This is a genomic window from Pseudovibrio sp. WM33, from assembly GCF_001623165.1.
GTDB lineage: Bacteria > Pseudomonadota > Alphaproteobacteria > Rhizobiales > Stappiaceae > Pseudovibrio.
In genome coordinates this window covers 62,464-108,382 of sequence record NZ_LMCK01000018.1, presented here as the reverse complement: position 1 = coordinate 108,382, position 45,919 = coordinate 62,464, and the positions used below count along the sequence as shown (strand labels likewise).

43 protein-coding genes and 1 pseudogene are annotated in these 45,919 nt (G+C 51.0%); 24 read left to right on the top strand and 20 right to left on the bottom strand.

Annotated elements, in window-relative coordinates:
• A pseudogene (locus PsWM33_RS04880) lies at window positions 1-524 on the top strand (transposase); the annotation flags it as partial.
• A 441-nt stretch (window positions 525-965) separates the two neighbouring features.
• A complete protein-coding gene (locus tag PsWM33_RS04875; protein ID WP_063299418.1) occupies window positions 966-2,258 on the top strand; it encodes an RsmB/NOP family class I SAM-dependent RNA methyltransferase in 1,293 nt (430 codons plus the stop codon).
• Window positions 2,259-2,337: 79 nt separating this feature from the next.
• On the opposite strand, the gene PsWM33_RS04870 is transcribed toward PsWM33_RS04875, so the two are convergent.
• The gene (locus PsWM33_RS04870) at window positions 2,338-3,561 is read right to left on the bottom strand and encodes a tetratricopeptide repeat protein (protein WP_063299417.1); all 1,224 of its coding nucleotides are present in this window, start codon (window positions 3,559-3,561) and stop codon (window positions 2,338-2,340) included.
• A gap of 308 nt (window positions 3,562-3,869) precedes the next feature.
• Between PsWM33_RS04870 and PsWM33_RS04865 the strand changes: the two genes are divergently transcribed.
• The 4 genes from PsWM33_RS04865 (at window position 3,870) to PsWM33_RS04850 (ending at window position 7,645) form a co-directional block, all read left to right on the top strand.
• A complete protein-coding gene (locus PsWM33_RS04865; protein ID WP_057460936.1) occupies window positions 3,870-4,364 on the top strand; it encodes a MarR family winged helix-turn-helix transcriptional regulator in 495 nt (164 codons plus the stop codon).
• A gap of 115 nt (window positions 4,365-4,479) precedes the next feature.
• Window positions 4,480-6,030 carry a glutamine-hydrolyzing GMP synthase gene (guaA, locus tag PsWM33_RS04860; protein WP_057460937.1) on the top strand — a complete coding sequence of 517 codons (1,551 nt, stop codon included), beginning with the start codon at window positions 4,480-4,482 and terminating at the stop codon, window positions 6,028-6,030.
• Window positions 6,031-6,170: 140 nt separating this feature from the next.
• Window positions 6,171-6,809, top strand: a complete 639-nt coding sequence (locus PsWM33_RS04855; RefSeq protein WP_063299416.1) for a class I SAM-dependent methyltransferase — start codon at window positions 6,171-6,173, stop codon at window positions 6,807-6,809.
• A 218-nt stretch (window positions 6,810-7,027) separates the two neighbouring features.
• The gene (locus PsWM33_RS04850; protein ID WP_208994396.1) at window positions 7,028-7,645 is read left to right on the top strand and encodes a hypothetical protein; all 618 of its coding nucleotides are present in this window, start codon (window positions 7,028-7,030) and stop codon (window positions 7,643-7,645) included.
• A 16-nt stretch (window positions 7,646-7,661) separates the two neighbouring features.
• On the opposite strand, the gene PsWM33_RS04845 is transcribed toward PsWM33_RS04850, so the two are convergent.
• Together PsWM33_RS04845 and PsWM33_RS04840 are read right to left on the bottom strand one after the other, a co-directional pair.
• On the bottom strand, window positions 7,662-8,003 hold the full coding sequence (locus tag PsWM33_RS04845) for a TraR/DksA family transcriptional regulator (protein ID WP_063288870.1): 342 nt from the start codon (window positions 8,001-8,003) through the stop codon (window positions 7,662-7,664).
• Between the two features lie 106 nt (window positions 8,004-8,109).
• Window positions 8,110-8,418, bottom strand: a complete 309-nt coding sequence (locus PsWM33_RS04840; protein WP_057460940.1) for a PilZ domain-containing protein — start codon at window positions 8,416-8,418, stop codon at window positions 8,110-8,112.
• Between the two features lie 278 nt (window positions 8,419-8,696).
• Between PsWM33_RS04840 and PsWM33_RS04835 the strand changes: the two genes are divergently transcribed.
• The 6 genes from PsWM33_RS04835 (at window position 8,697) to PsWM33_RS04810 (ending at window position 14,799) form a co-directional block, all read left to right on the top strand.
• The gene (locus PsWM33_RS04835) at window positions 8,697-9,275 is read left to right on the top strand and encodes an NnrU family protein (protein WP_063299415.1); all 579 of its coding nucleotides are present in this window, start codon (window positions 8,697-8,699) and stop codon (window positions 9,273-9,275) included.
• Between the two features lie 168 nt (window positions 9,276-9,443).
• Entirely contained in the window at window positions 9,444-10,022 is a 579-nt protein-coding gene (locus tag PsWM33_RS04830) for an NnrU family protein (RefSeq protein WP_063291844.1), read from the top strand.
• A 227-nt stretch (window positions 10,023-10,249) separates the two neighbouring features.
• A complete protein-coding gene (locus PsWM33_RS04825; RefSeq protein ID WP_063291845.1) occupies window positions 10,250-10,921 on the top strand; it encodes a tetratricopeptide repeat protein in 672 nt (223 codons plus the stop codon).
• A complete protein-coding gene (locus PsWM33_RS04820; RefSeq protein WP_063299414.1) occupies window positions 10,922-12,268 on the top strand; it encodes an outer membrane protein assembly factor BamB family protein in 1,347 nt (448 codons plus the stop codon). It begins immediately after the preceding gene.
• Between the two features lie 123 nt (window positions 12,269-12,391).
• Window positions 12,392-13,798 (top strand): ribosome biogenesis GTPase Der, encoded by a 1,407-nt coding sequence (gene der, locus PsWM33_RS04815; protein WP_057460945.1) that lies wholly within the window; start codon window positions 12,392-12,394, stop codon window positions 13,796-13,798.
• Between the two features lie 218 nt (window positions 13,799-14,016).
• Entirely contained in the window at window positions 14,017-14,799 is a 783-nt protein-coding gene (locus PsWM33_RS04810) for an inositol monophosphatase family protein (RefSeq protein WP_063299413.1), read from the top strand.
• Between the two features lie 74 nt (window positions 14,800-14,873).
• Here PsWM33_RS04810 and PsWM33_RS04805 read toward each other — a convergent pair whose 3' ends face one another.
• The 9 genes from PsWM33_RS04805 to rpsF form a co-directional block, all read right to left on the bottom strand.
• On the bottom strand, window positions 14,874-15,620 hold the full coding sequence (locus tag PsWM33_RS04805) for an SDR family NAD(P)-dependent oxidoreductase (RefSeq protein ID WP_063299412.1): 747 nt from the start codon (window positions 15,618-15,620) through the stop codon (window positions 14,874-14,876).
• Between the two features lie 5 nt (window positions 15,621-15,625).
• Window positions 15,626-17,119 (bottom strand): amidophosphoribosyltransferase, encoded by a 1,494-nt coding sequence (gene purF, locus PsWM33_RS04800; RefSeq protein ID WP_063288438.1) that lies wholly within the window; start codon window positions 17,117-17,119, stop codon window positions 15,626-15,628.
• Between the two features lie 46 nt (window positions 17,120-17,165).
• Window positions 17,166-17,792 carry a CvpA family protein gene (locus PsWM33_RS04795; RefSeq protein WP_057460948.1) on the bottom strand — a complete coding sequence of 209 codons (627 nt, stop codon included), beginning with the start codon at window positions 17,790-17,792 and terminating at the stop codon, window positions 17,166-17,168.
• Between the two features lie 81 nt (window positions 17,793-17,873).
• Window positions 17,874-19,277, bottom strand: coding sequence for a DNA repair protein RadA (gene radA, locus PsWM33_RS04790; RefSeq protein WP_057460949.1), 1,404 nt, complete (start codon window positions 19,275-19,277; stop codon window positions 17,874-17,876).
• Between the two features lie 33 nt (window positions 19,278-19,310).
• A complete protein-coding gene (alr, locus tag PsWM33_RS04785; protein ID WP_063296512.1) occupies window positions 19,311-20,462 on the bottom strand; it encodes an alanine racemase in 1,152 nt (383 codons plus the stop codon).
• A gap of 135 nt (window positions 20,463-20,597) precedes the next feature.
• On the bottom strand, window positions 20,598-22,085 hold the full coding sequence (locus tag PsWM33_RS04780; RefSeq protein WP_063296513.1) for a replicative DNA helicase: 1,488 nt from the start codon (window positions 22,083-22,085) through the stop codon (window positions 20,598-20,600).
• Window positions 22,086-22,421: 336 nt separating this feature from the next.
• The gene (rplI, locus tag PsWM33_RS04775; protein ID WP_063299411.1) at window positions 22,422-23,027 is read right to left on the bottom strand and encodes a 50S ribosomal protein L9; all 606 of its coding nucleotides are present in this window, start codon (window positions 23,025-23,027) and stop codon (window positions 22,422-22,424) included.
• A 150-nt stretch (window positions 23,028-23,177) separates the two neighbouring features.
• Entirely contained in the window at window positions 23,178-23,423 is a 246-nt protein-coding gene (rpsR, locus tag PsWM33_RS04770) for a 30S ribosomal protein S18 (protein WP_008552033.1), read from the bottom strand.
• A gap of 6 nt (window positions 23,424-23,429) precedes the next feature.
• Window positions 23,430-23,870, bottom strand: coding sequence for a 30S ribosomal protein S6 (gene rpsF / locus PsWM33_RS04765; protein WP_063296515.1), 441 nt, complete (start codon window positions 23,868-23,870; stop codon window positions 23,430-23,432).
• A gap of 514 nt (window positions 23,871-24,384) precedes the next feature.
• Between rpsF and fabD the strand changes: the two genes are divergently transcribed.
• The 8 genes from fabD (at window position 24,385) to PsWM33_RS04725 (ending at window position 32,998) form a co-directional block, all read left to right on the top strand.
• A complete protein-coding gene (gene fabD, locus PsWM33_RS04760; RefSeq protein WP_063288443.1) occupies window positions 24,385-25,338 on the top strand; it encodes an ACP S-malonyltransferase in 954 nt (317 codons plus the stop codon).
• Window positions 25,339-25,453: 115 nt separating this feature from the next.
• Window positions 25,454-26,191 carry a 3-oxoacyl-[acyl-carrier-protein] reductase gene (gene fabG / locus PsWM33_RS04755; protein WP_063299410.1) on the top strand — a complete coding sequence of 246 codons (738 nt, stop codon included), beginning with the start codon at window positions 25,454-25,456 and terminating at the stop codon, window positions 26,189-26,191.
• Between the two features lie 274 nt (window positions 26,192-26,465).
• A complete protein-coding gene (locus PsWM33_RS04750; RefSeq protein WP_008551920.1) occupies window positions 26,466-26,702 on the top strand; it encodes an acyl carrier protein in 237 nt (78 codons plus the stop codon).
• Between the two features lie 153 nt (window positions 26,703-26,855).
• Window positions 26,856-28,121: a beta-ketoacyl-ACP synthase II gene (gene fabF / locus PsWM33_RS04745; RefSeq protein WP_057460955.1), complete on the top strand. Its 1,266-nt coding sequence runs from the start codon at window positions 26,856-26,858 to the stop codon at window positions 28,119-28,121.
• 191 nt (window positions 28,122-28,312) lie between these two features.
• Window positions 28,313-29,488, top strand: coding sequence for an endolytic transglycosylase MltG (gene mltG, locus PsWM33_RS04740; RefSeq protein ID WP_063299409.1), 1,176 nt, complete (start codon window positions 28,313-28,315; stop codon window positions 29,486-29,488).
• Window positions 29,489-29,732: 244 nt separating this feature from the next.
• The gene (locus tag PsWM33_RS04735; protein WP_063299408.1) at window positions 29,733-30,623 is read left to right on the top strand and encodes a YicC/YloC family endoribonuclease; all 891 of its coding nucleotides are present in this window, start codon (window positions 29,733-29,735) and stop codon (window positions 30,621-30,623) included.
• A gap of 92 nt (window positions 30,624-30,715) precedes the next feature.
• Entirely contained in the window at window positions 30,716-31,408 is a 693-nt protein-coding gene (gene gmk, locus PsWM33_RS04730; RefSeq protein ID WP_063299407.1) for a guanylate kinase, read from the top strand.
• A 210-nt stretch (window positions 31,409-31,618) separates the two neighbouring features.
• Window positions 31,619-32,998, top strand: a complete 1,380-nt coding sequence (locus tag PsWM33_RS04725) for a multicopper oxidase family protein (RefSeq protein ID WP_063299406.1) — start codon at window positions 31,619-31,621, stop codon at window positions 32,996-32,998.
• Between the two features lie 83 nt (window positions 32,999-33,081).
• On the opposite strand, the gene rsmA is transcribed toward PsWM33_RS04725, so the two are convergent.
• The 6 genes from rsmA to lptF all read right to left on the bottom strand — a co-directional run bounded on the left by rsmA (window position 33,082) and on the right by lptF (window position 40,808).
• Window positions 33,082-33,921, bottom strand: a complete 840-nt coding sequence (rsmA, locus tag PsWM33_RS04720) for a 16S rRNA (adenine(1518)-N(6)/adenine(1519)-N(6))-dimethyltransferase RsmA (RefSeq protein WP_063299405.1) — start codon at window positions 33,919-33,921, stop codon at window positions 33,082-33,084.
• Window positions 33,921-34,937 carry a 4-hydroxythreonine-4-phosphate dehydrogenase PdxA gene (pdxA, locus tag PsWM33_RS04715; RefSeq protein WP_057465379.1) on the bottom strand — a complete coding sequence of 339 codons (1,017 nt, stop codon included), beginning with the start codon at window positions 34,935-34,937 and terminating at the stop codon, window positions 33,921-33,923. Before pdxA ends, rsmA begins: the two co-directional genes overlap by 1 nt.
• A gap of 34 nt (window positions 34,938-34,971) precedes the next feature.
• Complete coding sequence (locus PsWM33_RS04710; RefSeq protein ID WP_063299404.1) at window positions 34,972-35,913, bottom strand: SurA N-terminal domain-containing protein; 942 nt, start codon at window positions 35,911-35,913, stop codon at window positions 34,972-34,974.
• Between the two features lie 208 nt (window positions 35,914-36,121).
• Window positions 36,122-38,524: an LPS-assembly protein LptD gene (locus PsWM33_RS04705; protein WP_063299403.1), complete on the bottom strand. Its 2,403-nt coding sequence runs from the start codon at window positions 38,522-38,524 to the stop codon at window positions 36,122-36,124.
• Window positions 38,524-39,615 (bottom strand): LPS export ABC transporter permease LptG, encoded by a 1,092-nt coding sequence (gene lptG / locus PsWM33_RS04700; protein WP_063299402.1) that lies wholly within the window; start codon window positions 39,613-39,615, stop codon window positions 38,524-38,526. The genes PsWM33_RS04705 and lptG overlap by 1 nt, the downstream gene beginning before the upstream one ends.
• Window positions 39,615-40,808 (bottom strand): LPS export ABC transporter permease LptF, encoded by a 1,194-nt coding sequence (gene lptF / locus PsWM33_RS04695; RefSeq protein WP_208994395.1) that lies wholly within the window; start codon window positions 40,806-40,808, stop codon window positions 39,615-39,617. Before lptF ends, lptG begins: the two co-directional genes overlap by 1 nt.
• A 284-nt stretch (window positions 40,809-41,092) precedes the next feature.
• Between lptF and PsWM33_RS04690 the strand changes: the two genes are divergently transcribed.
• The 4 genes from PsWM33_RS04690 to PsWM33_RS04675 all read left to right on the top strand — a co-directional run bounded on the left by PsWM33_RS04690 (window position 41,093) and on the right by PsWM33_RS04675 (window position 44,755).
• Window positions 41,093-42,583 (top strand): leucyl aminopeptidase, encoded by a 1,491-nt coding sequence (locus tag PsWM33_RS04690; RefSeq protein ID WP_063299400.1) that lies wholly within the window; start codon window positions 41,093-41,095, stop codon window positions 42,581-42,583.
• A gap of 721 nt (window positions 42,584-43,304) precedes the next feature.
• Window positions 43,305-43,754 carry a DNA polymerase III subunit chi gene (locus tag PsWM33_RS04685; protein WP_063288455.1) on the top strand — a complete coding sequence of 150 codons (450 nt, stop codon included), beginning with the start codon at window positions 43,305-43,307 and terminating at the stop codon, window positions 43,752-43,754.
• Window positions 43,751-44,443 (top strand): class I SAM-dependent methyltransferase, encoded by a 693-nt coding sequence (locus PsWM33_RS04680; protein WP_063299399.1) that lies wholly within the window; start codon window positions 43,751-43,753, stop codon window positions 44,441-44,443. The genes PsWM33_RS04685 and PsWM33_RS04680 overlap by 4 nt, the downstream gene beginning before the upstream one ends.
• Window positions 44,444-44,527: 84 nt before the next feature.
• A complete protein-coding gene (locus PsWM33_RS04675) occupies window positions 44,528-44,755 on the top strand; it encodes a EutP/PduV family microcompartment system protein (protein ID WP_063299398.1) in 228 nt (75 codons plus the stop codon).
• A 407-nt stretch (window positions 44,756-45,162) separates the two neighbouring features.
• Here PsWM33_RS04675 and PsWM33_RS04670 read toward each other — a convergent pair whose 3' ends face one another.
• Together PsWM33_RS04670 and PsWM33_RS04665 are read right to left on the bottom strand one after the other, a co-directional pair.
• Entirely contained in the window at window positions 45,163-45,567 is a 405-nt protein-coding gene (locus tag PsWM33_RS04670; protein ID WP_153039741.1) for a hypothetical protein, read from the bottom strand.
• A 99-nt stretch (window positions 45,568-45,666) separates the two neighbouring features.
• Window positions 45,667-45,919: Gfo/Idh/MocA family protein (locus PsWM33_RS04665; protein ID WP_446737440.1), on the bottom strand; the 253-nt coding region annotated here is incomplete at its 5' end.

The following is a 45,919-nucleotide window of genomic DNA, read 5'->3' as shown; positions in this document are numbered from 1 at the left end:
AGACTGATTTCACATACTTCAGGATTATCGGTTGGGGTTGGTATTATCTATCGACTGTACTGGACGACTATTCCCGCTACATCATCGCCTGGAAGCTGTGTACCAACATGAAAGCAAAGGATGTCACCGATACGCTCCAACTGGCGCTGGATGCCTCCGGATGCGAGCAGCCAAAGGTGCTGCATCGTCCGCGCCTACTGTCTGACAACGGCAGCTCATACGTCTAATCGGATCTGGCACAATGGCTGGAGGAAAAGGACATGGAGCATGTCAGAGGCGCTCCCTATCATCCGCAAACGCAAGGCAAAATCGAGCGTTGGCATCAGACTATGAAGAACCGCATTCTGCTGGAGAACTACTACATGTATGAGGATTTAGAACTACAGATCAGTCTGTTCGTCTATTACTATAACAATCAACGCTACCACGAAAGCCGCGGCAACGTCAAACCGGCAGATGCTTACTTTGGTCGTGCCAAGCAGATTTTGAAGAAAAGGCACCTGATTAAACGACAAACGCTTTAAAATCGTCGCTTGTGCTACCACGCACCGGCCGCTTAACATCAACACGTAAACGGCCCAAACACTTCGTTATTCAAAAGCCAAATCTGCCCAACTTCATATTGCATTGCCAAGCAGAAAGATAGAGACCTGATAAAACATGAAACGCAACACGCATTGTTTACAGTGATCTAATGAGTTGCGAGGCAGGATCTACGTTTTTATTAAAATACGCTATGTGTCATGAGGTAGCGGAAGCAGGCCGTAAATATCTGTATTTTTACTGTTATCTGCTAAATTCAACATATATGAGTTATGCAACAACCAAGAAATTGTTGAATGAGTTGATGTGAGGTTTGCCTCACACATGCTATGCACTATTGAAAAGCCTTGAGTATTGGCATACACGCTGCAAAGCCAAACAAATAAATCGTAAAATAGAATTCACGGAATTAAGGATCATTCATGCGCGACGGTGGACGAATTGCGGCTGCAATTGAAGTGCTGACAGAGATTAATGAGCGCCGCCGTCCTGTGCAGGAAGCCCTGAAGGACTGGGGCAACAAGCATAGGTTTGCAGGATCCGGTGATCGGGTTGCTATCGGCAATCTGGTTTTTGATGCGCTGCGCCACAAACTCTCCCATGCTCAGGCGATGGGATCTGACAGTGCGCGCGCGCTTGTTTTGGCAACCTACATCTGGGGCTGGGGCAATCAGGTGGAAAAGCTGGAGCAGGTGATGGAAGAAGACCGTCACGCACCAGAACCGCTTTCCGACGCTGAACGTGACGCATTGATTGAAAACAAGCAAGTCGGCGATGACGACCAGATCTCAGCAAATGTTCCAGAATGGCTCTGGCCGCACTTTCAGGATAACTTTGGTGATGAGACGCTGGCCGTTGGGCGTTCTCTTTCTGAACGTGCGCCGATTGATATGCGCGTGAACACTGTCAAAAGCTCGCAGGAAAAAGTCCTCAAGCGTTTGTCTCACCTTCATCCAGAAGTAAGTGGATTGTCTCCCGTCGGCGTTCGTCTTGAACCTGTAATTGGGCCACGCAAATCACCTCACGTTCAGGCTGAAGAAAGCTTTCGCAAAGGCTGGTTTGAATTGCAGGATGAGGCCTCTCAGATCGCGTCTATCCTGTCAGGCGCTCAACCGGGTGAACAGGTTCTGGATCTATGCGCTGGTGGGGGCGGTAAAAGCCTCGCTTTAGCTGCGCAAATGCAGAACAAAGGACAGATCTACGCTTATGATGCCCATAAGACGCGTCTAGCACCACTTTATGACCGCATGGCCCGCGCAGGGGTGCGAAATATCCAGACGATTGATCCGCAAACCGGTTCTCTTGATATCTGCGAAAGCAAGATGGATCGCGTGTTCGTGGATGCGCCTTGTTCAGGCACTGGCGTATGGCGTCGTCGGCCAGATACCAAGTGGCGTGTAACGGAAAATGCTCTAAATGGACGTGTTGAAGATCAAGCTCAGGTTCTGGAAACTGCGACACGCTTTGTGCGTTCAAGTGGCAAGCTGATTTATGCAACTTGCTCTTTGGTGCCAGCGGAAAATCAGCTGCAAGTCAAAGCGTTCCTTGAAAAACACGCTAACTTCAAGCTTGTTGATCTGGCGCCGGTTTGGGAAGAGCATTTCGGTGCAATAGCATCTCGTCGTCCACTGTTTAAGGATGGCGGTATGATCACTCTGACGCCTTATCATACCGGTACGGATGGCTTCTTCATCGCGATGATGGAACGCATCTGATATCAGCAACTTGGCTGCAATAAAAAGCATGTCGCATATGAAATGCGACATGCTTCGAAACGGCAAGTTAACGATGAGATTAACTGGAGGCTTTCTCTTCAAGCTCGTCAGGTGTCTCAGATTTACCTTCGACGACTTCTTTCGCCAGCTCTTCAGAAGCGGCCTCTTCACTTTGTGCTTCAAATACGCTTTCACCGGCCTCTTCTAAAGCTCTGGCTTCTATGCTTTTGCTTTGCTCTGAAGGCTCAGGTGCAACTTTCTCCTCGCGCACGGGCCGCTCATAACCTTGCTCAGCAAGATATTCTACCTCTTTGATCGCAGCTTCAGTCGCCTCCAAGAACTGACTGTTTCTGGATGACGAGGTCAAGACATCGCGAGCGGCATCAGTGGCTCCAGCTGCGGCAAGAGCAGCACCAAGTGCATTGCTGACTTGCTTATTGCCTGGTGCAAGCCGCCATGCGGCAGCTGCGTGATAAACACCGGCATAAACAAGACCAAGTTTGCGCTTGCCAATACTCAGGTGAACGAGCGCAGCCGCGTTCTCAGGCTCACACGCATGAGCCAACTCAAAGCTCTCAACAGCACTGGAGGTGTTTTCTTCCAGCAAGTAAGCGTGCCCCATTGCGACAAGCACTTCGACATTGCGGGGCTGCAGGTCATGGGCCTTGTCCAAATGCGCCAGTGCTTCCTCACTCTTTTTGCGAATGATGAGTAGCTTTGCGAGACCAACCAGAGCAGGAATATATTGTGTGTCAACTCTGAGTGCTGCCCGATAGTTCAGGGTCGCTGATTCTGCTTTAGTTTCCGCACTCAAAGCATCGCCAAGAAGTGAAAGAGCAGGTGCGCTGTTCGGGATTAGTTGAACAAGGCGTCGAGCATAAGGCTCTGCTTCTGCATGCCCATGCATCTTGATCAAAATAGTTGCGAGCCCATAAAGCGCATTCCGATTCTCCGGCTCAGCTTCCACCACCGCATCAAAGGCTTCTTTAGCTTGTTCCAGATATCCCAGCAAAAGCAGCGCATTACCCATGTTGGAGCGTGCAGCCAAGTGTTCTGGTTTCATGAACAATACTTTACGCAAATGGGCGACGGATTCCCTCAAATCTCCATTGCGCAACATAATCGTTGCCATCTTGAAAAGAAGCTCGACGTCATCAGGGTAGCGTCCAACAAGATCCTGATAGACTGGGATCACTTCATCAAAGCGCTCGTCCTGTTCCAAGTAGGCAATAGCATCAAGTGCAGCATTGATTTTTTCTTGCCGGGCGTTAGTGTCCGGTGTACCGCGCAGTGTCTCTGTCATCTTTTACGGACCCCCTCGTTGGGCAGTGCCGCCCGTAGATCCATTCGGATGGATCTGCTGACAGGCAATTCTGCGAATCAAATTCGTATCTATGCACGATGAAGCCTAAGCGGTTGGCAAATCAGCGTCAAAGGTGGAACGGGTTGATCCTGAAGGAAGGCGTGGATAGATGATATTGAACGCATCAAAACCACATTCAGGGGCTAGTGCCTGGGAAAAATCACCAATATTCAAGACAGCTTAACCATTTTCCGTTTTCTTATCGGTCAATGGAATGAAGCAAAGCATCCGACGCAGGGCAAAGGGTTATGGCGGAGAAATACCGTGCGAAAATAACGACACAGGCAAGTTTGTTTGAAGACGAACATAACGTCGAGTTGTTGAACTATTTGCCTCTGCGCATCATCGCGACTGGCCGCTTTATTGAGCGCCGGCTTTCCGAGCATTTACAGAAGCAATATGGTTTATCGCTTCCCTCGTGGCTCGTGCTGAGTGCGCTGGAGCGGATGGGTGCTGTGTCTGTACGGGAGTTGGGGCCAGTTATTGGATTGGATACGGTGGCTGTATCGCGTGCTGTAAAGCGCCTGTCAGAAGCAAATCTTATCAAAAAACATGAGCACCCTCGAGACCGTCGCCTTGTCCGTTTGAACCTGGCAGAAGATGGACGCGTTGTTTTGCGAGCTCTAGAGGCCCAACTCGAACAGCTGGAGAAGAATCTGCTGCCGCAGTTAGACGTGCAGGAGCGCATCAGATTGGGGCAAATGATGAGCCGTATCGAAGAACACGAGCAGTCGATATTGTAGCTGACTGGACCTTCGGACAAAGCACACAGAAAAACATCATCTGCCCTTAACGGAACCACGATTTTTCCGCGTAAAAGACCTTTCCAAATCAATGCGCACAGAGTAGAAGCTGCGCATGACAGACCGCATCCTCATTATTGATTTTGGTTCTCAGGTCACTCAGCTGATCGCGCGCCGTGTGCGCGAGTCTGGTGTGTACTCCGAGATCGTTCCGTTCCAGTCTGCAGAAGCTGCTTTTAAGGAGATGAATCCAAAGGCGGTGATCCTGTCAGGTGGTCCGGCATCCACGACTGAAATGGGGAGCCCACGAGCACCCCAGATCGTATTCGAGGCAGGCATTCCTGTTCTCGGAATCTGTTATGGTCAGATGACCCTTTGTGTCCAGAATGGCGGCAAAGCGGAAGGCTCTGATCATCGCGAGTTTGGCCGCGCCTTCCTTGAAATTAAAGGGAAAAGCCCACTATTTGATGGGGTTTGGGACGAAATTGGCTCCAAACATCAGGTTTGGATGAGCCATGGTGACCGTGTTGTCGAGCTGCCCGAGGGTTTTGAGGCAATTGCAACCTCTGAAGGTGCACCATTTGCAGCTTATGCAAATGAAGCCAAAAAGCAATATGGTGTTATGTTCCACCCAGAAGTGGTTCACACTCCCGATGGTGCAAAGCTCATCGAGAACTTTACGCATAAGATTGCAGGTTGTTCAGGCGACTGGACAATGGCTGAATACCGCCAGCAGGCGGTAGAGAGTATTCGTCAGCAAGTTGGCGACAAAAAAGTCATCTGCGGCCTGTCCGGTGGTGTTGACAGTTCTGTTGCTGCAGTGCTGATCCATGAAGCAATCGGCGACCAGCTCACTTGTATCTATGTTGATCACGGTTTGATGCGCATGGGTGAAACGGAGCAGGTCCTGTCCATGTTCCGTGATCATTACAACATCCCGTTGGTACACGTGGATGCTGCTGATCTGTTCATTGGTCAGCTGGAAGGCGAGAGCGATCCGGAAGTCAAACGCAAAACCATCGGCAGGCTCTTCATTGAAGTGTTCGAAGAAGAAGCGAAAAAGCTTGGCGGCGCGGACTTCCTCGCACAGGGCACGTTGTATCCTGATGTGATTGAGAGTGTTTCCTTCACGGGCGGTCCATCCGTGACCATCAAGTCACACCACAACGTGGGCGGCTTGCCAGAGCGTATGAACATGCAGCTGGTTGAGCCACTTCGTGAACTGTTCAAAGACGAAGTTCGTGATCTCGGTCGCGAATTGGGTTTGCCAGACAGCTTCATCGGTCGCCACCCGTTCCCAGGCCCGGGTCTTGCGATCCGCTGTCCGGGCGGCATCACTCGTGAGAAACTGGATATCCTGCGCCAGGCAGATGCCATTTATCTGGATGAAATCCGCAAAGCTGGTCTCTACGACGCCATCTGGCAGGCATTCGCCGTTCTGTTGCCAGTTCAAACTGTTGGCGTTATGGGCGATGGTCGCACCTACGAGTTCGTCTGTGCCCTGCGCGCAGTGACCTCGGTTGATGGCATGACTGCAGATTTCTATCACTATGACATGGAGTTCTTAGGTCGGGCTGCAACCCGTATCATCAACGAAGTCCGCGGTATCAACCGCGTCGTCTATGATGTGACCTCAAAGCCTCCGGGAACCATTGAGTGGGAATAAGCTAATCAGAAACCGGGGAGGGCAACTTTCCCGGTTTTTTCTTATCTAGTGATCAACTAGGCTTCCAATTTTGCGCGGATTTCCAATTTCATAAGTTCGTTCATACTATCTGATGTTTTGGTATGTGGAGGCCGTTGCTAATGGATTTACCTGATGCCGAGTTGTATCTAACTGAGCAGCATAGAGAACTCTTGCTTTGCCAGCGAACCGATTTGATTGGCAAGGATGAAGAAGCAGTCCTCCATCTATACCGAAAACACATAGCCAAAGCTGTCCGAATGTTGAAGGATCAGGTCCCGGGTCTTGCTGCGAAAGGGCGATTCCTGGATATTGGCTGCGGCCTCGGATTTGGCCTGCTTGTTTTGAAGGAGCTTTATGGGGCGGATCATTGTTTCGTCGGCTTAGACAAAGATGGCAAAGACACAGAAATCAAATACGGTTTTAAGCTTCATGCAGAAATATACAACGATCTGGCACGCACAGCCGAAAATTTACAGCTCAATGGGATTGCACCTGAAAACGTCAGTCTTATCAACTTGGATCATAATGCGTTTCCTGATGGTACTTTTGATGTCGTTGTGTCTTTTTTAGCCTACGGCTGGCATTTTCCAATTTCAACGTATTTTGAAACATTGAAGCAGGTTACCAGAAAACAGAGCATCATCTACCTCGACCTACGCCGTAAGACAGACGGCCTCTCAATGATGGCTTCAGAGTTTGATCTCGTCTGGGCAAGAGAAAATAAGAAGGGCGTCAGTACAATTTGGCGAGCGCGTTAGTATGCAAGGCGCGTGAAGGTTAAGCGATGCCCAATCCTCAGGGTATCAGCCCTTCAACAGATTTAGTCCAAAATCATGTGGTTTGAGAAGCGATATGATGAGTGGGATGATCTGGCCAACTGTTGAACTCGCCAAAGGGTGGATACTTCAATGACAATGCCAACTCTGCACCTATTTAAAAAGAAAAAAAAGCTAAGTTAGATAACCCCAAGAACGACTTGGATTTTTATCTGCACCAGTATGACTCCTATGAGACATATAAAGAAACGCAAATTTTTTATAATAAGAAAAAATTGCAAAATATCTGGGCTGATAAGACAACGCTGACGCTCGTCAAAGATATCGTATCCAAAGAAGTATCAAACAGATCTTTTTCCGGTATCTGTCATGGTTCTCGAAATGGTTTTGAGCAGAATTATTTGTCTGAAGATGACAAGTTTGATGTTTTTGGGACTGATATTTCTCCTACTGCAAAGCAATTTGAGCGCTCAATTGAGTGGGATTTTCATGATGAAAAAGAAGAGTGGAAGAATAAATTTGATTTCATTTACTCCAACTCATTGGACCAAGGTTGGAACCCCCGCAAAGCTTTGACAACATGGCTCAACCAAATCCACCAGGACGGCGTTGTGATCATTGAACACACCAATGCTCATGGACCTCAATGGGCAGGAGAAATGGACCCCTTTGGGGTGAAACCCAACGTTATGCCTTACGTTTTTGCTGATTGGTTTGGGCACCAAATTAGTACATCTTTTGAAAGTGTTCAAAAAGATAACAAAGATCTGAAAGCTTGGCTTTTCATTCTGAAAAAGAATGTATTGGTTGTGACGTGAGGTTTTTTGTTGAACGCTACCCAAACAAATTCGCGCAGCTTATGCAATAAAGAGCGGCTGGGTCAACGCGCAGCCGGGCTTCAGGAATGTCGTCTCCGCATTCAAAACAGAAGCCGTATTCCTCCTCTTTGATCCGCTGCAGGGCGCTATCGATCCGCTGAAGTTCTCTGGCGCGTTGGCGGTCGTTGGCTTGAGCCATCGCTTGCCGTTGCATAGCGTCCATGCGGGAGAGGCGGCCAACAGACTGTTGGTCAAGCGCAACCGTTGCACGGTCTCCCTCAGAGATAGCAGTGAGTTCTGTCAGTTCTGCCTTTCGTGCAAGAAGTAACGTCTCTGCATCATTGAGAGCCAGTGTCATCAGATCATCTCCCGCCCAAACCTTCAGGTAGTCAGTATGAGCGCGAATTGAGAAACTGTGCAAGCAAAACAAAACGCCCAACACAGTGGGCGTTTAAGGGAGTGGACTAGATTTTCATCAGGCTGGAAACGGTTTCTTTTTCGCCCACAAACTCTACACCCAGTGTATCCGCTGTTCTCCAGCGGACTTCGGTTTGCACGCGCTGGCGCAGATGAACCAGATAGAGTGTAAACTCATCGGGAATATCGATCGTTGTTTCCATCTTCAAGCGGGCACCGAAATCGGACAAATCACGAATAACACAGTCGAAAACCATCGACTGGCTCGCGAAAACAATGCGCCCTTCCTTAAGCGTACGCCGACGGCGAACGCGGCGACGTTCACTAGTTTCTGTTGCACTGTCACTTTCGGACATAGAACTTTCCAGGCACTGTTTCTGTTTGTGAAACCTTAGATCTTGCGCAAATATAGGAGTCAAACAGTCAAGTTATGATATATGCAGATAAACAACTCACCCTGATTTAGCGAGAAAAGCAGCATGAGCTCAAGGGTTCTGCGAAAAAGAATTGGGTAAATGTATAAAACACCTTACGCAGGGACGATCAGGCTTATTGATATTTCACTGCGTATGGTCACAGTGCACAAGCCTATCTAGGGGCTTTAACGTAAAATACAAATCTAAAGGGTCACTCGATGACGCTGTTATTAGCTGGGCTATTCATCTTTCTGGGAATTCACTTCGTCCCATCTTTTCCTGGGTTTCGTGACTCAGTCGTTCAGCGCATTGGACTGAATCCATACCGGGCGATTTACTCACTGATCGTGCTGACAGGCCTTTTCTCCATGATCTACGGCTTCGTTCTGGCGCGTGAGGAAGATCTGTTTCCGCTGTACGTAACGCCATTCTGGCTACGTCATCTGGCTATGACATTGCTCTTACCAGTCTTCATTCTGGTTTTTGCGAAATTTATTCGCGGTAATATCGCCAAGTGGACCAAAGACCCTGTTATTCTGGCGGTAAAGATCTGGGCAATCTCCCACTTACTGGTCAATGGTGAGCCATATTCCGTTGCTTTGTTCGGTGGCTTTCTTGTCTGGGCGATCTGGGCGCGGATCTCCTTGAAGAAATTCAATCGCAAAAACACTGCAGTCGAAGAGTTCCCACACGCTCTGCGCAATGACATCATCAGCGTTGTGTTGGGCATGCTCCTCTACGGTTTGTTTGTCTGGAAACTACATGCGCTGCTGATCGGTATGCCGATCCTGACTTAAGCAAACTCTCAAATCGCGAGTGTTTCAGCAAAACCGGGTGCGTGACTGATCAGTTGCGCACCCGGTTTTGCTTTAAGTTGAGGAATTTGGTTGATCCAAAGATTGTTTTGCAATTAAGCACTCTGTGAAATACCTTTGCCCTCAATTGATCTTGGGGGAGAACAATTTATGGCATTATTGATTTCAGGCCTCACCGCATTTTTTGCGGTGCATTTGATCCCGTCGTTCTCGGCGCTTCGGGACACGTTGGTTCAACGTCTGTCGTTCAACGGATATCGCGGACTGTACACGCTCATTTCATTGGGTGCTCTGGTCGCAATCGTCTATGGCTTCGGTGCCGCCTGGAATGGTGATTATGCGCCATGGTATGTCGCACCAAGCTGGGGTCGTCACGTCACCATGCTGTTGATGCTGCCTGTTTTTCCACTCTTCTTTGCCTCTCAATTGAAGGGTAATATCACACGCGTCACCAAGCACCCGTTGATCAACGCAACAAAGCTTTGGGCTGTGGCTCACTTGTTTGCAAACGGTGAACCTTACTCTGTGCTGTTGTTTGGCTCATTTTTGATCTGGGCAATTCTTGTAAGAATTACCATTGCCCGCCGCGAGCGTATCAATCCACCAAGCCGGGACTACCCAAACGCAACGCGAAATGATGTGATTTCCGTAGGCCTCGGTTTGATTTTCTACGGCCTGTTCGTGTGGAAACTACATGCAATTTTGATCGGGGTACCGATCATAGCTTGACCTTTTGCATGGGGTAAGGTTTCAAGACAGACATCAAAGTGGTCTCTCTCAGCAATTACACTTGTAAATGTTGGCAGGGAAAACTCCTTCATTGCCCTAATAAAGCCACTAATCGGTTGAAAGAGGTAGAGAAAGAGGTTTGCCTGCGGCTCTCTTAGTTTTAATGTGACGCCGCCCATTGGGATACCACGAACCTAAGAATCGTTGCTGCAGGAACATTTGAAGTTATGTCCGACATTTTTCGCGAAGTCGATGAAGAAGTAAGAAGCGACCAGTTTTCAAAGCTTTGGAAGCGCTTTGCTCCGGTTGTATACCTGACAGCAGGTCTTATCGTTGTAGGTACCGCAGGTTTTCGCGGCTATGAGTACTGGCAGAACAAACAGTCTCAGGCTGCAGGCACTGAATTTCTGGAGGCTATCAAGCTTTCAGACGCAGGCAACTACACCGAAGCGCAGGCAGCTTTCGTTTCCATGGAAGGCAGCATTGGCGGTTATCCTATGATGGCCAAGATGCGCATTGGAACCGAGTTAGCGCTGGAAGGTAAACCTGACGAAGCCATCAAGGCTTTTGAAGCGGTCGCCGCTGACAGTGCCACACCAATCATTTACAAGGGCCTCGCCAACATCCGCGCTGCTTACCTGCTGCTGGATAACGGCGACCTTGCCGCGGTAAAGAAACACACAGAAGTACTAGCTGTTGCTGGCAACACATGGCGCTTTTCTGCTTTAGAAATTCTGGGCGCAGCTGAGTACAAGGCTGGTAATTTGGATGCAGCTCGCACGCGCTTCAGCGAAATTGTGAATGATGCAGCCGCTCCGTCAGATGTTTCCGGACGCGCACAAATTTATCTTGAACTAATTACCTCTGCATTGGGCAAAGACGAAAAGGGGACTGAATAAGTGAGCGAGACCAAAAGAAAGTCTTGGAAGGCTTTGATTGGAACCGGTGCGCTTGCGCTGACGCTGGCTGGTTGTTCTTCTCTTTCCAGTCTGAATCCATTTGGCGGCGATGATGAGTTTCTTGAGGGAGATCGCCAGCCACTGTATCAAGGCGCGTTAAAGCCTTCTGCAACAGGTGGAGATGCCAAGATCGGTGCGGCAACAGGAGGGTCAACCTGGCCAACCGCTGCTGGTCCTAAGAGCAATGATCCGGGCAACGTCGCAATCAATGTGAGCGGTGGTGTTGCATGGTCTTCGAGCATCGGTCAGGTTCGTTCTCCGGGCTTCTTTGGTATCGGCTCCAGTAACCCGCGCACCGCGGCGCGTCCGGTTTCTGATGGCCAGCGCATCTACGTCTATAAGTCAGATGGCAACCTCGTTGCTCTGACAACAGGTGGCGCTAAGGTCTTCACAAAGAACCTGGGTCTGGAAGGCGAGAACGAAGTTGCCGCAGGTGGTGGTGTCGTGCTTGACGGAGGCAAGATCTTTGTCGCAACCGCATACCGCAATGTTTATGCACTTGATAAAGGTGGCAACGTCCTTTGGACCAAGCAACTGGAAACACCGGTTCGCGGTGCGCCAGCAGCGGCCAATGGCAAAGTTGTCGTTGTAACACAAGACAATGAAGTGATCGGCCTCAACCAGTCAGATGGGGAACAGGCATGGTCATTCGCTGGCATCGCAGAGCAGGCAGGCCTGCTTTCCTCTGCAAATCCGGCAATTTCAGGCAGCACTGTTGTTGTGCCGTTTTCCTCAGGTGAGGTTATGGCACTTGACATTAACAGCGGTGAGCCTAAATGGATCGATACCGTTGCACGGTCCTTCCGTACACGCGCGCTCTCTGGTCTGACAGATGTTTCTGCAAGCCCGGTCATTGAAGGCAACAAGGTTATTGCAACCTCCGTTGCTGGACGCACACTGGGCATTGCTCTGAAAGATGGCGAGCGTTTGTGGGAGGCTGATTTTGGTGCGGTACATACTCCGGTTGTTTCCGGCGGTACGGTATTCTTGATCGGCTTGGATGACAAATTGCATGCAATCTCAAGCAAGACCGGCAACCTTATCTGGAGCGCCAAGTTGCCAAATGGCGAAAGTGACGCCAAGAATGTCAACTGGGCGGGTCCAATTCTGGCCAACGGCCAGCTGATCGCCATGTCTAGCAACGGTTATCTTGCATCTGTGAATGCAAAAACCGGTCAGGCATCCGCATCGCGGAAAGTGACCAGTGGCGTATTTGTATCACCAATTGTTGCTGGTGGACGTATGGTCGTCCTTACCAGTGACGGAGCGGTTGCAGCGCTGAACTAAACGTGTCCTACGGAAAGTGGATACCGGTTTTCGAAACTGGGATACGTTAAAAAATAAAAGCTTAGAGTAGGGCGCATAAGGCGAACTACTCTAAATGCTGCATACCAGACGAGGAGTATTCGCGTGACTGCGACAGTCGCCATTATTGGCAGACCTAATGTTGGCAAGTCGACGCTCTTCAATCGCCTTGTAGGCAAGCGCTTAGCGCTTGTTGATGATACCCCAGGTGTGACCCGTGACCGTCGGTCCGGTGATGCACGCTTGGGCGATCTGCGATTCAAGATCGTTGATACTGCCGGCCTGGAAGAAGCAGAGGCAGCAAGCCTCGAAGGGCGTATGCGCGCTCAAACAGAAGAAGCAATCCGGGATGCGGATGCATGCTTATTCCTTATTGATGCACGCGCTGGCTTGATGCCGCTTGATGAGCACTTTGCGAACCTTCTTCGTCGTGCCGACACCCCTGTAATTCTTTGCGCCAACAAGGCGGAAGGCAAAGCAGGCGATGGCGGCCTCTATGATGCGTTCACGCTTGGGTTGGGCGATCCTGTTCCTCTTTCTGCAGAACACGGAGAAGGTCTGTCCGAGCTTTATGATTTTCTGCGTCCGATTGTAGATGCTGCAGACGAGATGGAAGGTTCTTCCGAATTTACTGAAGCACGTACAGATGTTGATGTAGAGGACGAAGAGATCGACGAGCCAGTTGGCACGCTCGAACGTCCTTTGCGCATGGCAATTGTTGGCCGTCCAAATGCAGGCAAGTCTACTCTCATCAACCAGATGTTGGGTGAAGAGCGCCTTCTGACTGGACCTGAAGCTGGCATCACACGTGACAGTATCTCTGTTGAGTGGGAATGGCAGGATCACCATGTGAAGGTGTTCGACACTGCAGGTATCCGCAAAAAGGCACGCGTGCAGGAAAAGCTGGAAAAGCTCTCCGTTGCGGATGCCCTTCGCGCAATCAAGTTTGCTGAAGTTGTTGTTGTAACGCTCGATGCCACCATCTCTTTCGAGAAGCAGGACCTGCAGATCATCGATCTGTGTGCCCGTGAAGGTCGCGCAATCGTTATTGCACTCAATAAGTGGGATTTGATTGAGGATCGTGAGGATGCTTGGGGTCATATCAAGGATTCACAAGCACGCTATCTGAATCAGCTACGTGGTGTTGAGATTGTCACCATGTCCGGCATTAACGGGCAGGGCCTCGATAAGCTCATGCAGGCTGTTTTCCGGTCTTACGAGATGTGGAATAAACGCGTTGGTACATCTGGCCTCAACCGCTGGCTGGAAGGTGTTTTGATCCACCATCCGCCGCCAGCAGTGTCTGGGCGTCGTGTACGCTTGCGTTTCATGACACAGCCAAAGACACGCCCACCGCATTTCGTGGTGTTCTGCTCCAAGCCAGACAATCTGCCGGAGAGTTACACCCGTTATCTTGTGAATGGTATTCGCGAGCGTTTTGACATCAAAGGAACGCCCATTCGTCTGTCCTATAGAAAGGGCGACAACCCATATCACAAGAAGAGAAGGTGATTTCGCTTTCACTTAATTTCATAAAAGGGCAGCAACCAGCTGCCCTTTTATTTTGCCAAATCCCAAAGAACCGTGAACTGTCAGGGTTCTGACCACTGCCGCGTACGTGAATTTTTCTCCAGAAGTATCAGTCAGTGCCGCTAATAAGTTGCAATTCTTCCTGAATCTGCTTTTAATCGCGCTCTCTTTCCGCATTCCCTACATTTAATAGGATTATCATGTCACAAGACCGTTTTACGTTCGCCAACGCTCTGGTTAAGCGCGCTGGTGCCTATGCGCACGAATATTTTACGCGTTTGGAGACCCTCAATATTGAGAGTAAAGGTCATCAGGACATGGTCTCTGAGGCAGATCGCGATACTGAAATCCTTGTCCGCAAAGCTATTGCAGAAGTATTTCCAGATGACAGCATCGTGGGAGAAGAGGGTGATCCTAAACCGGGCACTTCTGAGTACACCTGGATCATCGACCCGATTGACGGCACGGCAAACTTCGTCTCTGGCATTCCACAGTGGTGCGTGATCATTGCCTGTGTCAAAAACGGTGAAAAATATATTGGCGTCACTTATGATCCATGTGCAGATGAGTTGTTTGCAGCTGAAAAAGGCAAAGGGGCGACACTCAACGGTACGCCAATGAAAGTGTCCACGAGCGATTCCTTGTCCAATGGGTCAATCGGTCTGGGCTTCAGTGCACGCGGGCGTAATCAGGCTGTCAAAAGCGCAGTTGATGCACTGCTGGATGAAGGCGGGATCTTTTTCCGCAACGCGTCCGGTGGTCTTATGCTGGCATATGCTGCCTCTGGCCGTCTCATCGGCTATATCGAAGAGCACATGAACTCCTGGGATTGCATGGCAGGCTTGCTCCTTCTGGAAGAAGCTGGCGGGAAATGTCAGGAAATCGACGTCGCCAACGCAGTCATGAACGGCTGTAAAGTTGTTGCTGCTTGCCCGGGTGTATTTGATCAGGCCAAAGCGCTAACTGATAAGTGCTTCATCTAAAGCACCTCAGATTGTACAACAAAAAAGCCCCGGCTCATCACTGGGGCTTTTTCGTATTTGTAGGCTTATGCCGTTTAGCTGGTCAGCTGCACGAAGTCCCTAAGTTCTTTGCTCGGGAAATCGTAGAGGCGACCATTCTCCTGGCTTTCTGGCAAGCAGAAGCGCAGGATGTCCTCAGAGATCTCAGAAGGATGCGGCAAGGTTTCGGGGTCTTCACCCGGCATTGCTTTCGCACGCATGCCAGTCCGCATTGGGCCTGGATTGATGAGCATAGACTTAACGCTGGTCTTCTGCGTTTCGTTCACATACGTGCGTACAAGCGCCTCCAGAGCCGCTTTTGACATGGAGTACGGCCCCCAATAGGCACGACACTTGTGTGGCGCTCCTGAGGTCAGGAAGACCGTACGGCCCGCATCGGACTGACGTAGCAGTGGATCAAGCGAACGAATAAGACGCCAGTTCGCAGTCACGTTGATTTTCATCACGTCATCGAACTTCTTCGGGTCCACATGACCCAATGGAGAAGTCGGGCCAAGGATACCGGCATTACCGACAAGAATGTCGAGCTTTTTCCAGCGTTCGAAGATCGCAGCGCCCAAACGGTCAATCGCGTCGAAGTCAGTCAGGTCTACTGGTACAAGCGTAGCAGAGCTGCCAGCCTTCTGGATTTCGTCATCCAGTTCTTCCAGTCCGCCTACAGTACGTGCGATCGCAACAATATGCGCACCTTCTTCAGCAAGCTTTTTTGCAGCAAAATAGCCAATGCCACGGGAAGCCCCCGTGACAACAGCAACACGACCTTCAAGTCTTTTCGAACTCATTGAACTTAACCAGTTTCTACAAGGCGGGGAGCCTGACGTGTGTCCACATCGTCAGACAAATCTGTAAGCGGGGTCGGATAGTCCCCGGTAAAGCAGTGATCAGTGAACTGTGGGTTCTCGTTGTCACGGCCATTCTCATGACCCATGGCACGGTAGACACCGTCAATGCTCAGGAAGGCAAGGGTATCTGCACCAATGTATTTGCGCATACCTTCAAGATCATACTTGGCAGCCAGCAGCTTCTCGCGAACCGGCGTATCGATGCCGTAGTAATCGGAGAATTTGATTGGCGGAGAGGCCAGGCGGAAGTGAACTTCCTTCGCACCAGCATCTCTGATCATCTGAACGATTTTTACACTGGTTGTACCGCGTACAAGGCTGTCATCCACCAGTACAACGCGCTTGCCTTCAATTTGCGCTCTGTTGGCAGAGTGCTTCAGCTTAACACCAAGCGTACGGATCTGCTGTGTTGGCTCAATAAAGGTACGGCCAACATAGTGGTTACGGATAATGCCAAGCTCAAACGGCACACCGCTTTCGGCTGCAAAGCCAAGAGCCGCAGGAACACCAGAATCTGGTACCGGAACAATTACATCTGCTTCAACCGCGCTCTCCTGTGCCAGCACACGCCCAAAACGCTTGCGAACGTCATAAACGGAATGACCGTTCAAAACACTGTCCGGGCGGGAGAAGTAGATGTACTCAAAGATGTCTGGACGGGAAGGGCGCTTGCCGAATGGGAAGTAGCTTTCGATACCACCTGGTGTGCAAACAACAACTTCACCGTTCTCAACTTCACGAATGAACTTCGCGCCGATGATGTCCAGTGCACAAGTTTCACTCGCAAAAATCGGAGCACCATTCAGATCGCCAAGAACCAATGGGCGAATTCCATAAGGGTCACGCGCACCAATCAGTTTTTTGCGAGTCAGCGCGACAAGAGAGTAAGCACCTTCCATCTGGCTGATAGCCTCGATGAAACGATCTACGATCTTTTTCTCGCGGGAACGTGCAACCAGCTGCAGAACCACTTCACTGTCAGATGTAGACTGGCAAATCGCGCCGTCCTTGATCAACTGACGGCGTACGGTCATCGCATTGGTGAAATTACCATTGTGACAAATTGCAATCCCGCCACCATCAAGCTCAGCAAACAGCGGCTGCACATTGCGCAGTGCAGCTTCACCAGTGGTGGAGTAGCGCACATGGCCGATTGCGTACGGACCCTTCAGGTTGTCGATGGTTTCCTGTTGAGTGAAATGATCACCCACAAGACCCATATGACGTTCTGAACGGAACTGATCGCCATCAAATGTCACAATGCCTGCAGCTTCCTGTCCGCGATGCTGAAGCGCATGAAGCCCCAGAGCCGTCAGTGCTGCTGCATCATCATGTCCAAGAATGCCAAAAACACCGCATTCCTCGTGCAGGGTATCGCCGTCAAAATCTGCCTGTAGCTCTTTCAAAGCGGCAGAATTGTTTGATACGCCACTGCTCATGGCATCACTCCTTGGTTCTTACTTGGGCCAAATATCAAAATTAAGCTTAGTTCCGGCCTTCGCCGGAGGCCGTCAGCTGGTCCAGTCCGCGCCGCTCACTTGGGGAGTAACGGGCTTCTTCATCACTGGATGCGCCTGTTGCAGAGCCGGTCGTGCCGCCCTGCTTACGAATCTGGTCCATAATTGCGCGTTCAGGATCTTCCGGCAGTGCTGCAACCAAACTTTGACCACTGGTCACCAACAGGTGTCTGGATTTGGCATCCATAATCCAGTTTGGTTGGCGTGGCTCTGGTACAAACCAGTTAAAGAACAGCAATGCAACGACAACAAGCAGGAAGCCGCGGGCTGCGCCAAAGACAAAACCAAGGGTTCTGTCGAGTGCGCCAATTCGGCTGTCCAGCACGAAGTCAGAAATGCGCATGGTGATGTAGCTCACCACGATTAATGTCACGAGGAAGACAGCACCTGCAGCAATGGCAGTTGCCAGTGTGTCATTGGTTACGTGCTGCAACACAAATGGTTTCAGGCTGCCATAAAAAAGATAGGCGGCGACTGCTGCTGCGACCCATGATGCAATAGAAAGCACCTCACGCACGAACCCGCGAATCATAGCAAGAACGCCAGAGATCAGCATGATAACCAGTAGAATTCCGTCTAAGAGTGTGATCGGCATCTGTCGACACAAGTCCCTTGTTTGACTGGCAGGCAAACCAACAAAAATGCCTGCCGGTTAAAACCAGCCTAGGTTAAACCCTTAAGCGTTTTCCATTTTCTGTGCACTGGCAACAATATTTGCTACCAGATCTCCCAGCTCCTCAAGTCCTTTAACATGACCGAGAGCATTGGAGCCTTCTTTCATATTCCCGTCGGCTATAACCGCCTGACCGAATCCAAGCTTCTGAGCTTCCTTTAATCGGGAAGCTGCCTGAGCAACTGGTCGAACTGCACCAGACAGACTGATTTCGCCGAAATAGACGCATTCGAGGGGAAGAGCAACCCCACTAAGCGATGAGATTAAAGCTGCCGCAACGGCGAGGTCAGCTCCTGGCTCATTAATTCTCAGTCCACCAGCGACATTCAGATAAACGTCATGTTGCGCAAACTTAACACCGCAGCGTGCTTCAAGCACGGCCAAAATCATAGAAAGGCGCGCGCTGTCCCACCCGATCACCGCCCGGCGTGGTGTGCCAAGGGGGGAGGGTGCAACAAGTGCTTGCATTTCGACCAGCAAAGGTCGTGTACCTTCTATCCCGGCAAACACGGCTGAACCTGGAGCAGTTGCGCTTCGTTCACTGAGGAACATAGCACTGGGATTCTTTACTTCACGTAACCCCATATCTGACATCTCGAAGACGCCAATTTCATCCGTTGGGCCAAAGCGGTTCTTTACTGCACGCAAAATGCGATACTGATGTGCGTTGTCACCTTCAAAATAAAGCACTGCGTCAACCATGTGCTCTACAACGCGTGGACCAGCGATCTGGCCGTCTTTCGTCACATGACCAACAAGAACAACCGTTGTTCCGGTTTTCTTGGCAAAGCGGACCAGAGCCTGCGCAGAGGCGCGGACCTGGGTCACCGTTCCTGGAGGGGAATCGGCCATCTCGGTCCACAGCGTCTGGATACTGTCCAGGATCACAAGATGAGCGCGTTCATCGCCCTTCTTGGCTTCCAGAGTTGCAAGAATGTCTTCAACGCTTGTCTCGGCAGCCAATTGAACCGGAGCATCGCGCAAACCAAGACGCTCTGCACGCAAACGCACCTGATCCACCGCTTCCTCGCCAGAGATATAAACGATGTTGTGTCCTTGATAGGCAAGATGTGCGCTGGCTTGCGTCAGCAGGGTGGACTTGCCGATGCCGGGATCGCCACCTACAAGAAGAGCAGACCCTTTCACAAAACCGCCACCAGTCACACGGTCCAGCTCGGCCACACCTGTGATAATTCTTGGAGCGTCTTTGGTTTCTCCCGAAAGTCCAACCAGCGGAACAACACGTCCCTTGGAACGTGAAGCGGTCTTGGGCCCGGCTCCGATGCCGCTGGCCTCTTGCTCTTCCTGAATTGTGTTCCATTCACCGCAAGACTCGCAGCGGCCTGCCCATTTGAGTGTGGTTGCCCCACAAGACTGGCAGACAAATGAAAGGGAGCGTTTCGCCATATCGAATTCAGGTTCCTGCCAGTGTTTAGCTCGCTAGCGTTTATAGTGGCGTGTATAGCGTGCTCCAAGGCTACACAGCAATTCATATGGGATGGTTTGAGCAAAGTTTGCCAATTCATCCACGTTTACATGTGCGCCCATAATCTCAACCGGTGCACCACGTGACAGATGTTCCTCGGGAATATCCGTCACATCGACTGCAATCATATCCATGGAGACACGGCCAAAGATGGGCGCAAAGTGCCCGCCGATATAAACCCTTGCGCCATTAGGCTGGTCGTCGGAGCTGCCAACCAGTCGGTGTAGACCATCCGCATAGCCTGCATTTATGGTTGCAATCCGGCTTTTTCGCGGTGTTACACGGGAAGCCCCGTAACCCACAGGATCGCCGTGCGGAACCTCACGCAAACTAATGATTTCTGCCAGAACATGCGCAACCGGAAGCATCGGATTGCTATCATCAGGAACTGGGTTTCCTCCATAAAGCGCAATGCCTGGGCGAACCATGTCGAAGTGGTAATCAGCTCCCAGGAAAATACCGGCAGAGTTGCTCAAGGATTTGCGGGCTCCCGGAAACAATTCACAAACCCTCTGGAAACGATCCAGTTGTTTCGTATTGAGCTCGTGGTCAGGCGTATCAGCGCAAGCAAGATGGCTCATGATCAGATCGATCTTGATTCCTTTAAGGAAATGAGGCGACTCACCAGTTTTCAACGCATCTCCAATGGACATGCCCAAACGATGCATGCCTGTATCAAAATGCAAAGCCGCAGGCAGCTCTTCATCCAGACCTTGCGCAAAAGCAGACCATTCAGCCGCTTCCTCAAGACTGTTTAAGACCGGTTTGAGATTGAAATCGTAATAGAACTTCTCACGGCCACGGAAGAGGCCATTCAGCACATAGATTTCTGCGTGCGGCAGCTCTTTGCGCAGGTCGATTCCTTCTTCAGGAAGCGCAACAAAAAAGACACGGGCTCCGGTGTGATAAAGTGTTTTGCCAACTTCTGTAGCACCAGTCCCATAACCATTGGCTTTAAGCACCACAGCGCAGGTACAGCTATCCCCCACCTTGCCATTCAAATAACACCAGTTCGAGCGTAAAGCGGTAAGGTCGATAGTTAGCTTTGCTGCACCGCCAGCAGAATGAGCTGCGCGGGAAGATGTAGGAGCGGCAGAATGTGTCACGCGATTGCCCTCAGATTCTTTGAATGCGCAATAGCCTACAAAAAATATCTGAATTTAAAAAGAAAGACCCGGAGCATTGCACAACTGATGTGCGTTACCCCAGGCCAATCGCTAATTCAGTAAGATGAACTAGCCCTACTCCATAATTCTGTCAGGAATATGGGCGTCGTCTGCCAGATCGGAGAAGCGAGTGAACTCGCCCTGGAACTGCAGATCAACAATGCCAGTTGGACCGTGACGCTGCTTGGCGATAATGACTTCCGCCTTGCCGCGCAACTGCTCCATCTTGCCACTCCATTCTTCATATTCTGGAGTGCCTTCAGGCGGTTCTTTTTTGCCCATGTAGTACTCTTCACGATACACAAACATGATCACATCCGCATCCTGCTCGATCGAGCCAGATTCACGAAGGTCAGACATTTGTGGACGTTTGTCGTCACGGTTTTCAACCTGACGAGAGAGCTGGGACAGCGCGATGATCGGAACATTAAGTTCCTTCGCCAGCGCTTTAAGGTTGGTGGTGATCTCAGTAATTTCCTGAACACGGTTGCCCTGATTCTTGGAAGAACCAGATAGCAGCTGAATATAGTCGACCACGATCATATCCAGCCCCTTTTGTCTCTTCAGCCGCCGGGCTTTGGAAACGAGGGACGCGATGGAAATACCACCTGTTTGGTCCACATGAAGTGGAACGTGTTGCATATGCTGTGTTGCCGCAACCAGCTTCTCAAATTCAATCTCGTTGATGTCGCCGCGGCGAATCTTGGAGGAAGAAATCTCTGTCTGTTCGGAAATAATACGAGTAGCCAGCTGTTCGGCACTCATTTCCAAAGAGAAGAAGCCAACAACGCCGCCATTTACAGTCCGAACAGTGCCATCCGGCATCTCTTCAGTCTGATAATTTTCAGCAATGTTATAAGCGATGTTTGTAACCAGCGAGGTTTTACCCATCGCAGGACGACCAGCCAGAACGACCAAATCCGAAGACTGCAAACCACCCATGAGTTTGTCCAGGTCACGCAAACCTGTTGAAACACCGGAAAGGGCGCCTTCACGCTGAAAGGCTGCTGCAGCCATCTCAATGGTTTCAGTTAGTGCACTGCCAAAGTCCTGAAAACCACCATCAGACCGGCCAGTCTCCGCCAGTTCAAACAAACGACGCTCAGCATCGTCAATCTGAGAGGACGGTGGCATATCGATGGGCGCGTCATAAGCAATGTTCACCATGTCTTCGCCAATGGTGATCAGGTTACGGCGAGTCGCCAGATCGTAAATGGTCTTGCCGTAATCTTCTGCGTTGATCACAGAAGTTGCATCACCTGCAAGACGCAGCAGATACTGAGTTGCAGACAAGTCTGCAATCTTCTCATCTGCCGGAAAAAACGTTTTGAGCGTAATGGGCGAGGCAATCTTGCCTGCCTTAATCAACGCTCCGCATTTGTCATAGATATCCTTGTGGGGAGCTAAGAAAAAATGGCGCGCTTCTAAAAACTCCGAGACACGATAATAGGTCTCGTTGTTTACCATAATGGCACCAAGAAGCTGGCGCTCTGCCTCGGCATTATGCGGGACCACTCGCATGGTCTCACTAGCCTTCTCTAATTTTTGGACTGTGCCCTTCATTCCGCCCCTCGTGCCGCTTGGCAACTTGGTTACAGCTTTAAGGCGGGCAGGAAAAGGGGGGCTTCGCACCTTAAGCCCAGTTCTTTAACAAAATTAAATCAGCGGGGAAAATTGCAGGTTGCCAATTGACAGTCGCTACTCTCTAGACGCGAGAAAAGCTTAGAATAATTGTTTAAAATCAGCCGTATTCAGGGTTTTTTGCCCTAACTACAATTATTAGCAAACTCTTTTTTGAGGAATAGAATCAGCGGGGGGTTTGCCGATTCTGCCAAGATCAGTGCATAAAAAAAGGCAGAGTCGTAGACCCTGCCTTTTTCATCGAAAAGTGAAGAAAAATTATTCTTCGGTTTCTTTTTCTTCGCCTTCAGCTTCGTCTTCGTCAGAAGCTTCTTCGCCGTCTTCCAGCTCTTCGTCTTCGTCGAGATCTTCGTCGAATTCAAAGCTGTCTTCTTCACGGCCTGTGAGGTCTTCGCCTGCTGCCTGACGGTTAGCTTCGTCTTCAGAACGAGCAACGTTAACAGAGATTTCAACTTCAACTTCAGGGTGAAGAACGATGGATACGTCGTGCAGACCGATGGTCTTGATTGGCGCGCGCAGGGAAACCTGGGAGCGAACAACGCTGAAGCCTGCTTCGGCCAGTTCACCGGCGATATCGCGGGTAGCAACAGAACCGTAGAGCTGACCAGTTTCGCCAGCTGCGCGGATAACAACGATGCTTGCGCCAGCCAGCTTTGTGCCAACTGCTTCAGCTTCAGTCTTACGCTCAAGGTTACGAGCTTCAAGCTGCACACGCTCGCCTTCAAAGCGCTCAAGGTTAGCTTTGTTTGCACGAAGTGCTTTGCCCTGAGGCAGCAGGAAGTTACGTGCGTAACCGTCTTTAACAGCTACGGTTTCGCCCATCTGGCCAAGTTTAGCCACACGCTCAAGAAGGATAACTTTCATGGAATATCTCCTTTGCTGTCCTGCGGAAAGTGTGATCCGCAGTTAGAGAGAGCTTCTCGCTGACGCGATCAATCTCTCAACCGTGATCCCGACATGTCAGGATCATGAAAAAGGCCAGGGTGCAAAACACCCTGACCCAATAATCAAGACTTACTTGATTACGAAAGGCAGCAGGCCGAGGAAACGAGCGCGCTTGATGGCACGAGCCAGCTCACGCTGTTTCTTCGCAGATACTGCGGTAATACGGGAAGGAACGATCTTGCCGCGCTCAGAGATGTAGCGCTGCAGAAGACGGATGTCCTTGTAGTCAATCTTTGGAGCGTTTGCGCCAGAGAATGGGCAGGTCTTACGACGACGGAAGAAAGGACGACGTCCTGCGGAAGAAGATTCAGCCATTTTCAATTACTCCGCTGCAGGTGCTTCAGGACGACGATCAGGGCGTGGGCCACGATCACCGCGATCGCCACGGTCCGGACGTGGACCACGATCGTTACGGTCACCACGACGACGGTCGTCGCGATCACGCTTCTGCATCATAGCGGACTGTTCTTCGTCCAGCTCTTCTACACGGATGGTCATGAAACGAAGGATGTCTTCGCTCAGGCCCATCTGACGTTCCATTTCAGCAACAGCCGAGTGTGGAGCATCTACATTCATTAGAGTGTAGTGAGCCTTACGGTTCTTGTTGATACGGTAAGTCAGGGTACGCAGACCCCAAGTTTCGATTTTGCCGACTTTGCCGCCGTTTTCTTCGAGAACAGTTTTGAACTGTTCAACGAGGGCTTCAACCTGCTGAGTAGAAATGTCCTGACGAGCCAGGAACACGTGCTCATAGAGCGCCATGTGGATTGCCTTTCTGAGTTAAACAATTCCGGTATTGGCGCAAAGCCCCTTCGAACGGCCCTCAGAAAAAGGCCCAGAAGATGTTTACACAAGAGCGGAGACACGGGAAGACGGATATCTTTCAACTCCTACAACCCCAAAGGGCTGCCTTCCTTTAAGCCTCCGGCCTAATACCGGAAACGAGATGCGCTTTATAGCCAATCCCCTACAAAAGACAAGTACTATCGGGGAAAAAGACCTTTTTTCCAGATGCAGTCTTGACATTGCGCTTGCGAGGCGGCTCATGTCGCCCCGATGAGTACGCAGGCAACCAAGGTTTTCCTTAGGTTTCTTGAAGGTGCAAGCAGCTGACCAATAGGGCATCTGCAGTGCTACTAGTTTTGGCGGCGGTCATAATTTGCACGTATTTGGTGAATTTATAGCCGCCCCATCTTGGAATACAAAGTGGACCACCCACATTTGAGGCAATTGGCCCACATTGACGCAATATAGAGTGCGACGGAGCTATTTATAAATGACTATTGCATTTACATTTCCCGGACAGGGCAGCCAGACGGTTGGAATGGGTAAAGAACTTGCCGACACGTTCCCGGAAGCGCGCGCTGTATTTGAGGAAGTTGATGCAGCTCTCGGTCAGTCTCTGACCAAGATCATGTGGGACGGTCCGGCAGACGAGCTGACCCTCACTGCAAACACTCAGCCAGCTCTGATGGCTGTAAGTCTCGCCACCATGCGTGTGCTTGAGGCAAAAGGCGTTGACCTGTCCAAAGCGGCAAGTTTTGTAGCTGGCCATTCTCTTGGTGAATACTCTGCACTGGCTGCAGCAGGCTCTTTGAGCATTGCCGATGCAGCACGTCTGCTGCGCATTCGCGGTGACGCAATGCAAAAAGCAGTGCCAGTGGGTGAGGGCGCAATGGCTGCTCTCCTGGGGCTGGACTTCGATCAGGCGATGGAAGTTGCACAGGAAGCCGCTCAGGGTGAAGTTTGTCAGGCAGCCAATGACAACGCAACCGGGCAGGTTGTTGTGTCTGGTCATAAAGCAGCTGTTGAGCGCGCCTGTGAAATCGCAAAAGGCAAAGGTGCTCGCCGTGCTGTTCTGCTTCCGGTATCCGCACCGTTCCATTGCTCTTTGATGCAGCCTGCTGCAGACGCAATGGCAAAGGCACTGGCTGAAGTTGAGATTAAAGCACCGGTTGTTCCACTTGTTGCAAACGTTCTTGCTGCACCAATCACTGATCCGGAAGAAATCCGCACCCGTCTCGTAGAGCAGGTGACTGGAACTGTACGCTGGCGCGAATCTGTAACCTGGATGGCTGACAACGGAGTGACCACGCTCGTTGAAATCGGCACCGGCAAGGTTCTCAGTGGCATGGTGCGCCGTATCGTCAAGTCTCTGGAAGGTGTTGCGATCAACACAGCAGAAGATATTGATGCACTTGTTGCACGCCTTGAAGGCGTCGAAAGCTAATACACAGATTTTGAAGGCTTATAGGCACCGCATTTTGCACTGCGTATAGACGTAACCTATGGTTCCTCCCTATGAGCTTTCTTCAAACGGATTTTAAGCCGAGGAGACCAACGGCATGTTCAATTTAGAAGGTAAAAGCGCACTCGTAACCGGCGCGACCGGTGGTATCGGTGAAGCGATTGCACGCGCTCTTCATGCGCAAGGCGCAACTGTAACTCTGTCCGGCACCCGCGAAGCAAAGCTGGAAGCGCTGGCATCTGATCTGGGCGATCGTGTTCACATTAAGGCGGCAAACCTGTCTGACCGTGACAGCGTTGATGCGCTTGTACCAGCTGCTGAAGAAATGATGGGCGCTCTCGATATCCTCGTGAACAACGCTGGTATCACCCGTGATAACATCTTCATGCGGATGAAAGACGAAGAGTGGGATCAGGTTCTTGAAGTGAACCTGTCCGCAACATTCCGCATCTGCCGTGTTGCAATCAAAGGCATGATGAAGCGTCGTCAGGGCCGCATTATCGGAATTACCTCTGTTGTTGGTGTTACTGGCAACGCAGGTCAGGTGAACTACTCTGCTGCAAAAGCTGGCATGATCGGCATGTCCAAGTCTTTGGCGCAGGAAGTGGCGTCTCGCAAGATCACCGTAAACACAATTGCTCCAGGTTTCATCTCAACCGCGATGACCGACGAGCTGAACGAAAAGCAGCGCGAATCGATCCTGGGCAACGTTCCAGCTGGTCGTTTGGGCACTGCTGAAGAAATCGCAGGTGCAGCTGTTTATCTCGCAAGTGATGAAGCAGCGTACGTTACCGGTCAGACACTGCACGTGAATGGCGGTATGGCGATGATTTAACGAAGAAATACGCAGCCGGTCCGATCCTCTTACAAATGGGGCAATCACTACTGGCGGCTGGTAAACCAGTACTAATTGTGCTAGGAACCCGCCGATTAGAAGTGACCTCTTGGAAAGAGGAACGGAAAAGCTGCGGTTTTCTTTGGAAGCGGCTTAACATATGGGCCGTTGCGTCTTTTCAAAAGAACCAGAGTATGTAACACGGGAGCCGAGTGAAACAAGGCCCCGCGAAGCGGACCGAAACACTACCTTGAAAACCAATTGAGGACTTAAAATGAGCAATGTTGCAGAGCAGGTAAAGAAGATCGTTGTCGAACACCTCGGCGTAGAGGCTGACAAGGTCGTTGAATCTGCAAGCTTCATCGACGATCTGGGTGCAGACAGCCTGGACACCGTTGAACTGGTAATGGCTTTCGAAGAAGCATTTGGCGTTGAAATCCCGGACGATGCTGCTGAAACCATTCAGTCCGTTGGCGATGCTGTAAAGTTCATCGAATCCAAACAGGGCTAATCCTGTTTCAAAAAGCTAGGCACGCGGTGGGTCATTTGCGCTCGCCGCGCCTGTTTCCTTTTCAGCTGTATGCCTGTCGCAGAGAATGACACTTATGTCTTCCAGTACGACACAAAGGGCTGGCAGCGCCAATCTAATTAAAGTGCAGGAAATATGCGTCGAGTCGTTATCACAGGCATTGGCATGGTTAGCCCACTGGGCAGCAGTGCAGAAATTTCTTGGCAGCGAATTCTTGAAGGTAAGAGCGGTGCACGGCGCATCGAGGGTTTCGAAATTGAAGACCTTCAAACCAAAATCGCCTGTCAGGTACCACTTGGCGATGGAACCGATGGAACCTTCAATCCAGACGATTTCATGCTCCCAAAAGAACAGCGTAAAGTTGATGACTTTATCATTTATGCTGTAGCAGCTGCCGATCAGGCAATTGCAGATTCGGGATGGAATCCAGAAACCGAAGAAGAGCAGAACCGCTCCGGCACCTTGATTGGGTCTGGAATTGGCGGTCTTCAGGGTATCGCTGAAACAGCTATTATGATGGAAGAGAAGGGCCCGCGTCGTGTTAGCCCGTTCTTTATTCCTGGCCGCTTGATCAACCTTGCAAGCGGTTATGTGTCCATCAAGCACAAACTCAAAGGCCCGAACCACTCAGTGGTTACAGCTTGTTCCACTGGTGCGCACGCTATTGGCGATGCTGCCCGTCTGATCGCATTGGATGATGCAGACGTTATGGTCGCTGGCGGCACTGAGAGCACAATCTGCCGTCTGGGCATTGCCGGGTTTAACGCCTGTAAAGCTCTGTCTACTGGCTACAACGATGAGCCGGAAAAAGGCTCTCGCCCCTACGATAAAGACCGTGATGGCTTTGTCATGGGCGACGGCTCTGGCGTTGTTGTTCTGGAAGAATACGAGCACGCCGTTGCGCGCGGTGCAAAAATCTACGCTGAAGTTGTTGGCTATGGTCTTTCCGGTGATGCATACCACATCACGGCACCAGCATCCGACGGCGACGGTGGCTACCGTTGTATGAAAGCTGCGCTGAAACGTGCTGGCATTTCTCTCGGTGATGTTGATTACGTTAACGCACACGGCACCTCGACACCTCTGGGTGATGAGATTGAGCTGGGTGCAGTTGAGCGTTTGGCTGGTGATGATGCCGGGTCTTTGACCATGTCATCCACCAAATCTGCAACCGGCCACCTGTTGGGTGCCGCTGGTGCAGTTGAGGCAATCTTCACCGCTTTGGCGATCCGTGATCAGATTGCTCCGCCAACGATCAACCTTGAAAATCCATCAGTTGAAACTGAGATTGACTTGGTCCCTAATAAAGCCAAGAAGATGGAGATTAATTATGCTCTGTCTAACTCATTTGGCTTTGGCGGCACAAACGCGTCTCTGGTTCTCAAAAAAGTCGAGTCATAACTCGCTTTTTTGATCAAGAAATAAAAGGCCAGACTCCGCATGGCGGAATCTGGCCTTTTATATTGCGGCTCCCGAATGGGTTAGGCTCTGTAATGAGTATTTAAAGCGTATCTGCGAAAAGTGGGCACCGGTTTTTGCTAAGGATACGCTAGTAATGGAGTGCTTTGAGCGCTCCCGTATAGAGGGTTACAATGGCTCAATCGCCTGAAGACAACTCAAATGGGCCTCAAGATCAGTCTGATCTTCATATTCAGCCGGGTGGGCAATCTGCACCGCGGAGTCCCAGCCGCGCTATTCAGCCAGAAGCTGCACCACCACCTCCGCCGCGTTCCCGTCATGCTCGCAATCCAGTCGTCATCACTATCAACTTTCTGCTTTCCATAGCTGTACTCGGCATTATCGTTGCCGGCGCTGCACTTTATTGGGGGAAGGGCGAGTTTGATGCCACCGGTCCGCTGACAGAAGAGAAAATCTTCATTGTCGCGAGTGGAATGAGTCTGCCGCAGATTGCTGCTAAGCTGGAAGACGAAGGCGTCATTACCAATTCACTCGTATTTGAAGCAGGCACCCGCCTGTTCAAAAATGAGAACAAGATCAAAGCTGGTGAGTACGAGTTCCCGCTAGGCATCTCCATGAAGACCGTCATGGAAGATCTTGTTAGTGGCCGTGCGGTGTACCACTCCGTAACCTTCCCGGAAGGCTGGAGCAGTGCCCAGATCATCAATCGCCTGAATGCAAACAAGATCCTGACCGGTGAAATCTCTGCAATCCCTGCAGAAGGCTCGCTGCTGCCAGAAACCTATACATTCACCCGTGGAACCGCGAAGGCGCGCATTATCGAGCAGATGGAAAAGGCGATGAATGATCACATCGCCCGCATCTGGGAAAAGCGCTCTCAGGGCTTGCCGATTGATACGCCAGAACAACTTGTGATCCTTGCCTCTATCGTGGAGAAGGAAACGTCCAAGGTGGATGAGCATCCGCGCGTTGCCTCTGTCTTCGTCAATCGCCTGCGCAAGGGCATGCCGTTGCAGTCTGATCCAACAATCCTTTACGGTTTGTTCGGTGGAGATGCCTGGACAAAAGATCGCTCTGCGATCACGCGCTCAATGCTCAAGGAAAAGAACCCTTACAACACATACCAGATCAAAGCACTGCCTCCGGGACCAATCGGCAACCCGAGTGCTGCAGCTCTGGAAGCGGTCGCAAACCCTGCTCGCACAAAGGATCTCTACTTTGTAGCTGACGGAACTGGCGGCCATGCTTTCGCTGAAAGCTATAAGCAGCATCAACGCAATGTAACCAACTGGCGTAAGGTTGAAAAAGAGATCCGTACCAAACAAGCTGCGGAAAAGAAAAAGAACTGATCTGCAAACCTTGCAGGATAAAATGAGAAAGCCTGCCCAGTTGAAACACCGGGCAGGTTTTTTGCTGAAAGCAAGCATCATGCCTGAAAGATGCATACTGGTTATCAGATTAGGTTAGGCGCAAAGGCCGGGGCAACGACATACCTCATGGGCATGGACCAACTTCACGGGTAAGCTCAGGGCCAGCAAATATTGAATGAGAACGCCAACGAATAAACGGTGTTCAGATGAGGAGTTTCAAGGGATGGCACTGGCGAGCATGACCGGCTTTGCACGCGTGGAAAGCAGCTATGAAGAGACGCGCTGGGTATGGGAACTCCGTTCCGTAAATGGCAAAGGCATGGATCCACGCTTGCGACTGCCTCAGGGACTGGACGGAGTTGAAGCAGAAGTGCGCAAGCGCCTCGCTGCGAAACTCAAACGCGGCAATGTCTCAGTGGGCCTGCAGATGCAACGTTCACAGTCCGACACGGCGCTGGTTGTAAATGAAGAAGCTCTTGAGCAAGTACTCAAAGCCATCTCCATTCTGCGGGACCGCCTTCCTGATGCACCAGAGCCAACACTCGACGGTATTCTGGGCTATAAGGGCGTTTTGGAGTTTGAAGAGGCTGAAGAGAGCGAAGATGAAAAGAACGCTCAGATTGCGGCTCTTCTGTCATCCTTTGATGAAGCACTAAACGAACTTGTCGAAATGCGCAGAAGTGAAGGCAACGCCATTGCCACTCTGCTGAAGGGCCAGGTCGATACCATTGAGGCTTTGGCCCGGCAAGCTGAAGAACTGCCTTCCCGCAGCCCAGAGGCCATTCGCGCCCGCCTCGAAGCTCAGGTCAACGAGCTGCTTCAGGCGAGCAGCCAGCTTGATCCTCAGCGCTTGCATCAGGAGGCAGCAGTCCTTGCCACCAAAGCAGACATCCGTGAAGAACTGGACCGCCTTTACGCGCACGTGGAAGCTGTCGGTGACTTGCTTGTCAAAGGTGGAGCCATCGGACGTCGCCTTGACTTCCTGGCACAGGAATTTAACCGCGAAGCAAACACACTTTGTTCTAAGTCCAACAGCGTCGAGCTGACAGCAATCGGGCTTGAACTGAAAACAGTGATCGACCAGCTCCGCGAGCAAACTCAAAACATTGAGTGAAGCGGTGCTGCGAAAGTCAGAGATCGGTTTTCGCAGCAGAACATGAAGACAAAAGTTTGAAGTGCAGATAAGCAAAAGAAGACAGAACCAATATGACCTCTAATAAATCAGATGGGACCACCGTATCAGCTAAGGATATCGAAGAGGCGCGCCGCGGCTTCATGCTGGTGTTAGCTGCGCCCTCCGGAGCTGGAAAGGGAACGATCGCAAACAAACTGTTGGCAGGCGACGACAAACTGGCGCTTTCTGTGTCAGCAACGACCCGTCAACGTCGCGCAGCAGAAGAGCATGGTGTTCATTACTACTTTCTCGAAACCGATGATTTTGAACGCAAAATCAAAGCCAACGAACTGTTGGAATGGGCCAAGGTTCACGACAATTATTACGGCACCCCGCGTGAGCCAGTTGATGCCAGCCTGAACGCGGGCAAAGACATCCTGTTTGATATCGATATTGCAGGCGTGCGCCAATTGCAGGAACAAGCCGGAGAAGACGTTGTTGCCATCTTTGTTCTGCCACCATCAATCGCAGAAATGCACGCCCGCCTGAGGGGCCGTGGAGATGACGATGACGCAGCCATCAAACGCCGCATGAAGACCGCGATTAACGAGGTCTCCGGTTGGCAGGAGTTTGACTATATCATTGTAAATGATGACCTGGATAAAGCCGTTGCAACAGTGCAGTCAATCATCGCAAGTGAACGCCTGAAACGGGTTCGCCTGCCAAAACTCTCCGGGAAGATGGAAGGTATGATTGCCGACCTGAAGGCCACCATTGCTGAATAATCAGACAAGAACAATGCAAAATCTTGTAAATTCAGAATGTTGACGTGGTTTTGTGATTCAAACTATTAGCTACTTGAATCAAATTATGAGCCAGATACAAGCAGGGCATTCTTTTCAAGAGCAGGTGCCCTGCAAAACAGCAGCCGTCGTGAGTGAATAGCCATTGACCAGCCAAGTACAGAGACGGGTTGAACTTGAGGACAAAGAGCGATGATCACACGACGTCAGGCGCTGAAGGGCGCTTTGTTTGGCGGGGCAGCTGTTGCTGGCGGCTTGGCAGGTGCCTCCAGTCTGTGGGCTGTTCCAAAACGCCATGATATGATTGCAAGAAACATCGATCATCAATTGATGAACGGTGCGCCTGCCACAAAAAACATGTTTACATTTGGCGACGCCATGCCACCAACCTTGCGCGTAAAGCAGGGCCAGCCGTTCCACAGTCGCCTCATCAACAAACTGCAAGAGCCAACGACGATCCATTGGCATGGCATGCGCCTGCCCAATGATATGGACGGCGTGGCATTCCTGACCCAGCATTATGTGTACACCGACGATCACTTCGACTATCGCTTCACACCGCATGATGCAGGTACGTTCTGGTATCATCCGCACTGTAACTCTTTGGAGCAGTTGTCTTACGGCATGACAGGCTTGATGATCGTCGAGGAAGATGAAGATCCCGGCTTTGATCATGACATCCCGGTAAACCTGCGCGACTTCCGCCTTGGTAGTGATGGTCAGTTCGTCAAACTGTTCCAGCCACGCAAATCTGCGAGAACAGGGACGTTTGGAACGCTCCGTACCTCTAACTGGCAATCAGCACCAGTTATGGATGTAAAAGCAGGCTCCCTTGTCCGCCTGCGCCTGTGCGTCACTGATGTCACCCGCATTTACAAATTGTCCTTCCCGCAAGGCACGGATGCAAAGGTCATCGCCATGGATGGCAATCCGGTTAAACCATTTGCAGTTAACAAGCTGGCATTGGGGCCGGGGCAGCGTGCGGACATAGCAATGCGTATTCCAGATGGAGAAGGGCAGCAAATTGAACTGACCAACTTCTCCTCATCCTCTCCATGGCCGGTGCTGTCACTGAGAGCAATCGGGCAATCCTTGAACCGCGACCTGCGCGAGATCAAACCGTTGCCAGCCAACCCGATCCCGCAGCCTGATCTGAAAAACGCGGAATACATCCCGCTGGAATTCTCGGCCACAGCGGAAAAACGACCAGCCAACCCAATCTGCGGAAGTCTGGGATTTTCATTCTGGGCGGTCAATAAAGAGGCATGGCAAGGCGCAGAGCGCGGCCCATTAGATCCGGTGGAAGTTCTCAAACGCGACAAATCTTATGTGTTCGAGTTCATCAACCGAACCCCGCACACGCACCCGATCCATATCCACGGTATGACCTTTCAGCTCCTCAAAAGCAATAAACGCCAGCTCGCCCCATGGTGGACCGACACCGCGCTCGTGCTGCCAGACGAACGCGTACAAGTGGCCGTGCGCCCGGACTACGAAGGCGACTGGCTCATGCACTGCCACATCATAGAACACCAGGAAAGCGGCATGACCGCCTTCATGCGGGTAGAGTAATCCCCGCGTTAGAGCTAACTAAAAAGCCCTGAAGTCAATCCGACTTCAGGGCCTTATCATGTTAGAAGTTGAACGAGCTTACTCTAGTCCTTGTCAAAAGCATGTGCCAAGGCAATGAAACCTTCGACGTCGATTTCCTCGGCACGGGCTGTTGGTTTCAGTCCTGCTGCCTCAATTCGGGCTTCTGCGTCAGGCTTAAGGCCTTTTAAGCTGGCTCTGAGCATCTTGCGACGTTGACCAAAGGCATGAGCCGTCACGCGCTCCAACGCCTTCAGTAGGCATTCAAGAGGCTTTTCGCGTGGATGTAGTTGCACGACAGCGGATGTCACCTTTGGTGGCGGGGTGAAGGCCTTTGGGTTTAGGTCAAACAGTATGTCCGTATGACACCGCCAGTTTGCTAAAACACCAAGGCGCCCATAGGCTTTATTGCCTGTTTCAGCAACAATTCGCTGCCCGACTTCTTTCTGGAACATCAATGTCAGAGAGTCCCAAAATGGTGGCCATTCTTCGGTTGTCAGCCATCCAAGCAGTAGCTGTGTACCCACATTGTAAGGCAGGTTAGCGATAATTTTGATCGGGCCGTCAGCAAGGTCAGCAGGATTGTACTTGAGGGCATCACCCTCAATCACTTCCAGCTTGCCATTGTAGTGCTCTGAAATCTGAGAAAGTACAGGCAGGCATCGCGTGTCTTTCTCAATCGCGACCACCTTCTTGGCTCCAGCCGCAAGCAAGGCGCGTGTCAAACCACCGGGGCCTGGACCAACTTCAACAACGGTACAGTTGCTCAGATCCCCAGCACTGCGGGCAATGCGCGAGGTAAGGTTGAGGTCCAGAAGAAAATTCTGACCAAGGGATTTGCGGGCATCGAGCCCATGCTCTGCAATCACCTCACGCAGAGGTGGCAGATCATCAATTTGTGCCATTAAACGAGCTCAGGTTGTGCGAGGGCTGCTGCAAGGCGCAGCGAAGCCATCAAACTGTTTGGAGAGGCCTTATTCGTTCCCGCAATGGAAAATGCGGTTCCGTGATCGGGTGATGTGCGCACATAGGGGAGGCCGAGTGTCACATTCACAGCTTCATCAAAGGCCAGAGTTTTGACAGGAATGAGCGCCTGATCATGATACATGGCCACAGCCACATCATAGGTATCCAGCGCTTCACTGTGGAACATGGTGTCGGCAGGCAATGGACCGCGTGCATCTATGCCCTCACTGCGCAGTTGGGCAATAGCTGGAGAAATCGTTTCGATCTCTTCCGTCCCCATAGAGCCACCTTCACCTGCATGAGGGTTGAGGCCTGCAATCGCAATACGTGGTGAGGCAATACCAAACCGTTCGATCATGTCTTTGTTGATGGCCCGGCAGCGGTCGACAATGAGGTCCTTCGTTACCAGCTTTGGCACGTCCACAATTGGAACATGGACTGTAAGTGGAACAGCCATCAGCTCAGGACCAGCCAACAACATGATTGGCTCCACGTCCTTGTCCCAGTAGGTTTTCGCCAGGTCGCCAAGAAATTCGGTGTGACCCGGATGATGAAAACCAGCGTCATAAAGGATTTTCTTGGAGATCGGGTTGGTGACAACCGCTGAAGCCCTGCCATCCTTCACATGTCGTACCGCGGTCTCGATGGATTCGATGACAAGAGCAGCATTCGTGCCAGAAGGAGCGCCAGGACTTACCTGAACCGGACCAGAGAGAGGAACCACCGGAAGTGCCTCATCAAAACAGTCACAGGCGGCTTCTGGTTCCACCACTTTGATTGGGATTTTCAATCCGAGATGTTTTGCGCGGGCTTTGAGGAGCTCTGGATCGCATAGGACATAAAACGGCTGAACAGCTTGTTCAAAGCGAACCTTCCACGTTTTAAGCGTAATATCAGGTCCAATACCTGCAGGCTCGCCCATTGTTAGGGCGAGCGCCAATTTCACTCTGCGCATAATAAAAAAACATCTCCTGCTGCTGATCAGGCGATCAGCGCTGCTCGATTACAGCATTGGAGCGCAAGTCACGAAGGTAACGGCGAGAAAGCTGTTGCCCTTTTTTATTCCGCAACTCGCCCTCGATAGTGCTTCGCGCAGTCGCATCACTGTTGATTGTCTCTTTACCACAAAGAGCAATCATCTCAAATCCAGAGTCTACAGGGGTAGGCGCTGTGACGCGGCCGATAGAGATCTCATTCAGCTTTTTCACAAAAGGCGCAGGCAGATCAGTTTCAAGGCGTTTGCCAATTGGACGCACAATAACTTCATTCAAACCTGATGCAATACGCGTTCCTTCTTCACACGAAGTGAAGCGGGCTCTCAGCTTCTTCATTTCAGTGACGCGCTTGTTTTTGAAGGACTTGCTGGACTTCTTCGGGACGACAAAAATGATGCGTTGCAGATCGTATTCAACGCTGGTTGCACCGCTCTCGTCTTTGTTTTCTTTGCCCTGAAGAGCAGCAATCACGTCTGACTCATTAATCCGAACGGTCGCGCGAAATCGCTGCATGACAACTTCAGACCAGGAAATTTCAGCACGTAGGCGATTTTTCAATGTGCGCGGATTCACGCCGCTTTGAGAAAGCGCTTGCTTGAATTGAGAAGGTGAGAGTTTAACGCGCTGTGCAATTGTTGCAAAAGCATCATCGACTTTCTTGTCAACGATTGAAACTCCGACCCGCTTTGCTTCTTCAAGCTTCAGCGCTTCGTCAATCAGCTCATCCTTAGCTTTTCTTTTGGCAACGCTGGACGGCGCCCGTGTGGTGAGCGTGATAAGCTTCGACCGCTGTTGCAGTTCATAACTGGTAATCGGACGGCCATTGACGACAGCAACGATTTTACTTGCGGCTTCCGCAGAAGTAAGCGTCAGACCAAGTGGCGCCAGCATGCTGGCAGCAACAACAAGCGAAGCACAGAAGCGAGTAAGTTTCATTTTGTTAAGCTCTCCGTCCCAAAGGCGATTGCCCTCAATGGACGCTCCCTAGATAGCACTGGTGCATATTTGGCACAGCTTGACTCAAATTAGAAGGGTGCAGCCCGGAAAAATTTATTCAAACTAATAATAACAAATGTAGGCGACATTCTGTCATGCCTCTGGCTATTTCCTGTGCACAGCCAGAGGTTTAAGCTTATCTACTTACTCAATCATTTGGGGATGAGTCAGAAGTTGAGGTCGAAAGGCTGGTATCACCAATAGTTCTGAGGCCGAATCGGAAGAAGAAGATCCGTTCTACGGGCTCACCATTGTTCCGGCTTCTGTCTTCACCATAGGAGAGTGAAGCGGAGAAGCCTTCGTCGTCATAACCAAGACCAACAGTGTCCTGAACAATGTTTTCGTTGATCATGTCATAACGCAGTGAACCGAAGACACGCCAGTTTTCCTGCAAGTTCAGATTCAAGGCACCAACAAGCTCAGAGCGCTGTTCATCAATCCCAGCGTCTGGACGCTCCGCCAAATAGGCATAGGACAGAACTGTCGAAGCTGGACCATAACGACCACTTGCGCTGACTTCCGCACGTTCTACACCAAAGTCATGTTCGCTAAAGCGTGCGTTACCACCCACACGAAAGCCAGTATTGGCATCGAAATAAAGGCTCGTCACATAATCAGACCCTGCAGTCTGCAAGCCGGAGTCGCCTGTTGAATCGAGAATGCCTGGAACTGAATAGGAGTTCTGGCCGGCAAGTTGGAAGGAGCGACCAAACAAACCGCTGATAAACGAGCCTTTGTCAAACTGCAGCTTGTACTGCAAACCTAAGTTTGCACGAGTACCACCCTCGTTACGATCGAAGCCTGAGAACTTATCCCACTCAAACAGCGTGGAAGCATCAAACACGATGGACTGCGCATCTTCGTTTGGCAGTTCCCCAATCTCCGCCTCGTTTGGACGAACAATGATCTGTGCGATCGGTTCGATAACCTGATTGCCACCGTTAAATGTTGCAAGGAACGGATAACGGTATTCCAAACCAATCGCAGGCATTCCGCGGAAGACAATGGACTCATCTGAAAGAGCTGTCACATTATCATCTGCGTTCGCGAGGAAATACAGGTTGGTCTTTGCATAGGCAAACGGTGTGAACACCTGACCAATCGGATCGATAAGTGTGCGCTGCCAAGTCAGATTTGCGCTTAGACGACTAAACGTACCTTCAACACCACGGAAGCGGTTCTGGCCATTCACAGAGAAGGCGTCAGTTGTCTGGCGCGTCAGACTTGTGAGGTTGCCATCGTAGTTTAGTTGTCCACCAACGACAGACTTCTCAAAATAAATGGCATTGTCTATGACAGGATGAACAAAAGGCTGCTTCTCTTGAAGGTCTGCATTGACCTGAGAGAATGGCCCAATCGGATTCATCGGCTGCGTTGGGCTTGGGTTGTCTTCCTGCGAAATCTGGAAGGCATATGCATTTGCGTCAAAGAGATTCCGCTTTGTTTGACCATTCAAGAAAAGCTTGGAAACTTCCTGAGCGCTACCAAATCGTGCAAACCCATAGTCCTCGCGGAATGCCCGATCTGTTGCATAAGTAATGTCCCAGCCGGCTTCCCAGCGTTGACTCAGATCGAAGCTTCCATCCGTGTTGACAATGAAGCGACCACGTACATCACCGCTGGAGCCATTAAAGGCAGTTGGATCAGCCTGAGAGATTCCGCCGAGTGAAATGTTGTAGGAACCAGTGTCAAACTGTTGCCGCCAATCCAGCTGGCCAAGGACACCCTGCTGCGTTAGCGGTGTGAGTGTAACCGTCAGGTCATATGTTGGAGAAAGGGACCAGTAATACGGAATCGCGGCGCCAAAACCGAGGCGGTTCTTAGTGACGAAACGAGGCAGAAGGAACCCGGATTTGCGACCGACTGATGGGTCAGCAATTGAGAAGTAAGGGATCTTGGCGATCGTATTCCCGAACAGCTCAATAGAAGCGCCCTCAAAATAGATGCGCTGCTTTTGCTGATTGTGAATGATCGTTGTTGACTTGATCCGCCATAACGGAGGCTTGGGAGCCTTCTTATAGACAGAATAAGTGCCATTCCTCAGTGTGGTGATGTTGTCATTAGAGCGCTCAGCGCTCTCAGCAACGAAATGCGTAAACTGAGGAGTGTCAATCTGCAAAGCATTGACGAAGCCCTCAGAGAAATCATCACTCAAAGTCAGATTATCTGCAAGAATGAGATTGCCATCAGGCTCTGTCATTTCCACATTGCCGTGCGCAGAAAATTTGCCGTCCTTACGATTGTAAGTCACACGATCCGCGAGCAATGTGTAATTGTCAAAGTAGATCTCAACACTTCCGGTTGCGATAATGACGTCATTGTCAAAATCATAGCGAAGCTCTTTAGCTTCAAGCAACATTGGTTGAGACGTGTCAACAGCCTGCTGGGCAGACTGTGAGAGGTCGATCTGCGCAGCAACAGGCGCGCTGAGGACCGCAAGGCCAGCGCCGCACAGCAGAGCAACTGCAGAGACAGTGCGAAGGTATTCTGGCGATACGCAGCCAGCACCAACTCGCTTGATTTTCTGTTTCAGGATCAAGGCCGAACCCATCAACCATCCTCCTGATTCAACAGAATAGTAAAACCCATAAGAACCCCAAATACGCCAGGTGCCCATGCTGCAACCGTTGTGGGAACGATTCCAGCACCGCCCAGATCCTTCGAGACTTCGGAAACGGCATAAAGCACGAAACCAGCAACAATGCCCCAAACGATCAAGCGGCCAATCCCCCCAAAACGCGATACACGCAGCGAAACAGCAGCAGCAATGACAATCATTGCCACAAGTAACAGGGGTTTGGCTAGAAGAGTCTGATATTGTAAAGAATACCTATACGCGGGTAGTCCAGCCCTTTGGGATAACTCAATAAAGCGTGGAAGACTCCAAAAACTAATAGATTCCGGCGACCCTATGCTCTCTTTGACCTCGGTTGGGGTCAAAAAAGTGCTGACAGAGTAGTTCCCATAATGCTGTGGATCAGTGTCGACAGCATAGACAACGGCATCAGTGAGGCGCCACATGCCCTCAGCTAGGACGGCTCTCCGTGCTTCGATTCTCTCTGAAAACTGGCCTTGGCGATCAAATGAGAAGATCGTGACGCCATTGAGTGTTGCGCCTTGCCCGCTGGTATGGCGTGCGTGAAGAACGGATTCACCATCAGTGCCATTCTGCCGGAGCCAAACCTCTCCAGATCCTTCCAGCAAATAGGTTTGCTCCACACTGAACAAGCCTTCGGCCACTTCATCTGACTTCTGCTGCAGATATACAGCGCCAGGATTGTAGCCAATGACAGCAGCAATGCCGATGAACAGGCCAGTCAGAAGAGCAGGGGCAGTAAACTGCCAGACCGAAATACCAGCTGCACGTGCAACTACGAGCTCAAGACTTCTGGAGAGCGTGACAAACGCCCAGATTGAGCCAAAAAGGACGGCAAACGGAATAACCTGTTCAAGCAGAAGTGGGACACGCAAGGCAGAGATTGCAGCAATGCGCAGAAGGGAGAAACCCTCACGATCGCCACCACGACGAACAAGCTCAAGCACGTCAAACAATAAGATCAACACTGCGGCAAACAGAAAGAGGGCCAGAATCGACTTCAAAAACCGTTTGGATATGTAAAGACTAAGCGTTCTTCCGGTCATTACAGTCCTGCTGTCCCTTGGTTCTTGCGGCCTACTAATTTGGAGAACACGCGACCAATGCCAGTAAAGAGGCTTTGTGTTCCATCGACCAGACGCTGAACAAACCAAGGTCTTCTGTTCAGGCTAATGGACCACGCAGCAAGCGCAATTGCGATTATTGGGATTGCGTAGAGCAATGGGAACATATCTGGAGCCGAACTCACGATGAGCGTTGCGCCAAAACCTGCTGTTCTGAGCAGGGTCGCAACTGCAATTGTTGTTGTTATTGCAAGGCCTTGGTCCTGACGAGTGGTCTTGGGAGAACCCAGGAAAGCATAGATGATCAGGCCAAAGGCAATGGGGTAAAGCGGGACACTTAAACGGTCGTGGAATTCCACAACTAGCTTGTCCCAATGCTTTGCAGCGTAAGAATCATCAGGGCTTGCACTCAGCAATTCGAAGGTCGGGCGCTCACTTGCCTTGAATGTTGGCTCTCGAGCTTCGGGAATCATCGAAGACAAATCGAAGCCATAACTCTCAAAGCTGACGATGGACATATCCTGCCCACCTTTCGGGCGGCGTTGGATCGTCCCATCAATCATGACAAGCAGCGTTTTGTCCGCAGCCTCGATAATTCGCCCAGTTTCAGCCGTGTAGGTAAATGAGGTCTCCGGATCGCGGGCATCATCCAGCAAAAGGCCTTCAAGGACCCCATCGCCGCTTCTGTTACGGATATGGAAGGTCAGATTCTCTTCAATCGGAATGAAACGCCCGGGCTTGATGATGTTGGCGACCAGATCAACACGCACACGTGTCAGCTCACTGCGCAGTTCCGCCAGGCCTGTCGGGGACAGATACATGGACAGGAAATACATCAGGGCCGTGATCGTAAGCGAAAATACCATGATAGGCCGAAGAACAAGCGACTTGGAAGCGCCCGAAGCGTTGATGACGATAAGCTCACTGTCGCGGGACATGCTGTTAAGCACGATTATAAACGCCAGCATCATTGCGAAGGGCGCAACGATCAGGATGAGGAAAGGCAGAGCCAGTGCAGTGATGTAACCAAACTGCAGAAGGGTCTGGCCTTTTGAGGTGACCAGATCCAATTGGCGCAGCGCCTGCGTGGACCAGACGACGCCAGTCATGGCGGCCAGTGTCACAATAAAGGCGGTAAAGCTGCGTTTGACGATGTAGCGTTCAATAGTTTTCATTGTGCCGTGCAACAGAACCTTTTCTTGTTCGTTATGGGAGAGGCCAAGCCGCAAAATGATTCAAGTCCACTCAATAACACGGAATACGGCAGAAAGCCGGATCACCGGATCTTTTAATGAATAAACTCGCAAGTTTCTTCACATAGCCTTGTAACGGGACCATTATCGCGCCATGTTCTGCCATGAATTTTAAGAGTAGCTGGACCACGCGTCCGCCTGTGGTCGCTAGCATATTCTGCTAGAAATTGCCTATCGCAGGTCATCCCGAGGAAAGAAACGACATAATGACGCAATTCACATCCATTAAGATCGCGCAGTATTCTGATGCAACAGCACCCGTTCAGGTCGTCTTTGCAGGTGAAGAACTCAGCTTTGCAGCAGAAGCTGAGGGTGTGATGGGCTCTGCTGGAAAAACTGTTGAGCGCGCTGCAAAAACTGCTGATTTCACAGGTAAGAAGTCCGGCATCATGCACTTGCTCGCTCCAGAAGGTATGGATGCAGACCGTTTGATCGTTGCAGGCCTTGGCAAAGTTGACGATCTGAAAGAGCAGGACTGGGTTAATCTGGGCGGTGAAGTTGCGGGCAAATTGCTAGCGCTCAAAGCAGAAGGTGCAGAAGTGACCTTCCCAGCAGCAGCAACTGCTCAGCAGGCAGCAGATTTTGCGCAGGGCGCTTTGCTGCGTGGCTACAAGTTCGACACCTACCGCACTGTTAAGAAAGAAGCAGACGGCGACAAAGCCTGCGAAATCACGTTGAAGGTGCAGGATGCAGCAGCAGTGGCGCCACTCTGGGCAGAAGCTGAGGCTGTAGCAGAAGGCACACTTCTCGCACGTACTCTTGTTGATGAGCCTGCCAACACGCTTGGCCCGGTTGAGTTCGCTGCAAAAGCACAACAGCTCTCTGAATTCGGCGTGGAAGTTGAGATCCTTGACGAAGCCGAGATGCAGGAACTGGGCATGAATGCGCTACTGGCCGTTGGTCAGGGGTCTGTTCGTCCTTCCCGTTTGGCTATCATGAAATGGAATGGTGGCAAGGAAGGCGAAGCTCCAATCGCATTCGTTGGCAAAGGCGTTGTGTTTGATACAGGTGGTATCTCCCTGAAGCCGGGCGCTGGCATGGAAGACATGAAGGGCGACATGGGCGGCGCCGCAGCTGTCATCGGCCTCATGAAAGCTCTTGCTGGCCGTAAAGCTGCAGTCAACGCAATCTGCGTGCTGGGTCTGGTGGAAAATATGCCAGATGGCAACGCGATCCGTCCGGGCGATATCGTCAAAACCATGTCTGGTCAAACCGTTGAAATCCTCAACACCGATGCGGAAGGCCGCTTGGTGCTGGGTGATGCGCTTTGGTACACGCAAAGCCGTTTTGAACCGAAGTTCATGGTAGACCTCGCAACCCTGACTGGCGCTTGTCTGGTTGCTCTGGGTGGCCACCGCGCAGGTGTCTTCTCTGCCGATGATGAGCTGGCTGCGCAGATCTGCGAAGCTGGTGAAACCACTGCAGAAAAAATGTGGCGTCTTCCATTGGGTGATGAGTACGACAAGATGGTCGACACTCCAAATGCAGACATGCGCAACACCGGCGGCAGCCGTTGGGGTGGTGCAAGCACTGCAGCTGTTTATCTGCAGCGTCACACGAATGAGGCCAAGTGGGCACACATCGATGTGGCCGGCACTGCAATGGGCTCAAAGAAAAACGCAATCTCTCAGGGCTGGGCATCTGGCTTCGGCGTGCGCGCATTGAACCGCATGATCAAAGATCATTACGAAGGCTAAGCCCTGCATCAGGCAGCAAAATGCCTGCGCTTAATTAAATGAAAAAAGGCCGGTCACAGAAGCTGTGGCTGGCCTTTTTTACTGCTCATCACTGAGACTACAGAGACTTCTCTATGACGGCAAAAAAAGAACCCCACTTCAAATTGAAGAGGGGCATTCTTGATCTTAAAAGAGTTCAATGCGCTAAGCGCTATATTCAAAGAAAAATTTATATTTGAAAGAATTAGTTGGCTTTCCAGTCAATCAGCAGGTCTGATAATGAGTACAGGAGCTGGAGGCTTCTGGAAGCATTGCACCCACTGCAGCAGTTACGCCAACAAGACCGGATACAAGAGCAAAAAACAATACAATACGCGCTGCCATTTGGTCGTTTCCTAAATATACAATGCCTGCGGTCCCACAACACCACAGAGATGAGAGCATTTCACCCTCCATAATTTGGCGTCGGTTTCGCTAAGCTTAACACCACACCGAAATTCCCCAGGAATGAGGTTAAGTCTAGCCCTTTAAAGCGTCTGGGTTGGGTTTATCAACGATTCCTATGAATATCCCGATGTAATTGGGATCATTCACGACAATTTTTAGGATAAAATGTGGTCAATTGAGAAACACTGTGATTTGGGCTTTACATATTCCATGCGCAGCCTGATGCAGCATGCGACGCACGGCGTATCGGGCTGCAGGACGCAAAAAGCCTGCCGGATAAACGGGAAACCAGAATATGAGTGAAGTGCTGTTCTACCAGCTCTCTAAATTTCCGCTGGAACGGGCCTTGCCCACTCTCCTTGAAAAGTGCTTGGAGAGAGAATGGGTTGTCACCATCCAGTTTGGAACGGAAGCACGGTGTGATGCCATTGATTCTTACCTCTGGACCTATTCTGACGATGGTTTCCTGCCTCATGGCACCAAAAAGGAAGGCCATCCGGAATTTCAACCCATCTACCTGACAACGGAAAACGACAATCCCAATGAGGCGATCGTCCGCTTTCTGGTGGACCGCGCGCCGCTGCCAGATCCGGCGCAGTACAAGCGCGTCGTTTATATGTTCGACGGCAACGATCAGGATGCCTTGCAAGAAGCCCGGCAGCGCTGGCTCGAGGTCAAAAACGGTGACCACGAACTCACATACTGGGCGCAGACCGACAATGGCGGATGGGACCGGAAAGCATGACCACTGACGACATAGACCATCGCAAACAACTACGCGCGCGTTTGGATACGTTGGAAGGTGCAAATGGTGGTGGCTGGGAAAACCGCAAAAGCTGGTTTGAGCAGGTCTACACCACTGCCGATGGCGACACCAACGAGATCCCGTGGGCCGAGCTGAAGCCAAAAGCGCCATTGGTGGAATGGCTGGAACACAACAAGGGTGAGGGGCGCACCGCGCTGGATGTGGGCTGCGGGCTGGGCGATAACGCCAATGCTTTGCATGAGGCTGGTTGGAAAACCTCCGCCTTCGACGTGGCGCCCACAGCAATCGAGTGGGCGCACAAGCGCTTCCCATCCGGTGAAATCGAGTTCCGTTGTGCAGACCTGTTCAACCCGCCAGCAGATTGGGTTGGCAAGTTCGATCTAGTCTACGAATGCTTTACCCTGCAGGCCATCGGTATTGAAATGCGCGGTAACGTGGTGAAGCCACTCAAAAGCCTCGTTGCACCCGGCGGCACGCTGATTATCCTCGGGCGGTACTATGATGGCACCGGCGACCGCTCAGGCCCGCCATGGCCACTGACGGATGAAGAGATCGCAGAGTATTACGGTGACGGCTTCGAAGAGGCTTCAAGAACAACCTTCGTCCAGCACAAAGACGATGGCCGCAACATCCCCCACATCTGGCTGGAGCTGAAACGCAACGCTTAGAGCCGAGCACCAGTAGAGAACAATCAGACAATCAAACGCCTCACTCTGAGCGCGGAGAGAGGCGTTTTATCTTCAGGGGACAGCATGAGGATAGCAATCACCGGAACCCACGGCAGCGGCAAAACAACACTCATAGAGGACTTTGTCGATCAACACCTGAACTATGAAACCACTCAAGAACCTTATTGGGAACTGGCAGAGTACGGCGTTGCACTCTCGGGTGTATCATCCGCTCAGGACTACTTAGGTAAGCGAATTGAAACAACGGCATTCAAGTTAAGTGAAGTCAATGAAAGAGGCTTCATATCTTAGTTTATCACAAGTAAAGGCGGCTACGATCTTACTTAGTAGAGGCATTACATGACTAATTCAGCTCACCTGCAGGCGGAAAATAAAAGTGGTTCAGGGGTATTGCTTAGCTCGATTGGCCTTATGCGTAGCCGGAACAACGTTGTGCTGCTATGTGTGTTGGTTTGCGTTATTAGCGTTGAGACTGCGCTTCTAAATCTATACAGCTTGCGAAAGCAACTCTGGTAACACGTCAACGATAGACCGTTTTCTGTTGGATAACTCGGGCAAACATCCAGTTCAGCTTTCAAACCGCGAAAGGGGATAGAAATAATTTATTCCCCTACCTCAGATGATGCCGTTGATACACGCCGGGAATAAGTGTTTCGGGTGGAGTTAACTTTCTGAAATTACTCAGTAACCAAATCTTTTTATGAGCTCAGCAACATCTGCTCCGCATCTTCTTTCAAAAACGCATAGGGACGGTTGCAGGTTGTTGCCAATTCTACAAACCGTCGTTCGCGGCCAGAGGCTAGAATTGAGAACATGATGTCTGCGACATGGAGTGCCAGCGCCTGATTGCAGCGATGTGGGCGGTCTTCAAGAATTCCCATCGCCATATCGGAGAGGCCTGCAGCTCGGTAATTTGCCATAGCGCCCATGCTATCGTTTTGCTGATTGGGCTCTCCAAATGGATGTTGCCTGGCTGGAAGCTCTACCGATGTACCACTTTCATCTGTAACGCTTACCTCACCACCAAAGAAGTTTGGATCAGGTCCATACAGCGTGCCAGTTTCGCCATATAGCTCCATGTGGTTATAGCTATGATCTTTCACATCCCAGCTCGAACCAAATGTAATTACAGCATCGCTATAGAACTTGAGCAGGGCATGAACAGTGGTCTCAGTTTCAACGGATATTGTCTCTCCGTAACGTTATGCAGACGTGATGGTTCGCTTTGGGGATGGAATGGATGTCAAAGCAGAAACGGCTTTTACAGGCCCAAGCAACTGAATGAGGTTCGTGAGGTAGTACGGACCCAGATCAAGAATTGATCCACCACCATCCTTAAAGAAAAATGCGGGATTTGGATGCCAGTGCTCCATGCCACGGCTCATGGTGTGACACGTCCCACCCCCAACATTACCAATCGCGCCACTATCGAACAGGCTGCGACATCGCTGATGG

Bases quoted from the DNA above. Each gene is read 5' to 3' on its own strand.
- PsWM33_RS04875 (WP_063299418.1), top strand. From the start codon at position 966: ATGCGCGACGGTGGACGAATTGCGGCTGCAATTGAAGTGCTGACAGAG.
- PsWM33_RS04870 (WP_063299417.1), bottom strand. From the start codon at position 3,561: ATGACAGAGACACTGCGCGGTACACCGGACACTAACGCCCGGCAAGAA.
- PsWM33_RS04865 (WP_057460936.1), top strand. From the start codon at position 3,870: ATGGCGGAGAAATACCGTGCGAAAATAACGACACAGGCAAGTTTGTTT.
- guaA (WP_057460937.1), top strand. From the start codon at position 4,480: ATGACAGACCGCATCCTCATTATTGATTTTGGTTCTCAGGTCACTCAG.
- PsWM33_RS04855 (WP_063299416.1), top strand. From the start codon at position 6,171: ATGGATTTACCTGATGCCGAGTTGTATCTAACTGAGCAGCATAGAGAA.
- PsWM33_RS04845 (WP_063288870.1), bottom strand. From the start codon at position 8,003: ATGACACTGGCTCTCAATGATGCAGAGACGTTACTTCTTGCACGAAAG.
- PsWM33_RS04840 (WP_057460940.1), bottom strand. From the start codon at position 8,418: ATGTCCGAAAGTGACAGTGCAACAGAAACTAGTGAACGTCGCCGCGTT.
- PsWM33_RS04835 (WP_063299415.1), top strand. From the start codon at position 8,697: ATGACGCTGTTATTAGCTGGGCTATTCATCTTTCTGGGAATTCACTTC.
- PsWM33_RS04830 (WP_063291844.1), top strand. From the start codon at position 9,444: ATGGCATTATTGATTTCAGGCCTCACCGCATTTTTTGCGGTGCATTTG.
- PsWM33_RS04825 (WP_063291845.1), top strand. From the start codon at position 10,250: ATGTCCGACATTTTTCGCGAAGTCGATGAAGAAGTAAGAAGCGACCAG.
- PsWM33_RS04810 (WP_063299413.1), top strand. From the start codon at position 14,017: ATGTCACAAGACCGTTTTACGTTCGCCAACGCTCTGGTTAAGCGCGCT.
- PsWM33_RS04805 (WP_063299412.1), bottom strand. From the start codon at position 15,620: ATGAGTTCGAAAAGACTTGAAGGTCGTGTTGCTGTTGTCACGGGGGCT.
- purF (WP_063288438.1), bottom strand. From the start codon at position 17,119: ATGAGCAGTGGCGTATCAAACAATTCTGCCGCTTTGAAAGAGCTACAG.
- PsWM33_RS04795 (WP_057460948.1), bottom strand. From the start codon at position 17,792: ATGCCGATCACACTCTTAGACGGAATTCTACTGGTTATCATGCTGATC.
- radA (WP_057460949.1), bottom strand. From the start codon at position 19,277: ATGGCGAAACGCTCCCTTTCATTTGTCTGCCAGTCTTGTGGGGCAACC.
- PsWM33_RS04780 (WP_063296513.1), bottom strand. From the start codon at position 22,085: ATGAAGGGCACAGTCCAAAAATTAGAGAAGGCTAGTGAGACCATGCGA.
- rplI (WP_063299411.1), bottom strand. From the start codon at position 23,027: ATGAAAGTTATCCTTCTTGAGCGTGTGGCTAAACTTGGCCAGATGGGC.
- rpsR (WP_008552033.1), bottom strand. From the start codon at position 23,423: ATGGCTGAATCTTCTTCCGCAGGACGTCGTCCTTTCTTCCGTCGTCGT.
- rpsF (WP_063296515.1), bottom strand. From the start codon at position 23,870: ATGGCGCTCTATGAGCACGTGTTCCTGGCTCGTCAGGACATTTCTACT.
- fabD (WP_063288443.1), top strand. From the start codon at position 24,385: ATGACTATTGCATTTACATTTCCCGGACAGGGCAGCCAGACGGTTGGA.
- fabG (WP_063299410.1), top strand. From the start codon at position 25,454: ATGTTCAATTTAGAAGGTAAAAGCGCACTCGTAACCGGCGCGACCGGT.
- PsWM33_RS04750 (WP_008551920.1), top strand. From the start codon at position 26,466: ATGAGCAATGTTGCAGAGCAGGTAAAGAAGATCGTTGTCGAACACCTC.
- fabF (WP_057460955.1), top strand. From the start codon at position 26,856: ATGCGTCGAGTCGTTATCACAGGCATTGGCATGGTTAGCCCACTGGGC.
- mltG (WP_063299409.1), top strand. From the start codon at position 28,313: ATGGCTCAATCGCCTGAAGACAACTCAAATGGGCCTCAAGATCAGTCT.
- PsWM33_RS04735 (WP_063299408.1), top strand. From the start codon at position 29,733: ATGGCACTGGCGAGCATGACCGGCTTTGCACGCGTGGAAAGCAGCTAT.
- gmk (WP_063299407.1), top strand. From the start codon at position 30,716: ATGACCTCTAATAAATCAGATGGGACCACCGTATCAGCTAAGGATATC.
- PsWM33_RS04725 (WP_063299406.1), top strand. From the start codon at position 31,619: ATGATCACACGACGTCAGGCGCTGAAGGGCGCTTTGTTTGGCGGGGCA.
- rsmA (WP_063299405.1), bottom strand. From the start codon at position 33,921: ATGGCACAAATTGATGATCTGCCACCTCTGCGTGAGGTGATTGCAGAG.
- pdxA (WP_057465379.1), bottom strand. From the start codon at position 34,937: ATGCGCAGAGTGAAATTGGCGCTCGCCCTAACAATGGGCGAGCCTGCA.
- PsWM33_RS04710 (WP_063299404.1), bottom strand. From the start codon at position 35,913: ATGAAACTTACTCGCTTCTGTGCTTCGCTTGTTGTTGCTGCCAGCATG.
- PsWM33_RS04705 (WP_063299403.1), bottom strand. From the start codon at position 38,524: ATGGGTTCGGCCTTGATCCTGAAACAGAAAATCAAGCGAGTTGGTGCT.
- lptG (WP_063299402.1), bottom strand. From the start codon at position 39,615: ATGACCGGAAGAACGCTTAGTCTTTACATATCCAAACGGTTTTTGAAG.
- lptF (WP_208994395.1), bottom strand. From the start codon at position 40,808: ATGAAAACTATTGAACGCTACATCGTCAAACGCAGCTTTACCGCCTTT.
- PsWM33_RS04690 (WP_063299400.1), top strand. From the start codon at position 41,093: ATGACGCAATTCACATCCATTAAGATCGCGCAGTATTCTGATGCAACA.
- PsWM33_RS04685 (WP_063288455.1), top strand. From the start codon at position 43,305: ATGAGTGAAGTGCTGTTCTACCAGCTCTCTAAATTTCCGCTGGAACGG.
- PsWM33_RS04680 (WP_063299399.1), top strand. From the start codon at position 43,751: ATGACCACTGACGACATAGACCATCGCAAACAACTACGCGCGCGTTTG.
- PsWM33_RS04675 (WP_063299398.1), top strand. From the start codon at position 44,528: ATGAGGATAGCAATCACCGGAACCCACGGCAGCGGCAAAACAACACTC.